The 54,321-nt window shown below is 73.4% G+C and carries 54 protein-coding genes and 2 pseudogenes (1 of these 56 cut by a window edge); 25 read left to right on the forward strand and 31 right to left on the reverse strand.

The window, feature by feature from the left end; all coding sequences use genetic code 11:
- Positions 1-129 precede the first annotated feature (129 nt).
- Entirely contained in the window at positions 130-450 is a 321-nt protein-coding gene (locus ACGFXC_RS26505; RefSeq protein ID WP_393716779.1) for a subtilase-type protease inhibitor, read from the forward strand.
- Between the two features lie 38 nt (positions 451-488).
- Here ACGFXC_RS26505 and asnB read toward each other — a convergent pair whose 3' ends face one another.
- Positions 489-2,336, reverse strand: coding sequence for an asparagine synthase (glutamine-hydrolyzing) (gene asnB, locus ACGFXC_RS26510; RefSeq protein ID WP_393716781.1), 1,848 nt, complete (start codon positions 2,334-2,336; stop codon positions 489-491).
- Between the two features lie 238 nt (positions 2,337-2,574).
- Positions 2,575-3,102 (reverse strand): hypothetical protein, encoded by a 528-nt coding sequence (locus ACGFXC_RS26515; protein ID WP_393716783.1) that lies wholly within the window; start codon positions 3,100-3,102, stop codon positions 2,575-2,577.
- A gap of 331 nt (positions 3,103-3,433) precedes the next feature.
- On the opposite strand from ACGFXC_RS26515, the gene ACGFXC_RS26520 reads away from it, so the two are divergent.
- Positions 3,434-3,751, forward strand: coding sequence for a hypothetical protein (locus ACGFXC_RS26520; RefSeq protein ID WP_393716785.1), 318 nt, complete (start codon positions 3,434-3,436; stop codon positions 3,749-3,751).
- Positions 3,752-3,790: 39 nt separating this feature from the next.
- Here the strand turns inward: ACGFXC_RS26520 and ACGFXC_RS26525 are convergent, their stop codons facing one another.
- The 4 genes from ACGFXC_RS26525 to ACGFXC_RS26540 all read right to left on the reverse strand — a co-directional run bounded on the left by ACGFXC_RS26525 (position 3,791) and on the right by ACGFXC_RS26540 (position 7,256).
- Positions 3,791-4,501 carry a S26 family signal peptidase gene (locus tag ACGFXC_RS26525; RefSeq protein WP_393716787.1) on the reverse strand — a complete coding sequence of 237 codons (711 nt, stop codon included), beginning with the start codon at positions 4,499-4,501 and terminating at the stop codon, positions 3,791-3,793.
- Between the two features lie 101 nt (positions 4,502-4,602).
- The gene (locus ACGFXC_RS26530; RefSeq protein ID WP_393716789.1) at positions 4,603-5,001 is read right to left on the reverse strand and encodes an excalibur calcium-binding domain-containing protein; all 399 of its coding nucleotides are present in this window, start codon (positions 4,999-5,001) and stop codon (positions 4,603-4,605) included.
- A 3-nt stretch (positions 5,002-5,004) separates the two neighbouring features.
- Positions 5,005-6,603: a prepilin-type N-terminal cleavage/methylation domain-containing protein gene (locus ACGFXC_RS26535; protein ID WP_393716791.1), complete on the reverse strand. Its 1,599-nt coding sequence runs from the start codon at positions 6,601-6,603 to the stop codon at positions 5,005-5,007.
- A 68-nt stretch (positions 6,604-6,671) separates the two neighbouring features.
- Complete coding sequence (locus ACGFXC_RS26540; protein ID WP_393716793.1) at positions 6,672-7,256, reverse strand: hypothetical protein; 585 nt, start codon at positions 7,254-7,256, stop codon at positions 6,672-6,674.
- Between the two features lie 399 nt (positions 7,257-7,655).
- Here ACGFXC_RS26540 and ACGFXC_RS26545 point away from each other — a divergent pair, with 399 nt between their 5' ends.
- Both ACGFXC_RS26545 and ACGFXC_RS26550 read left to right on the forward strand, forming a co-directional pair.
- On the forward strand, positions 7,656-8,825 hold the full coding sequence (locus ACGFXC_RS26545; RefSeq protein ID WP_393716795.1) for a hypothetical protein: 1,170 nt from the start codon (positions 7,656-7,658) through the stop codon (positions 8,823-8,825).
- A gap of 280 nt (positions 8,826-9,105) precedes the next feature.
- Entirely contained in the window at positions 9,106-11,094 is a 1,989-nt protein-coding gene (locus ACGFXC_RS26550) for an FG-GAP-like repeat-containing protein (RefSeq protein ID WP_393716797.1), read from the forward strand.
- A 166-nt stretch (positions 11,095-11,260) separates the two neighbouring features.
- On the opposite strand, the gene ACGFXC_RS26555 is transcribed toward ACGFXC_RS26550, so the two are convergent.
- The 3 genes from ACGFXC_RS26555 to ACGFXC_RS26565 form a co-directional block, all read right to left on the reverse strand.
- A complete protein-coding gene (locus tag ACGFXC_RS26555) occupies positions 11,261-11,821 on the reverse strand; it encodes a PadR family transcriptional regulator (protein ID WP_393716799.1) in 561 nt (186 codons plus the stop codon).
- Positions 11,822-11,977: 156 nt separating this feature from the next.
- Positions 11,978-12,805: a prepilin peptidase gene (locus ACGFXC_RS26560; protein ID WP_393716801.1), complete on the reverse strand. Its 828-nt coding sequence runs from the start codon at positions 12,803-12,805 to the stop codon at positions 11,978-11,980.
- Between the two features lie 284 nt (positions 12,806-13,089).
- A complete protein-coding gene (locus ACGFXC_RS26565) occupies positions 13,090-13,467 on the reverse strand; it encodes a type II secretion system protein (protein ID WP_393716803.1) in 378 nt (125 codons plus the stop codon).
- A gap of 268 nt (positions 13,468-13,735) precedes the next feature.
- Here ACGFXC_RS26565 and ACGFXC_RS26570 point away from each other — a divergent pair, with 268 nt between their 5' ends.
- The 6 genes from ACGFXC_RS26570 to ACGFXC_RS26595 all read left to right on the forward strand — a co-directional run bounded on the left by ACGFXC_RS26570 (position 13,736) and on the right by ACGFXC_RS26595 (position 22,927).
- Positions 13,736-15,565, forward strand: coding sequence for a GspE/PulE family protein (locus tag ACGFXC_RS26570; protein ID WP_393716805.1), 1,830 nt, complete (start codon positions 13,736-13,738; stop codon positions 15,563-15,565).
- 85 nt (positions 15,566-15,650) lie between these two features.
- Positions 15,651-16,862, forward strand: coding sequence for a type II secretion system F family protein (locus ACGFXC_RS26575; RefSeq protein ID WP_393716807.1), 1,212 nt, complete (start codon positions 15,651-15,653; stop codon positions 16,860-16,862).
- Positions 16,859-17,341, forward strand: a complete 483-nt coding sequence (locus ACGFXC_RS26580) for a type II secretion system protein (RefSeq protein WP_393716809.1) — start codon at positions 16,859-16,861, stop codon at positions 17,339-17,341. Before ACGFXC_RS26575 ends, ACGFXC_RS26580 begins: the two co-directional genes overlap by 4 nt.
- Positions 17,338-17,874 carry a type II secretion system protein gene (locus ACGFXC_RS26585; RefSeq protein ID WP_393716811.1) on the forward strand — a complete coding sequence of 179 codons (537 nt, stop codon included), beginning with the start codon at positions 17,338-17,340 and terminating at the stop codon, positions 17,872-17,874. The genes ACGFXC_RS26580 and ACGFXC_RS26585 overlap by 4 nt, the downstream gene beginning before the upstream one ends.
- Positions 17,871-21,821 carry a hypothetical protein gene (locus ACGFXC_RS26590; protein ID WP_393716813.1) on the forward strand — a complete coding sequence of 1,317 codons (3,951 nt, stop codon included), beginning with the start codon at positions 17,871-17,873 and terminating at the stop codon, positions 21,819-21,821. Before ACGFXC_RS26585 ends, ACGFXC_RS26590 begins: the two co-directional genes overlap by 4 nt.
- Positions 21,818-22,927: a type IV pilus twitching motility protein PilT gene (locus tag ACGFXC_RS26595; protein ID WP_393716816.1), complete on the forward strand. Its 1,110-nt coding sequence runs from the start codon at positions 21,818-21,820 to the stop codon at positions 22,925-22,927. Before ACGFXC_RS26590 ends, ACGFXC_RS26595 begins: the two co-directional genes overlap by 4 nt.
- 61 nt (positions 22,928-22,988) lie before the next feature.
- On the opposite strand, the gene ACGFXC_RS26600 is transcribed toward ACGFXC_RS26595, so the two are convergent.
- From ACGFXC_RS26600 to ACGFXC_RS26610, 3 genes are all read right to left on the reverse strand, one after another.
- On the reverse strand, positions 22,989-23,717 hold the full coding sequence (locus tag ACGFXC_RS26600) for a 2OG-Fe dioxygenase family protein (protein WP_393716818.1): 729 nt from the start codon (positions 23,715-23,717) through the stop codon (positions 22,989-22,991).
- A 6-nt stretch (positions 23,718-23,723) separates the two neighbouring features.
- Complete coding sequence (locus tag ACGFXC_RS26605; protein ID WP_393716820.1) at positions 23,724-24,221, reverse strand: hypothetical protein; 498 nt, start codon at positions 24,219-24,221, stop codon at positions 23,724-23,726.
- Positions 24,222-24,361: 140 nt separating this feature from the next.
- Complete coding sequence (locus ACGFXC_RS26610) at positions 24,362-25,711, reverse strand: glutamine synthetase (protein ID WP_393716822.1); 1,350 nt, start codon at positions 25,709-25,711, stop codon at positions 24,362-24,364.
- A 183-nt stretch (positions 25,712-25,894) separates the two neighbouring features.
- On the opposite strand from ACGFXC_RS26610, the gene ACGFXC_RS26615 reads away from it, so the two are divergent.
- A complete protein-coding gene (locus ACGFXC_RS26615; protein ID WP_393717182.1) occupies positions 25,895-26,626 on the forward strand; it encodes a dienelactone hydrolase family protein in 732 nt (243 codons plus the stop codon).
- Between the two features lie 70 nt (positions 26,627-26,696).
- Here ACGFXC_RS26615 and ACGFXC_RS26620 read toward each other — a convergent pair.
- Positions 26,697-28,037 (reverse strand): annotated as a pseudogene (locus tag ACGFXC_RS26620) (MFS transporter); the annotation flags it as partial.
- 34 nt (positions 28,038-28,071) lie between these two features.
- A complete protein-coding gene (locus tag ACGFXC_RS26625; RefSeq protein ID WP_393716824.1) occupies positions 28,072-29,208 on the reverse strand; it encodes an ROK family protein in 1,137 nt (378 codons plus the stop codon).
- Positions 29,209-29,735: 527 nt separating this feature from the next.
- On the opposite strand from ACGFXC_RS26625, the gene ACGFXC_RS26630 reads away from it, so the two are divergent.
- The 4 genes and pseudogenes from ACGFXC_RS26630 (at position 29,736) to ACGFXC_RS26645 (ending at position 32,889) form a co-directional block, all read left to right on the forward strand.
- A complete protein-coding gene (locus tag ACGFXC_RS26630; RefSeq protein ID WP_393716826.1) occupies positions 29,736-30,632 on the forward strand; it encodes a peptidoglycan-binding protein in 897 nt (298 codons plus the stop codon).
- A gap of 80 nt (positions 30,633-30,712) precedes the next feature.
- Entirely contained in the window at positions 30,713-32,122 is a 1,410-nt protein-coding gene (locus ACGFXC_RS26635) for a choice-of-anchor A family protein (RefSeq protein WP_393716828.1), read from the forward strand.
- Positions 32,123-32,188: 66 nt separating this feature from the next.
- Positions 32,189-32,527: pseudogene (locus tag ACGFXC_RS26640) on the forward strand (LysR family transcriptional regulator); the annotation flags it as partial.
- A 131-nt stretch (positions 32,528-32,658) separates the two neighbouring features.
- Entirely contained in the window at positions 32,659-32,889 is a 231-nt protein-coding gene (locus tag ACGFXC_RS26645; RefSeq protein ID WP_393716830.1) for a DUF2945 domain-containing protein, read from the forward strand.
- Positions 32,890-33,126: 237 nt separating this feature from the next.
- Here the strand turns inward: ACGFXC_RS26645 and ACGFXC_RS26650 are convergent, their stop codons facing one another.
- Both ACGFXC_RS26650 and ACGFXC_RS26655 read right to left on the reverse strand, forming a co-directional pair.
- Complete coding sequence (locus ACGFXC_RS26650) at positions 33,127-33,474, reverse strand: STAS domain-containing protein (protein ID WP_393716832.1); 348 nt, start codon at positions 33,472-33,474, stop codon at positions 33,127-33,129.
- 328 nt (positions 33,475-33,802) lie between these two features.
- Entirely contained in the window at positions 33,803-34,924 is a 1,122-nt protein-coding gene (locus tag ACGFXC_RS26655; RefSeq protein WP_393716834.1) for a helix-turn-helix transcriptional regulator, read from the reverse strand.
- Between the two features lie 253 nt (positions 34,925-35,177).
- Here ACGFXC_RS26655 and ACGFXC_RS26660 point away from each other — a divergent pair, with 253 nt between their 5' ends.
- A complete protein-coding gene (locus tag ACGFXC_RS26660) occupies positions 35,178-35,813 on the forward strand; it encodes a peptidoglycan DD-metalloendopeptidase family protein (RefSeq protein ID WP_393716836.1) in 636 nt (211 codons plus the stop codon).
- A 17-nt stretch (positions 35,814-35,830) separates the two neighbouring features.
- Here ACGFXC_RS26660 and ACGFXC_RS26665 read toward each other — a convergent pair whose 3' ends face one another.
- From ACGFXC_RS26665 to ACGFXC_RS26675, 3 genes are read right to left on the reverse strand one after another with little or no spacing between them, the layout of a single operon-like run.
- Positions 35,831-36,223 (reverse strand): hypothetical protein, encoded by a 393-nt coding sequence (locus ACGFXC_RS26665; protein ID WP_393716838.1) that lies wholly within the window; start codon positions 36,221-36,223, stop codon positions 35,831-35,833.
- Positions 36,216-37,073 carry a heavy metal-binding domain-containing protein gene (locus ACGFXC_RS26670; RefSeq protein ID WP_393716840.1) on the reverse strand — a complete coding sequence of 286 codons (858 nt, stop codon included), beginning with the start codon at positions 37,071-37,073 and terminating at the stop codon, positions 36,216-36,218. The genes ACGFXC_RS26665 and ACGFXC_RS26670 overlap by 8 nt, the downstream gene beginning before the upstream one ends.
- A 1-nt stretch (position 37,074) precedes the next feature.
- Positions 37,075-37,932, reverse strand: coding sequence for a heavy metal-binding domain-containing protein (locus ACGFXC_RS26675; protein ID WP_393716841.1), 858 nt, complete (start codon positions 37,930-37,932; stop codon positions 37,075-37,077).
- 386 nt (positions 37,933-38,318) lie between these two features.
- Here ACGFXC_RS26675 and ACGFXC_RS26680 point away from each other — a divergent pair, with 386 nt between their 5' ends.
- From ACGFXC_RS26680 to ACGFXC_RS26690, 3 genes are all read left to right on the forward strand, one after another.
- Positions 38,319-38,906 carry a hypothetical protein gene (locus tag ACGFXC_RS26680; RefSeq protein ID WP_393716843.1) on the forward strand — a complete coding sequence of 196 codons (588 nt, stop codon included), beginning with the start codon at positions 38,319-38,321 and terminating at the stop codon, positions 38,904-38,906.
- Positions 38,907-39,052: 146 nt separating this feature from the next.
- Positions 39,053-39,493, forward strand: a complete 441-nt coding sequence (locus ACGFXC_RS26685) for a VOC family protein (RefSeq protein WP_393716845.1) — start codon at positions 39,053-39,055, stop codon at positions 39,491-39,493.
- Positions 39,494-39,616: 123 nt separating this feature from the next.
- A complete protein-coding gene (locus ACGFXC_RS26690) occupies positions 39,617-40,474 on the forward strand; it encodes an MBL fold metallo-hydrolase (RefSeq protein WP_393716846.1) in 858 nt (285 codons plus the stop codon).
- 30 nt (positions 40,475-40,504) lie between these two features.
- On the opposite strand, the gene ACGFXC_RS26695 is transcribed toward ACGFXC_RS26690, so the two are convergent.
- From ACGFXC_RS26695 to ACGFXC_RS26705, 3 genes are read right to left on the reverse strand one after another with little or no spacing between them, the layout of a single operon-like run.
- Positions 40,505-41,176 (reverse strand): response regulator, encoded by a 672-nt coding sequence (locus tag ACGFXC_RS26695; RefSeq protein ID WP_393716848.1) that lies wholly within the window; start codon positions 41,174-41,176, stop codon positions 40,505-40,507.
- Positions 41,173-42,384 (reverse strand): sensor histidine kinase, encoded by a 1,212-nt coding sequence (locus ACGFXC_RS26700; protein WP_393716850.1) that lies wholly within the window; start codon positions 42,382-42,384, stop codon positions 41,173-41,175. The genes ACGFXC_RS26695 and ACGFXC_RS26700 overlap by 4 nt, the downstream gene beginning before the upstream one ends.
- A gap of 2 nt (positions 42,385-42,386) precedes the next feature.
- Positions 42,387-42,911 (reverse strand): hypothetical protein, encoded by a 525-nt coding sequence (locus tag ACGFXC_RS26705; RefSeq protein WP_393716852.1) that lies wholly within the window; start codon positions 42,909-42,911, stop codon positions 42,387-42,389.
- Positions 42,912-43,314: 403 nt separating this feature from the next.
- On the opposite strand from ACGFXC_RS26705, the gene ACGFXC_RS26710 reads away from it, so the two are divergent.
- The gene (locus ACGFXC_RS26710; RefSeq protein WP_393716853.1) at positions 43,315-43,791 is read left to right on the forward strand and encodes a tRNA adenosine deaminase-associated protein; all 477 of its coding nucleotides are present in this window, start codon (positions 43,315-43,317) and stop codon (positions 43,789-43,791) included.
- Between the two features lie 137 nt (positions 43,792-43,928).
- Here the strand turns inward: ACGFXC_RS26710 and ACGFXC_RS26715 are convergent, their stop codons facing one another.
- Positions 43,929-44,348, reverse strand: a complete 420-nt coding sequence (locus tag ACGFXC_RS26715; protein WP_393716855.1) for a molybdopterin-binding protein — start codon at positions 44,346-44,348, stop codon at positions 43,929-43,931.
- Between the two features lie 375 nt (positions 44,349-44,723).
- The gene (locus tag ACGFXC_RS26720) at positions 44,724-45,284 is read right to left on the reverse strand and encodes a DUF6817 domain-containing protein (protein ID WP_393716857.1); all 561 of its coding nucleotides are present in this window, start codon (positions 45,282-45,284) and stop codon (positions 44,724-44,726) included.
- Positions 45,285-45,385: 101 nt separating this feature from the next.
- On the opposite strand from ACGFXC_RS26720, the gene ACGFXC_RS26725 reads away from it, so the two are divergent.
- Positions 45,386-46,060 carry an SGNH/GDSL hydrolase family protein gene (locus ACGFXC_RS26725; protein WP_393716858.1) on the forward strand — a complete coding sequence of 225 codons (675 nt, stop codon included), beginning with the start codon at positions 45,386-45,388 and terminating at the stop codon, positions 46,058-46,060.
- A 20-nt stretch (positions 46,061-46,080) separates the two neighbouring features.
- On the opposite strand, the gene ACGFXC_RS26730 is transcribed toward ACGFXC_RS26725, so the two are convergent.
- The 3 genes from ACGFXC_RS26730 to ACGFXC_RS26740 all read right to left on the reverse strand — a co-directional run bounded on the left by ACGFXC_RS26730 (position 46,081) and on the right by ACGFXC_RS26740 (position 48,516).
- A complete protein-coding gene (locus tag ACGFXC_RS26730) occupies positions 46,081-46,869 on the reverse strand; it encodes an SDR family NAD(P)-dependent oxidoreductase (RefSeq protein ID WP_393716860.1) in 789 nt (262 codons plus the stop codon).
- A gap of 219 nt (positions 46,870-47,088) precedes the next feature.
- Positions 47,089-47,595 (reverse strand): DinB family protein, encoded by a 507-nt coding sequence (locus tag ACGFXC_RS26735; protein WP_393716862.1) that lies wholly within the window; start codon positions 47,593-47,595, stop codon positions 47,089-47,091.
- 69 nt (positions 47,596-47,664) lie between these two features.
- Entirely contained in the window at positions 47,665-48,516 is an 852-nt protein-coding gene (locus ACGFXC_RS26740) for a MurR/RpiR family transcriptional regulator (protein ID WP_393716864.1), read from the reverse strand.
- A 52-nt stretch (positions 48,517-48,568) separates the two neighbouring features.
- Between ACGFXC_RS26740 and ACGFXC_RS26745 the strand changes: the two genes are divergently transcribed.
- Entirely contained in the window at positions 48,569-49,444 is an 876-nt protein-coding gene (locus ACGFXC_RS26745) for an EamA family transporter (RefSeq protein WP_393716866.1), read from the forward strand.
- Between the two features lie 45 nt (positions 49,445-49,489).
- Here ACGFXC_RS26745 and ACGFXC_RS26750 read toward each other — a convergent pair whose 3' ends face one another.
- On the reverse strand, positions 49,490-49,972 hold the full coding sequence (locus ACGFXC_RS26750; RefSeq protein ID WP_393716868.1) for an MSMEG_6728 family protein: 483 nt from the start codon (positions 49,970-49,972) through the stop codon (positions 49,490-49,492).
- A gap of 345 nt (positions 49,973-50,317) precedes the next feature.
- Between ACGFXC_RS26750 and ACGFXC_RS26755 the strand changes: the two genes are divergently transcribed.
- The gene (locus ACGFXC_RS26755) at positions 50,318-51,358 is read left to right on the forward strand and encodes an NAD(P)-dependent alcohol dehydrogenase (protein WP_393716870.1); all 1,041 of its coding nucleotides are present in this window, start codon (positions 50,318-50,320) and stop codon (positions 51,356-51,358) included.
- Between the two features lie 221 nt (positions 51,359-51,579).
- Positions 51,580-52,143, forward strand: coding sequence for a helix-turn-helix domain-containing protein (locus tag ACGFXC_RS26760; protein WP_393716871.1), 564 nt, complete (start codon positions 51,580-51,582; stop codon positions 52,141-52,143).
- A gap of 30 nt (positions 52,144-52,173) precedes the next feature.
- Here the strand turns inward: ACGFXC_RS26760 and ACGFXC_RS26765 are convergent, their stop codons facing one another.
- Genes ACGFXC_RS26765 through ACGFXC_RS26775 form a run of 3 tightly spaced genes read right to left on the reverse strand, consistent with a single transcriptional unit; the run spans position 52,174 to position 53,695 of the window.
- On the reverse strand, positions 52,174-52,503 hold the full coding sequence (locus tag ACGFXC_RS26765) for an Asp23/Gls24 family envelope stress response protein (protein ID WP_393716873.1): 330 nt from the start codon (positions 52,501-52,503) through the stop codon (positions 52,174-52,176).
- A complete protein-coding gene (locus ACGFXC_RS26770; RefSeq protein ID WP_393716875.1) occupies positions 52,500-53,123 on the reverse strand; it encodes an Asp23/Gls24 family envelope stress response protein in 624 nt (207 codons plus the stop codon). Before ACGFXC_RS26770 ends, ACGFXC_RS26765 begins: the two co-directional genes overlap by 4 nt.
- On the reverse strand, positions 53,114-53,695 hold the full coding sequence (locus ACGFXC_RS26775; RefSeq protein ID WP_393716876.1) for an RNA polymerase sigma factor: 582 nt from the start codon (positions 53,693-53,695) through the stop codon (positions 53,114-53,116). The genes ACGFXC_RS26770 and ACGFXC_RS26775 overlap by 10 nt, the downstream gene beginning before the upstream one ends.
- 171 nt (positions 53,696-53,866) lie before the next feature.
- Between ACGFXC_RS26775 and ACGFXC_RS26780 the strand changes: the two genes are divergently transcribed.
- A protein-coding gene (locus ACGFXC_RS26780; protein ID WP_393716878.1) for an Asp23/Gls24 family envelope stress response protein crosses the window boundary here: on the forward strand, positions 53,867-54,321 show its 5' portion. Its footprint extends 34 nt past the window's final position; only the first 455 of its 489 coding nucleotides appear in the window; its start codon is at positions 53,867-53,869; the stop codon falls past the right edge of the window.

Raw genomic sequence — 54,321 nt, forward strand, 5'->3', positions numbered from 1 at the left:
ATTTCGTTTTATTATTCCTGGATTACGCGGCACTACACGTACCGCAGCCTCATGTGCAGCCGCGGGGGGGGGCGGGGGGCGGCGCCGCGGCCCCCCCCCCCCCCCCCGAGCCCGTACGCCCCCTCCGCCATGGTCTTCGGCATCGCCCGGGGGGACGACGCCGCGACGGCCACCGTCCTGCGTGCGGCCACCCTCAGCTGCGCCTACGCGGCCGAGGGCACCCACCCCGCTCCCCGGGCCGCGTGCGACGCCCTCAACGCCACCGGCGGCGAGTTCGACCGCCTGCTGGCCGCACCGGATCCGGACCGGGCCTGCCCGATGCACTACGACCCCGTCACCGTCACGGCGGACGGCGTCTGGCACGGCGGCCGCGTCGCCTGGAAGCACACGTTCCCCAACACGTGCCGGATGTCCGCGGCCCTGAACGGCAGCCCGCTCTACGCCTTCTGACGCCGTAGCGCCGCGCCGCCGCGCCGCCGCGCCGGCCGTCAGTCCGGGTCGATCTCCGGGTGGTAGAGGTCCAGCCACAGGGCGAGGTCGAGGGTCCGCTCCAGTCCCCGCCGGGCCGCCTGGTGGGTCAGCGGCGCCGTGGAACGGGCGAGGCTGGTGACGGCGTCGCGGTCGACCAGCTCGAACACCTCGTGCGAGGGCTTGGCCAGCAGGTCCACGGCCTGTACGCGCAGCGCCTGCCCGTAGGCGGGGTCCTGGGTGGCCGGGTAGGGGCTCTTGACCCGGTCGTACACGGAGCGGGGCAGCACGTCGGCGGTGGCCTCGCGCAGCAGGCTCTTCTCGCGGCCGTCGAAGGACTTCAGGGCCCACGGCGTGTTGTACACGTACTCGACCAGCCGGTGGTCGCAGAACGGGACGCGGACCTCCAGGCCCACGGCCATGCTGGCCCGGTCCTTGCGGTCGAGCAGTACGCGCACGAACCGGGTGAGGTGGAGGTAGGACATGATCCGCATCCGGTACTCGAAGTCGTCCTCCCCCTGCGGCCTCGCCACTTCGCGCACCGCGCCCGCGTACGCGTCCCGCGTGTACGTGTCGAGGTCCAGGCGGGCGAGCAGGCTGGGGGCGAGCACGTCGGAGTCCGAGCCGAAGCGGTCCCCGAGGCGGACCAGCCACGGGAAGGTGCCGCCCGCCCGCGCCTCTTCGTCGAAGAACTGCAGGTAGCCGCCGAAGACCTCGTCGGCGGACTCCCCGGAGAGGGCGACCGTCGAGTGCCGCCGGACCGCCTCGAAGAGCAGGTGCAGGGAGGCGTCCATGTCGCCGAAGCCCGTGGGCAGGTCGCGGGCGCGCAGCACGCGGGCCCGTAGCGCGGGATCGGCGAGGGCGCCGGAGTCGAGCACGATGTCCCGGTGGTCGGTGCCGGCGGACCGGGCCACGTCGTGCACGAAGGGGGTGTCGGGGGTGCCGCGCAGTTCGTCGGCCACGAAGTTCTCGGACAGGCCGGCGAAGTCGACGGCGAAGCTGCGTACGCTCTCGCCGTGCCTGGCCAGCCGGCGGGCTGCCAGGGCGGTCATCGCGGAGGAGTCGAGGCCGCCGGAGAGCAGGGTGCAGCGCGGCACGTCGGCGATGAGCTGCCGGGCCACGATGTCCTCGAGGAGTTCGCGGACGTGGCCGATGGTGGCGTCCCGGCCGTCCTCGTGCTGCCGGTTCTCCAGGGTCCAGTAGGTGTGGGTGCGGTTGCCGGTGCGGTCGACGGTGACGAGCGTGCCGGGTTCGACCTCCCGCATCCCGTCCCACACCGCGTGCCCGGGGGTCTTGACCATGGTGAACAGCTCGCGCAGGCCGTCGGCGGCGACCCGGCGGGAGGAGAGGGGGTGGGCGAGGACCGCTTTGGGTTCGGAGCCGAACAGGATGCCGTCCGGGGTCTCGTACCAGTACAGGGGCTTGACGCCCATCCGGTCGCGGACGAGGGTCAGCCGCTGCTCCCGCGCGTCCCAGACGGCGAAGGCGTACATGCCGTTGAGCCGCCGGGGGAGGTCGGCGCCCCAGGCGAGCCAGCCGCGCAGCACCACCTCGGTGTCGGAGGACGTGGTGAACCGGTGCCCGAGCGCGGCGAGTTCGGCGCGCAGTTCGACGTGGTTGTAGGTCTCGCCGCTGTAGACGAGGGTGACCGATCCGTCCGGGGTCGTGACGGTCATGGGCTGGCGGCCGCCGGGCAGGTCGATGATGGCGAGGCGGCGGTGACCGAGGGCGGCCGGGCCCTCCACGTGGGTGCCGTGGTCGTCGGGCCCCCGGCAGGCCATCGTCCGCGTCATCGCGTCGAGTTGCTCGCGGGCCTGCGGAGTGCGCAGGTCGCGGTCGAAGGAGATCCATCCGGTTATGCCGCACATGGAGCAACACCTCCCGAAGAAGCTGCACCTACCATCTACTTCCGCACTTCCGCAGAATGCGCCGTCCGGTAGCCTCGGTCAACCTTCCGGACCGCTCCCCCGAGGCCGCCCCGCTCCGGCGGATACGAGTTCCGGCCCCATTTGACCCGGCCATTGCCCGCGGCGGCCCCGGCACCTCAACGCCTCGGGCGGTCGGGGACGCGGCTTTCGGCCACCGGGCAAAACTTCGCCCAACCGCTCAGGCGATGCGGCAGAGGTCCGACGGGCCGACCGCCGTCGCTGCGCCCGCCGCGGGGAGGGGGACGGCGACCGGGCGGACGGGGGCCGGGGCGCCCTGCGAGCGGGTGCGGGCGAAGACGACGAGGCGGAGCACCGCGAAGCGGGCCACACCGGTGAGGGCCGACGCGGACAGGTAGACGGCCTGGATGAGCAACGCTCCGGGACCCGAGTCCAGTTGGTGCAGAACGAGCATCGCCACGCAGGTGACGGCGTACCCGGCCGCGGCGGACCCGGCAGACTGCGCGTGCTGGCGCCAGGTCGCGCGGCGGCCGGCGCCGAAGGTGAAGCGGGCGTGCAGCTCGGTGGCGAGGAGCGTGGACGCGACGGTGACGAGCGCGTTCGCCAACGCCCAGGGCATCCAGGCGGCGAGCGCCGCCACGGTGAAGCTGGAACCCAGCCCCACCCCGCCGCCGCAGAGCACGAAGCGGGCGAAGGCGGCGAGGGCGCCCGGGGCGTCCGGCCGCCGGTTCCGCGCTGCTGCTCCCATGACCCCACCCCTTGTCCGCTGGATGTTTCTGACATGAGAAACGCTACGTTGCATTCACGATGTAGGCAATGCACCCATTACGGAGAATTACTTTTGTTGCAGGCCAGGACAGGTAAATCGTTGCGCTGAGTTGAGATCTAACGCAACGCCACATGAGGGGTTTCGTTGCATTGACTGACGGTGAACGCCATGCCGCCAAGGTGCTGTGCCGCGAGCCCGGCCCTAGCATGGGTGAGTGATCAATACGGCGTGCGGCCCCACCGCTGCCGCGTGCTTTCGGAGCCGTCACGCCTCACCAGCCCTCACCTCAGCCTCCAAGGCAGGTCGAATCATGAAGCGGACACGCCGTCTCGCAGCCCTCGCGCTGCTGGTCGCTCCCCTCCTCGCGGCGGGCCCCGCCGTCGCCGCCCACGCCGCGGTACCCGCGGCCGCGAAGTGCAATATCGAGGTGGACTCGGCGGGCAAGAACCACGTGTGGGGCCAGGGCTTCCCGGCCGGCACGACGGTGACCTACTCGGGCGCTTCCAAGGGGTCGGTCCCCATCGACACGTCGGGGCGCTTCGACCTCGGCGGTCTCACCGCCGGCAAGTACAAGGTCAAGACCGCCGACGGCAAGACCACGGTCACCTGCGCGGCCTTCCACCACTGAGCGGCGACCGCGCGCGGCAGCCCGGCACCCCGGTTCGGTTCAGCTGCGTGAACGCGCCGCTTCGGTCCACGGGTAGACCCGCCGGGCCCGCGCGCGCCGCAGCGCCACCCGGACGGCGATCAGTCCCACGACGCCGAGCGACAGCAGGTACGGGGTCCCCGAAACCGCACCGTCCACCACCATCATGCGCACCGTGGGGTCGGAGGTGTGCCCGATGACCCGCCCGCGCACCAGCGAGGCCGCCAGCGCGGTGGACCCGCCCGCGGCGAGGTCCCTGGTGAAGGCCACCGCGCTGTCGGCGTCGTCGAGCACCGCGAAGCGGTCCGGCGGAACGGTGAAGGCGTAGGAGCCGGTCGCCTGCTGCGGCGTCAGCCCGTCGGGCAGGTGCGGCTCGGCGAGCGGCTTCCCGTTCAGCGTCAGGTGTGCCTCGCCCGGCCGGTGACCGAGCACGTCCCCGCCCAGCGCGACCACCCGCGCCACGGACGGCGCGTGGTCGCGCTGGACGGTGTCCGTGAAGAAGACCACGTCACCGCGGCGGACATCCCGCGGCGCCACGGGCTCGCCCGCCACCCGCTCGCCCTTCGGGAAGAGCCCCGCCATGGAGGTGCCGTTGGCCTCGTAGAGGAGGGAATACCCGTAGCCGAACTGCGCGGTCACGGAGCCCGCGACGAAGCCGATGACCGCCAGGGCGATCAGGGCCCTCGATGCCGTGTGCGCCCAGCGCCACGGTCTCGGCAACTCGTCCCTCATGCACTCCCCCCACGTGCTCGTACCTGTTGGAGGCACTGTAGGGCCCTGCGCGACGTCGTGTGGAAGCGGCCTCGGACAAGGTTCTGTCCGAGGCGGCTTTCCTACTGCTGTGACGTGGGTGGTGGTGACGTGACCGGGTCGATGATGGGCGCGCCGTCGAGGTCGGTCATGAAGTCGCGGTGGACCGGCTTCTTGTCCGTCGGCCCGGGGAGCTTCGGGCACGCGATGCCGTTGCCGTCCCGGTCGAGACCGTTCGGGTCGAGGGCGTCCGCCCGCAGCACCGCTTGCGCGTCGGCCTGGGCCTTGAACGCCTCGCAGTCGGCCACGTGCCCCTTGTGCACGTACGGGGCGACGTCGATCGTGCTCTTCGCGGCCTCGCCGCCGGTGCACGCGGTCAGGGTGATCGCGGCGATCACTCCGGCCATGGCGAGGGAGAGGGGGCGGCCCGGTCGCGACCGTTGAGCCCGGCCCTCGTGGATCTTCCGTGTCGGGTGGGGCATGTCCTAGGCCGCTCCCGTCCGGAACACCGCGAGCGTTCCCTTGTCCGGATCGACCGCGTACACCTTCCCCGTGGCGTTGTTCACGGCCAGCGCGCCGAACTGACGGGACGTGCCGAGCGCAGCCTGCGTGAGCATCGTGGTGCCGTCGGCCACCCCGATGCCGCCCTGCGCGTCGTCACTCTTTCGCTGCGCGAAGAAGACCCTGTTGAAGTTCTTCAGCATGACGACGGAGTGCGCCAGGTTTCCGGTCCCGCTGGCTGGCCTCGTCGGGCCGCAGACCGTCACCTGCTGCTTGGCCTCCGTCCCGACGATCCGGCTGACACGCCCTCCGCTCCCGGCGCATTGCGCCGGGCCGGCCCCACCGCTGAAGTAGATGTAGACCGATGCCGCCGCAGCACTGTAGACGCCGGAAATGGGGGACATGCTGACCCCCACCGGGTCGTCGATCGCCGTCGAACCACCGTTGCTGGGGTCGATCGCGATCGTGGTGGCGACGGTCGCCCACGCGCCCGTGGGCTTCGCCGGGTTCGGGACGCACCTCCTGGCCAAGAGGTAGACGAGGTGACGGTTCGGATCGACGACGGTGGTGCCGCGAATCGAGCTCGAGACGAGGAAGTTCCCGGCGTTGACGCCACAGCCCGTCTTCGTCCTGAACGACCATACGGTTCGGGCCTCGTGGCTCTGCGACGAGATGGCGAAGAGGCCGATGCCGGCAGCGGCTCCTTCACCGGTTCCCACGGGGCTCTTCGCGAGGTACACCTCGTGGCGTGCGGGGTCGAAGGAGAAGTCCACGGCGGACTCCACGTCCACAAGCCCCTCATTGGGCAGTGGGATCGGAGTGGCCGAGGTACCGCCGGCCGCGATGTAGGCGACCTCCGAGCCGATCAGAGCGCCACCGCCGCCGACGTACACCTCGCCGTTCTCGGGAGAGACGGCCAGGCCGGTGACGGTCTTCGTGAAGCCGTTGACGTGGGTCACCTGATTGCCGTTGGCCGTGTCGATGACCGCCACGCCGCCCGTCCCGCCGACGTAGACCCTCCCCGTGCCGGGATCGGCGGCGATCCGCGTGGGGCTCGTCACGGCGCCGGCGACGTCGATCGGTGCACCGAGGGGCTTGTCGGTCTTGCCGTCGATCACCGTCACGTTGTTGCTGCCCTGGTTCACCACGTACGCGCGGTTGGCCTTCTCGTCGACCGCGACGTCGGTCGGAGTCGTTCCCACGGTGACCGCGTCCGCCACGCGCTCCGAGGGTGAGCTGTCATACAGCGTGAACGAGGACTTCGCGCCCCGACCGCACTTGTTCTCCTCGCCGACCGACACCATGTTGTAGACCGGCTCACCGGTCAGCAGCCCGTCGTCCTTCAGGTCGTCGATCGTCCCGTAGTGCCCGTGCTTCGCGCAGAAGGACTCCTCCGCCGTCCGCAGGGTGGCCGCGTCCGCGGCGACCGCCTCCTTGCGGCCCTTGTCCCCGATGCCCCTGACGGAGAACACCACGATGGCGGAAAGGACGCCCAGGATCACGATGACCACGAGCAGCTCGATCAGGGTGAAGCCGTCCTGGCGTCTGGGGCGCAAGGAGAACAGGCGATGGTCCGGTGTCATGGCGGTCGGGGCTTCCTTCGATCGATGGGTCACGTCCGGCCCGGGCGTACGGGCGGGGGCTCGGCGCGTCATAGACTTCCCCGGCGCACGGGCTTGACGTCCTTGGGAGCCGGCAGGTCCGGGCACGCGATGCCCTTCTTGCCGCCGTCGAGGCGGTTCGGGTCGGCCGGCGCGAAGCGCAGCACGGCCTGGGCGTCCGCCTGGCTGGCGAAGTCCGAGCAGTCGTAGGCGTCGGTGTCGTAGCTCAGGAAGGAGCGGGCGTCGAAGGCCCGGTCCGGCTGTGGGCAGCGCGCGCTTCGGGGATCGCCGGGACCGCACGGTGCGGTGCGGGCAATCGGTGTGGTGTCGCGCGGTTCGGGCAGGCCGCGACAGGCGACGCCGCTTCCGTCGTCAAGGTGATTCGGATCGTTGGGGTCCGCCCGCAGTACCGCCTGCGCATCCGCCTGGCTGGCGAAGTTGAGGCACTCGAAGGCGGCGCCGTGGGTGGTGTATTCCTTCGCGTCGAAGACCTTGCCGTTCGGGCAGAGCACGGTTCGCGGGGTACCCGGCGTGCACCATTCGCGCTCGGGTTTCCGGGCTTGGGCGTCCGAATCGAACCCGCCGCGCACGAACACCACGACACCCACCGCCACCGCGACCACCGCGAGGGCCAACGCTCCCCACCCGATCGCGCGCGGGCGCGACATTCTACTCAACCGTGACATATGACGCCTCTGCCCATCGTGCCGCCAAGCCCTTCTCTGCGTCCCGCAGCGGGCAGACGGCACTCGCCCGCCGACCGTTGCAGGCTGGATGTGTGCATTACAACCACAGCGCGCCTGGTTGTCAACCATTGACTACTGAGTGACAACTGAGCACTATCTCGGCATGTGCGGCTCGTCATGCCCGGAAACCTTGCAGATGCCCAAGAGACTCGGACATTTGCCTGGTCTGCCCCGCACGGCGCTCGTGCGGCAGCCGCCGCCCACCAGATCGACTAGGAGTAGCAAATGCAACGACAGTCTCGGCGCGCCCGGAGCGCCCCGAACTCCGGCCGCAGCACGATGCACCGCATGCGGAACGCGTTCGCGGCGGGTGCCCTCGCCACGGCGCTGATCGGCGTCGCGGCGCCGATGGCCTCCGCGTCGACGGATTCGCAGGTCGGTATCGCGAACAACATGTATCCCGCCATGAAGGACATGAAGGGCACGATCGCGTCGGCCGGTGGGCTCACGCCGTTCGTCGCGAACCCCGCCTCCCAGGTCGGCGGGTTCTGGAACAAGCCGGTGATCGACACCTCGACGATGCGCGGCATCACCTCGGGCAGCCTGCGCCAGCAGCTGAAGAGCGCCGGGCCGTACACCACGTGCAACCCCTCCTCGTCGAACAACTGCGTCGACGGACCGCTGCACATCGACGCGTTCCTGTCGGCGGACGAGGCCAACGTGGACGCGGTCATCCCGACCTCGGCCGGCGGAACCTGCACGGCGAGCGCGAGCGTGGAGTGCAACGGCGATGCCGCGAGCAAGCACCTCGTGGCGGTCGGGCGCCTGGCCATCTACAGCTGTGACAGCACCTGGGCGGGCACCGGCAAGGGCGACGACCCGTCCAACGGCGGCACCCCGCCGCTGGCGCTCGGCGCGGACGCCAACGGCAGCGGCAACGGCAAGGCGCAGTCGCCCCGTTGTGACGGGGCCCCGATCTCCGGCGGCGCGCCCACCACGATCTCGGGCGTGGTGAGCTGGCTCGGGGCGGCGAGCACCAACCGGATCGCGGTCGCCGACCCGGCCTCCGCGCCGTTCGGCGCGGCGTCCAAGCAGGCGCTGACGCAGAACGGGTTCACCTGGACCGACAGCGGTCCGGGCCAGAACGTCTTCCGGGGCAGCGCGTGCGACAGCGCCGGTACGGCGTGCAAGGTGCGCCTGGAGTCCGGCATCAGCCAGGTGCGCGGCGCCGTGACGGCGAACGCCGGCGGGAACACCCAGCTGGGCCTCGTCGCGAAGTCGAACGTCGTGAACGTGAGCTGGACGTCGAGCTCGCTGAACGGGACCACGACCAACGACCCCAACAAGTGGACCGAGCTCGACTCGAGCGCGTACTCCGGCTACGGGGAGATCGAGCAGTACGGCGTCGCCCTGACCGGCGGCAACGCCGGTGCGGCGACCGCGTGGAAGAACCTGTTCAACATCGACTGGGACACCAACAACACCATCCAGTCGACGCTCGCCTCCTACGGCTACTAGGCGATCCCGCGGACGGGACGACGGACCGTCGGCCAGGCGCGCACCCGCCCGTCGACGGTCCCGGCCCGGCGGCCACGCCGCCGGACACCGCTTCCCGCCACCGGCAGGACCACCGCGCCGCGCGTACCGCGGCACACCGGGCGACACGCACCGCGCAGGCCGCACCCGTGCGTTCCCGCCGGAGCGGCGATGACCGGCCCGGCCCGTCGCGCAGCGAGGGCGTACGGCCCGGGCGCGTCGCCCACTCTTTTGCATCCGGCCCTGAGGAGGGGCCACACCCATGAACAGATCACCCCTGCGACATCTCACGCGGGACGACCGCTCAGCCGCGCTCACGCGCCTTCGGCCGCTGCGGATTCCGGCGCTCGTCGCCGCCGTGGCGACCGTCGTGATGGTCACCACCTCGGCGTCGGCGACCGGCACCAACACGACCGGTCTCGGGACCGCCGCGAACCTCGACGACAACGGCCGCGGCAGCGCCGCCGTCGCGGTCGGCGACCTCAACAACGACGGCAAGCCGGACCTCGTCACCTCGATCCGCCTCGAGGGCGTCGGCGTGTTCCTCGGCTCGGGCGCCGGGAGCTTCGGCGCCGTGACCAAGTACGCGGCTCCGCGCACCTCGTCCAGCATCTTCATGGGCGCCCCGGTGATCCGCGACGTCAACGGTGACGGCAACAAGGACGTCGTCAGCCAGGACGCGCGCGGCAACGTCGCGCTGGTCTGGCTCGGCAACGGCACCGGCGCCCTCGGCACCGCGGGCGTGGTGCAGCTCAACCCGACGCCCGGGTGCGACACCACCGGCGACAACCCGTGTGTCGTGCGCTTCCCGTCCGACGTCACGGTCGCCGACTTCAACGAGGACGGCAAGCCGGACCTCGTGACGTCCAACATGAACACCCAGAACGTCGCGGTCGTGCTCGGCAACGGCGACGGCACCTTCGGCGCGGCGACGCGCTTCGGGCTGAACGGCGGCACCGCCCCGCAGACCGTCGCGGCGGCCGACCTGAACGGCGACGGCCACCAGGACCTCGTCACGTCGAACACCAACAGCGACACGCTCTCCGTCCTGCTGGGTGACGGCCACGGGAGCTTCGGCACCGCGTCGAGCGTCGCGGCCGGTCTGACCCTGCCGTCAAAGGTCAAGCTCGCCGACGTCAACGAGGACGGCAAGCAGGACGCCGTCCTGGTGGCCCCCGGCACGCCCGGCGACGTCGCCGTGCTGCTCGGCAACGGCTCGGGCGGGTTCGGCACCGCGAGCCTGCTGTCGGCCGGCTCCAACCTCACCTCCGCGTCGGTGGCCGACATGAACGGCGACGGCCATGTCGACCTGGTCGCCTCCAGCTCCGGCTCGCACGAGGTCCTGGTGTTCGAGGGCAACGGCGCGGGTGCGTTCGCCGCCCCGCTCGCCTTCGGGCTGAACGGCGCTCTCAACCCGCAGGGCACCGCGGTGGCCGACCTCGACGGTGACGGACGTCCCGATGTCGTGACGGCCAACAGCAACAGCTCGGCGACGTACGTCAAGGACGCCTCGGTCCTGCTGAACACGACGAACCGGACGCCCACGTCCGCGAACGACGCCTACAACCAGGTCGGCTCGGACAGCGCCCTCACCGTGGGCGGTTCCGGTGTCCTCGGCAACGACACGGACCCCGACGGCAGCCCGTTGACGGCCGCGCTCGTGACCGGGCCGGCGCACGGCACCCTCACGCTCAACGCGAACGGCTCGTTCACCTACCAGCCCGCCGCGACCTACGTGGGCAGCGACAGCTTCACGTACAAGGCCACCGACGGCACGGTCGACTCGAACGTCGCCACCGTGACGCTCAACGTCACGGCCGGCTGCCACGGCCTGGCCGCCACGATCACCGGCAACGGCGTTGTGAACGGCACCAGCGGCGCCGACGTGATCGTGACCGGCAACGGGAACGACAGCGTCGCCGGGAACGGCGGCAACGACACGATCTGCACCTTCGGCGGCAACGACTCCGTGTCGGCCGGCAGCGGCGCGGACTACGTCGACGCCGGTGACGGCAGCGACGCCGTCAGCGGCGGCGACGGCGCGGACGTCATCCGCGGCGGGGCCGGCAGTGACTCGCTCTCCGGCGGCGCCGGCAACGACACCGTGGTCGGCGGCGCGGACAGCGACAGCCTGGCCGGCGGCAACGGCACGGACGTGTGCGCCGGTGACAACAACGGCGGCGCCACCCTCGCGGGTACGGACTCGGTCGCTTCCGGCGGCTCCTGTGAGACCGTCGTCGAGGTTCCGTAGCCGAACGGCCGTCGATGGCGGCTGAGCAGGACACTTCGGGATGAGAAAGGGGCCCGGTGATCGCGCGGAGCGATCACCGGGCCCGTCCCGTTGGCGCCGGACGCGGACGCGGATACGGACGCGGATACGGACATGGACACGGCCGCGCGGCGTCGAACGCGCGGCGTCAGCCGGTCTTGGCGGCCGGCCGCGCCGAGTCGACTTCGACCGCCTCCAGGAACCGGCGCGCGGCGCGGACGTGTTCCAGCCGCCAGGTGTAGATCGCGCGGACGAGGTGGTCGGCGGCGCGCTCCTCCCTGGTGCGCAGCGACTCCTCGATCTCGTCGATGACGACCCGTTGCCGCTCGACCAGGCGCGCCGGGCTGGTGTCACGGCGCTGGAGCAGCAGGAGCTTGATCGTGAGGTCGGCGCGGACGTCGAACAGCTGGGTGACGGGTTCGCTGAGCCACCGGCCGACGGTCGTCTTCGCCGAGCGGGTGGCGGCGTAGATCATGCGCTGGGGTCCGCGGTCGCTCTCCTCGGTGCCGACCGGCGTGATCAGTCCGCGCTCGGCGAGCCGCGTGATCGAGCGGTAGACCATGGGACGCGAGATGTACCAGAACGCACCGATTTCCGCGCTCTCCGCGGTGAGGGCCGCGATGGCGAAGCCATGGCTCGGCCGCTCGGCCACGAGTGCGAGCACGATCCACTCGGCCAGTGGCAGATCAGGGCGGTCAGGTTTCTCCATGGTAACCAGCGTACCAATCGGTCTGGCGGGTGATTGTGTGATGAACCAGGGTCCGGCGGTCGTGCGGCACGCGCTGCTGTAGATAGGCCCAGTAGCGCCGTCTTCGGTCCCCTGGTATCGGGCGAACTGCCCACGGCTGACGTCCGGTCAGGGCGGTCACGGTCGGTGGCGGACCACGATGAGCGTCTGCTCGCCCGTCGGGTACGGATTGCTCACGCTCTCGTACCAGTGGACGACGGGGGCGCCGGCGAGGAGGGCTGCGATGGAGCCCGCGGCAAGAAACAGACCGAAGGGCAGGCGGGTGTGGCGCGTCGCCCGCCCCGCGGCCATCAGCGCGACGCCCACCAGCAGCCCCGCGAAGCTCCCGGCGACCAGGGCGAGGACGAGGTACCACGGGCCGAACCAGCCGAGCCCGGTGCCGAGCAGGCCGGCCAGCCGCACGTCGCCGAATCCGAGCCAGGCCGGACGCACCCAGTGCAGGGCGAAGAACACGGCGAAGCCGCCCGCCCCGCAGGCCGCGGTCACGCCGAGCCGGTACCACTGGCCGGTGGCGGCCGCGGCCGCGAGCAGACAGGCGGCGGTGAGCGCGAGCGTGGGGTAGACCAGGCGCCGGGGAAGCAGGAACTGTTCGGCGTCGCAGGCGGCGAGGGCCAGCAGCCCGGCGGTGAAGACCAGTACGGCCGGGAGCGCCTCCGACCGGCCGAAGTGCAGTGCCTCGGCGGCGAACAGGGCCGCGGTGAGGGCTTCGAGGAGCGGGTAGCGCGCGGGGATGGGAACCCGGCAGGCGCGGCAGCGTCCGCCCAGCAGGAGCCAGGAGACGAGGGGGACGTTGTCCCGGGCCGCGATGGGCGCCGCGCACTGCGGGCAGGCGGAGCGGGGCCGCACGACCGAGCGGCCGGCGGGCACCCGGGAGACGGCCACGTTGAGGAAGGACCCCACCGCGAGCCCCAGCAGGCCGATGATCACGACGAGTGCGGTGGGCATGGACACCATGGCTCTTTTCCGTGCGGAGCCGGCCGTTGCCGGCGCGATGCGATGCGATGCGATGGGAGTGATGCGGACCGGCGTCCCGGGTCCGTGCGCCGCTCGCCGCTCGCCGCTCGTCACGACCGGCCTCGGTCCTCCGGGAAGCCGTACGGGCCGGGGAGGCTCCGGTGGTGGGCGGCGGGCTCCTGAGCGCGCTTCGCCGGGTGGCGCTTGCGCTGCCACCCGGCGAATGGGGTCGTCTGACGGCCGACGGCCGAGGACGTCCGGTGAGGAGGACTGCCCTACGGGGCGGTGGTCAGACAGGGGTTCGGCTTGCCGTTGGCGAGCTTGTCGAGCGGCGTGATGTCGTACGAGACGGGAGGGCCGGGCTTCTTCTTGGCGTCGTACCACTGGGACGCCGAGGACAGGAACCCGTCGCCCACCAGTTCGGACATGTCGCCGAAGCTACTGCCGTTGTTGGCGAAGAAGGCCTGTTCCGCGGTCTCGATCGTGGACTTGTCCATCTTGCAGGCCGAGCCCTGGCCCTTGTCGTTGATGCCGCGGACGGAGAAGACGACGATCGCCGACAGGATGCCGAGGATGACGATGACCACGAGGAGCTCGATCAGCGTGAAGCCGGCCTCCGCCGTCTTGTTCGTTGCGCGCGTTCGCTGACGCAACGTGTTGTGTAGGTAAGTGAACATCTCTCTCCATCTACGGCCCCGTGGTGGGCAAGCGATAGTAATCGCTTGATTAATCAGCCGCAGACTACTCAGCGACTGCTGGACCTACAAGGGGTGACCACGACGTTTGCCCGCGATCGGCGCCGATGCCGGTCGGGCGGCGTGTTGTATTATCCCGCTGACTAGTCAGTAGCTGACAACCATGAGGATGCGCGAGCGGCGCATCGTCAGCTGTTGTCCTGGATGCGCGAAAGGGGTGGGTTCCATGGCGAATCGTCGTTTTCTCCGGCGCCACGCGGCGACGACGGGCCTCACGGGCGAGGAAGGGTCCCTCACCGGGGACGCGCCGTCCCCGGCCCCCGCGGACGACCCGGCAGCGGACGCGGAATCGGGGACGGCGCGGCCGTCGCCCGACGGGCGGGAGCGGCCGCGCATCGGGGAACTGCTGGTGCGGCGCGGGCTGCTCACCCCGGCGCAGGTGGACGAGGCCCTGCTCCAGCAGTCGGCGTCGGGCAAGCGGCTCGGCGCCCTGCTGCTCGAACTCGGCATGGTCGACGAGCGGTCGCTGATCGAGGCGCTGTCGGTCCAGCTCGACGTCCCGGTCGCCGACCTGCGCCAGAGCGAGCCCGATCCCGAGGCGGCCGCCCGGGTGCCGGAGGCGCTGGCCCGCGCGCTGGGCGTCGTCGCGGTGCGCAGGACGGAGGGCACGCTGCTGATCGCGGCGGGCGACCCGGCGGACCCGCGCGTGCTCGACGAGATCGGCCGGGCGGTGGCGCCCGACCGGGTGGAGCTGGCCATCGCGGCCCCCTCCGACATCCGGCGCTCGATCGACAGCGCCTACCGGGCGCTGGCCGGCGCGGGCAGCCTGGTCGAGGCCTTCGAGGCCGCCGAGACCGGCCGTCAGGCCGCCGCCGGGGCCCGGGTGGTGAGCGAGGACGCTCCGGTCGTGCACCTGGTCAACCTGATGCTGACCCAGGGTCTGCGCGACCGGGCCTCGGACATCCACATCGAGCCGCACGGCGACCGCGTCCGGGTCCGGTACCGCATCGACGGCGCCCTGCACGACGTACTGAGCCTGCCGGAGAACATGGGTCCGTCCGTGGTCAGCCGGATCAAGATCATGGCCAATATGAACATCGTCGACCGGCGCCGCCCGCAGGACGGGCAGATCGCCACCGAGATCGACGGCAGGTCGGTCGACATCCGCGTCGCGACCACCCCCACCATCTGGGGCGAGAAGGCGGTGCTGCGGCTGCTCGACAGCAACCGCACGCTGATCCGGCTGGCCGAGCTCGGCATGCCCGCCGCGACCTACGAACGGTTCTCCTCGCTGCTGCGCTCCCCGTACGGCATGGTCGCCTGCGGCGGTCCGACCGGCAGCGGCAAGACGACCACCCTGTACGCCACGCTGGGCGAGCTGAACCAGAGCGAGCGCAACATCACCACCATCGAGGACCCGGTGGAGTACGTGTTCCCCTCGATCAACCAGATCCAGATCAACGACCAGGCGGGGATCTCGTTCGCGACCGGGCTGCGCTCGATCCTGCGGCAGGACCCCGACGTGATCCTGGTCGGCGAGATCCGGGACGCCGAGACGGCGCGGATCGCCGTCGAATCCGCCCTCACGGGCCACTTCGTCCTCTCGTCCATCCACGCCGGCGACGCCTGCTCCGCGCTGCACCGGTTCGCCGACATGGACATCGAGCCGTTCCTGATCACCTCCACCGTCGCCGGTGTGGTCAGCCAGCGACTGGTGCGGCGGATCTGCGACCAGTGCCGCGAGCCCTACCAGCCGGGCGTGGACGAACTGGCCTTCTTCGCGAAGGCGGGCGGGTCGGCCGACCACGGGTTCTGGCAGGGCCGGGGCTGCAACTTCTGCTCCCGGACCGGCTACCAGGAGCGGATCGGCGTCTTCGAACTGCTCGTGATGAGCGACGCGGTCAAGCGGCTGCTCGTCGAGAAGGCGCCGATCAGCACCCTGCGCAGGGTCGCCCGCGAGGAGCACATGGACAGCCTCCTGGATGGTGGCGTCCGCCTTGTGGAGGAGGGGGTCACCACCATCGCCGAGATCATGTCCAGCGTGTACGTGGTCTAGCCCGGCCCCCTGACGACCGACCGCCCCGCCCGCTCCCGCACCCAGTACGCGAACCTCTCACCCCCGAAACCAGGAGGGCACCGGCATGGCCACCTTCAAGTACGTCGCGGTCGGCCAGGACGGGAAGCGGGCCACCGGCGTGGTCAAGGGCTCCAGTGTCGAGGGCGTGACCGACAGCCTGACCCGGCAGGGCTACGCCGTGGAGTCGGTCAAGGCGGAGGGCCGCAACCTGCTGCAGCTGGAACTCACCGCGCAGAAGGTCGACCTGGTCGAACTGAGCAACTTCTCCCGCCAGATGGCCGCCTTCATCAAGGCCGGAGTGCCCCTCCTGGACGCCCTGGAGATCATCCGGGCCGAGACCAAGGACAAGAAGCTGGGCAAGGTGCTCGTCGACGTCATGGACTCGCTGAGGTTCGGCGAGAGCTTCTCCGCCGCGATGGCCGCCCACAGTGCGGCGCTCCCGCCGTTCTACATGTCCGTCCTGCGCTCGGCCGAGGCGACCGGTGAGCTCGACGTGGTGATGGCCCAGCTGGGCCGCTACATCGAGCGCGACGTCGAGGGGCGGCGCACCATCCGCTCCGCGCTGACCTACCCGATCCTGGTCATGGGTCTGGCCGTCGCCGTCGTCCTCGTCCTCGTCATCTTCGTACTGCCCCGCTTCAAGCTGTTCTTCGAGTCCTTCAACGCCGAACTGCCGCTGCCGACCCGGATCCTGCTCGGCTTCACCGACTTCGTCACGGACTGGTACCCGGTCATCGTCGGGGTGTTGGTGGTGCTTGTCGTCGGGCTGGTCGCCGGTTTGCGGACCACACGGGGACGGCTGCTGCGCGACCGCTCGCTCCTGGCGATGCCGGTGCTCGGCGACGTGGTCCGCTTCATGGCCATCGAACGGTTCTGCCGCATCCTGACCTCGATGATCAAAGCCGGCGTGCCCATTCCGGAGGCGCTCAGCCTGGCCGGCGCGGGGGCCAACAACCTGGTCTTCGAACGGTCCATCGGGACGGCGCAGGTGGAGATGCTCGAAGGCGGCGGCATATCCCGGCCGATCGGCCGCACCAAGCTGTTCCCCGGGGCGGTCACCCAGATGATGCGCGTGGGGGAGGAGACCGGGACCCTCGACGACCAGCTGGAGAACGTGTCGGACTTCTACGAGAAGGAACTGCAGCACAAGCTCAAGCGGCTGACCAGCCTGTTCGAGCCGACCGTGGTGATCCTGGTCGGGGTCGTCGTGGGTTTCGTGGCCGTAGCCCTGCTCTCGGCGATCTACGGCGTCTACAACCAGGTCGACGTCCAGTGACCGGCCCGGCACACGGCCCGGCACACGGCCCGGCACACCGTCCGGCACTCCCCGCGGCACGCCCCCCGCGGCGCCGTCGCGGCGAAGAGGGCGAGACCCTGGTCGAGGCCCTCGTCGCCGTGGTCCTCCTGGGTCTCGCCTTCGTGATCATCCTCGGCGGCATCGGCACCGCGATCGTCAGCTCGGTCGGGCAGCGCAAGCTGACCACCGCCGACTCGGTCATCCGCACCGCCGCCGAGAAGGTCGTCGGCGACCCGTACGTGTCCTGCGCCCGTGGTTACGCGACCCCGGCCCCGCCGGCCGGGTACACCGTGACCGTCGCGGTCGAGTACTGGGACGGGGTGGGCGCGTTCGCCCCGACCTGCCCGGCCACCGACACCGGAGTGCAGAAGGTGACGCTCACCGTGCGCGCGAGCGGGCCGCACCCCGTCAGGGACGCGACGCTCGAGGTGGTCAAGCGGGAGTCGATGCTGTCATGACGACGCGACCGCAGACCCCGCAGACCCCGTCGGCCCCGGAGGCGGGGTTCACCCTGATCGAGCTGCTCGTCACGATCGTCATCGTGGCCCTCATCGGGACCCTGCTGACCAAGGCCATCGTCCTCGGACTGGGCTTCACCGCGGGCACCGAGAAGCGCGTGGCCGCCACCGGTGCGGCGGGCGCCCTCAACCGCTACTTCTACGGCGACGTGCAGAGCGCGGACCGGGTCACGACCCAACCCGCCTGCGGGGTCGCCGATGTGATCGTCCACCTGAGCCGGCCCGGCACCGACGTCGTCTACGCCTACGACCGGCCGACCGGCGTCCTGAGCCGGGTGCAGTGCGCCGGCGCGGGCGTCGTCACCACGCCGCTGGGCCGGTTCGACCCCGCCGCCTCGCCCCGTCCGGTGACTTTGACCTGCGGTGCCGAGACCTCGTGCACCTCGCCCATGGAGGTATCGCTGACCGTGCAGAGCGACCCCGCCGCGCCCCCGACGGCCCTGACCGCCGTCCGACGGTCGAGCGCGTCATGACCGGCCGCCCCCAGCCGCGCCGCCCCCAGCCGCGCCGCCCGCAGCCGCGCCACCCGCACCCGTACCGCGCCCGCCGCCGCCGCCGCCGCCGCGCCGACGAGCAGGGTTCGACGCTGATCCTCGCGCTGGCCTTCGTCGTCGTCTTCAGCATGGTCACCCTCTCGATCCTGACGTTCGCGAGCACGGGCCTGCGCGCCGCGAGCGCGTACGCCGGCCAGGGCGCGCGGAGCTACAGCGCGGACGGTGCCACCCAGCTCGCGATCAACAACTTCGCGCAGGGCAACCCGTGCGCCGACTACACCGCCCCGCCGATCAACGGCCGGCAGATGATCGTCCACTGCGACCCCCTCAACGCGTCTCCCGCGACCGCGCGCGCGGCCCAGCCGCAGGACGCGCTGCGCAGCCTGGGCCGGGCCGACCAGGACGGCGTCCACGTGACCACGCCCGGTCTGCGCGTGCAGGGCAGCGTGTTCTCCCGGTCGGACATCACCAGCGGCCCCGGTGCCTCGATGGTGGTGTCGGGCGACGTGTCCGCCGTCGGCAACTGCTCCGGGGCCGTGACGCAGGCCCAGCTGTCCCCGGGCCAGGAGCCGTACGCGCACGCCTGCGCCGACGACGCCCCGCCGGATCCCGCCGACGAGGCCGTCGGCGGCGACCCCGACCTCGCCCCGCCCGCCACGGCCGTCCCGGCCCGGCGGACGGTACCCGCCTGCCCCGGCGCCGGTTCCTGGCTGGTGCGGTTGCAGCCCGGCTCCTACGACGACGCCGCCGCCCTCACCCGGCTCACCGGCGGCGGCTGCAAGGGAGCCGTCGTATGGCTCCAGCCGGGCACCTACTACTTCGACTTCGACTTCACCTTCACCGGCGGTCCCGCCGTCTGGACGGTCGACGACCCCACGGTCAGCGTCGTCGGCGGTACGCAGGCGGGCTGGGACCCCGGCGCCCCCACCCGTCCGGCCGTTCCCAGCCCGGGCGGCTGCGACCCGACGCGGCCCGAGGGCGTCGAGGTCATGATGGGCGGCGGCAGCCGGTTCCAGGTGGACCGCGGACACGTCGAACTGTGCGCCCCGGTGACCCCGGGCGCTCAGCAGGTGGCGGTGTACGGGGTCCAGCCCCCGAAGCCGTCGCACACGCTGAAGCCGACGGCGGTGGTCACGAACAGCGGCTTCACCAACCCGGTCCACGCCCTGACCGGTGGCGAACGGCCCACCCTGCCCGGCTGCCCGCAGCCGACGGGCACCGCGGGCTGCACGGCCGACGCCGCCCTCGATCCGACGGCGCGCCGGTCGGCCTCGGTGCAGCTCGGCGGCTTCACCCCGTCCGTGCCGCCCGGATCGGTCATCACCAGCGCGACGCTGCACGTCAGGCACGGGGACGAGGGCGCCCTGACCGCACCCGGCGCGGTGAAGGTCACCACCGCCGTCGGCGCCGACACCTGCCGCGCCGACGACCTGCCCCGGCACCCTGCGCTCGCAACGGACCCCCCGGTGGAGCTGCTGGGCGCGTGCCGGCTCACCGACCCGGCCCGGTTCGCCGGCCTGACGGTGACCTACGCCGCCACCCTGGACCCCGCGGGCACCACCGCCACGGAGCGGCTGGACGGCATCTGGCTGGAAGTCGCCTACCGTACGCCGACCACGTTCAAGCCGACCGCCGTGAGCACCTCGGCCGGGTTCACCGCCGCCGGCACCGATCCCGCCGACGCCCTGGAGATCGGCGAACAGCAGCCGCCGTCGGTAGCCGGCGCCGATCTGACCGCGGCGGCCCCGACCGCGTCGATCACCCTGGCCGGGTTCGGCCAGCCGCCCCTGCCGCCGGGCTCGACGATCCACTCCGCCGTGCTGCGGGTGGCCCATCGGGAGACCGGCGACGCGGCGGCGCCCAGGGTCGGCGTCACCCCCGCGGGCGGTGGTGGCGGGTGCACCGGCCTGCCGCTCACCGCGCGGGCCGCACTCGGCGACGACCGCGTCGACCTGTTGGCCTGCGGCATCACCAACGCGGCCCAGCTCACCGGCCTGAGCGCGACCTACGCCGCCGGGCTGACGGGGGGCGGCGCCGCGGGCACCGACTCCCTGGACGGCATGTGGCTCGAAGTCGTCTACGACCCGCCACCGCCCCGGCCCGCGACGAGCGCGAAGTCGACGACGTTCCTCCCCGCGGCCAACGCCCGGGCCATCGACGGCACGAACACGGCCCGCGCCGTGCTCGACCCGGTCACCGCGCCGACCGCCTCCATCGAACTCGCCGGTTTCGACGCCCCCGCGGTGCTGCCCGGCTCGGCGCTGGACGGGGCCCTGCTGCACGTCGCGCACCGCGACGATCCCGGGCCGGCCGGCGGAGCGCCGCCGACGGCCGCGGTCACCCTGACCGCGCCCGGCCTGCCCCGCGCCTGCACCACCCCGCAGAAGCTCGCCGCGCGCCAGGGCGCCCTGGGCACCGACACCCTGGACCTGGTCGCCGCCTGCGGGCTGACCGATCCCGCCCAGCTGGCCGGCCTGGTGGTGACCTACACCGCCGCCCTCGGCGCCGGGAGCACCGCCGCCACCGGCCAACTCGACGGCGTCACCCTGGAACTGGCCCACCGGCCTGCGATCTCGGTCCGGCCCACCACCGCGGTCAGCACCGCCGCCCCCGGCGCCGCGGCGTTCTCCGGCCCGGACTACGCGCGGGCGATCGACGCGACCCCTTCGGCCGTGACGCTGGGCTCGGCCGCCCCGTCGGCGTCGGTCCGCCTCGGCGCGTTCGCGCTACCGCCCCTGCCGGCGGGGGCGGTGATCGACAAGGTCGTACTGCGCGTGGCGCACCGGGACGAGGACACCACCCCGGCGCCGCCCCCCGCGACGCAGCCGTCCGCGCCCGTACCGGCCGAGCCCCCCGCGCCCGCCCCCGTACCCGCGCAGCCGCCCCGGGCCGCGCTGGCCGTCTCCGGCACCCGTACCGCCTGCGACGCGAACCACGCGCTGACCGCCCGTCAAGGGGCGCTCGGCGTGGACGTGGTCGACCTCGGCGCCTGCGGGGTCACCAAGGGCGATGAGCTGTCCGGCCTCGCCGTCGACTACGCCGTGACGCTGGGCGCGGGCAGTACCGGCGCCGCCGACCAGCTCGACGGCGTCGAGCTCGACATCGTCTTCCGGGCCCCGTCCATCCGGGCCCTGTCCGGCTGCGTCACCACGGGCAGCCGCTGCGCGGTCCTGAAGTCGACCGACGGCGCCGACTCGGCCACCGATCGCAGCCGCCTGCTGATCAACGGCACCGTGTACGCGCCGACCGGCGCCGTCGACCTGTCGATGAGCCGGGTCGGCTCGCAGGTCGTCACGCGCGGCATCATCGCCCGGACCATCGCTCTCGGCATCAGCCCGGCCGGCGGATACCTCCGCCCGGTGATCGGTGTCCCGCCGGAGCCGGTGCGGTTCACCGCCTATCCGGCCGTGATGGCGAAACCGGCGTCGGTCTCGGCGGTCACCGCGTTCACGGCCCCGGCTCCCGGTGCGCCCGTAGACGTCGCGGACGCCACCGTCCCCGGCGGCGGCCGGGCCTCCCTCACGCTCGGCGGCTACGCCCCGCCCGCGCCGGCCGCGTCCGGACCGCTCGACCACGTCGTCCTCCAGGTGGCGCACCACGAGGACGGCGACGTCACCTCGGTGAAGATGTCGGTGGACTTCACCGGCAGCACCTGCACCGGCACCGGCAGGGCACTGGACGTGCCGGTCCGGCTCGGCTCGGCAGGCCCCGTGGCCGATCAGGTCGACCTGGAGGCCTGCGGCCTGACCCGGGCCTCCCAGCTGGCGGGGCTGAGCGTGACCTACGTCGTCACCGCCGGGAACGGCGGGGCGGCCGCGCACCTCGGCGGCACCCGGATCGACCTGTTGTCCGGCCCGCTCGTCCGGGCCGCCGTGTCCTTCGACGGCCACACCAGCACCGTCAAGCAGTGGACGGTCCTGCCATGAACGACCACGCCACCTTGGAGACCACGATGCCCGGGCCGGATTCCGCGATCATCGACCACCTGCTCGGCCTGTTGTGGGAGCGGGGCGGCAGCGACCTGCTGCTCACCGCCGGATCGGCGCCGTTCCTGCGCGTCGACGGCGCCCTGCGGCCTGCCGAGGGGGCCGCGCTGACCGAAGCGGAGGCCGATCGGCTGGTGACCGGGGTGCTCGGCGAGGAACTGACCGAACGGTTCCGCCGGGAGAAGGAGGTCGACTTCTCCTTCAGCTGGGGGGCGAAGGCCAGGCTGCGCGGGAACGCCTTCGTGCAGCGCGGCGCGTCGGCGCTGGCGCTGCGGATCATCCCCTTCGACGTGCCGTCGTCCGAGCAGCTCGGGCTTCCCGCGACCGCCCTCGGGTGGGCGGGCCTGCCGCGCGGGTTCGTGCTGGTCACCGGGCCGACCGGGTCGGGCAAGTCGACGAGCCTGGCGGCGCTCCTCGATCACGTCAACACGCACCGGTCGGTGCACATCCTCACCATCGAGGACCCCATCGAGTACCTGCACCAGCACAAGCGCTCGGCGGTCAGCCAGCGCGAGGTCGGCACCGACACCGACTCGTTCCCGGCGGCGCTGCGTTCGGCCCTGCGCGAGGATCCCGACGTGCTGCTCCTCGGCGAGATGCGGGACCCGGAGAGCATTTCCGCGGCCCTGACCATCGCCGAGACCGGGCACCTGGTGTTCGCCACCCTGCACACCAACGACGCCGCCCAGACGCTGGACCGCATCGTCGACGTGTTCCCGGCCGAGCAGCAGCCGCAGATCCGGCTGCAACTGGCGCACACCCTGGTCGGCATCCTGAACCAGACGCTCATTCCCAGGACCGGCGGGGGCCGGGTGGCCGCCTTCGAGGTGCTGGTGGGTACGTCGGCGATCCGCAACCTGATCCGTGAGGGCAAGACCCGCCAGATCCGCAACATGCTCTCGACCGGCCACCGCGACGGGATGCGGACCCTGGAGTCCGGCATCAACGCCCTCGTCGCGTCGGGCACCGTCGCCTACGAGGAGGCCGTACTGCACACCGCGTACCCGGAGGACATCCAGCGGCCCCCCGCCCCGGCGGGCCCCTGACAGACCCCGCCCGGGCCCGGCCCCGGCGGGTCCCGGGGGCTCCGGGAGGGTACGCCCCGCTTCAGCCGGTGCCCCCGCTCGCCCTGAAGCTCATCAGCAGCATGTCCCGGTGGCCGCGGGCCGCCGGTCCGGCCACGGACACCGGGCTCACGTCGTGGAGGATCCGGGCGTCCTGCGCGTAGAGGCTGTCCAGGGGACGGGTGAAGGTGGTGGCCGCGAGCGGTGGACCGTCCTCGGCCGCGTAGAGGGTGGTGCGGCCGCCCGTGACGTTCGCCCGGCCGACGTGGTGGAGCGCGATGTAGTCGAAGCCGTCGCGGTGGCGTCCCTCGGGCGACGGCTGGCCCCGGGCACCGGCACGCGCGGTGACCCGGATCAGGTGGGCGTCGACCTCCCATGACGGCGGTGCCTGCCCGGCGCACCGGTCGAAGGTCGCGGCGTTGTGGTGGACCAGGGCCCGGAAGAACGGATTGCGGGCTTCGCGCTCCCGGAACGGAGCGAAGTCCCGGACCTTGCCGCCGATCAGCGGGTTCGCCTCGGCGCTCTGGTGGTATCCGGCGCCCCGGAGCCGGACCAGTCCGGTGGGGGCGAGCAGGAACTTGGCGTGCCTGCGGTGGCGGTACGTGCCGCCTGCCGGGAGGTAGCCGTCGGGCGGCAGGTCCTCCCAGGCCGCCCGGAACTCCTCGAAGGCCAGGGCGCAGTCCGGTCCGAGGCGGAAGTCGGTTCCGCGGACGAGCCGGTAGCCCTGGCCGACGAGGGAGTTGACGAGGTCCACCGTCACTTCGACCCCCATCGCGTCTCACGCACCTTCCGGTTCCTGGGGACGCTGGTGGGGCAGGGACGTGCCCTCGAACTCGCCCTGCGAGAAGTACAGGTCGGTGATCGTGGGGTGCCACGCCAGGTGGTCGAGGTGGTAGGTGCGCAGGACCGGGCTGAGCGCGAACATCGAGCCGACGTAGTCCGCCCAGGCCTGGCGGTCGACCTCCGTGATGCCCTCCCGGCGGTGCCAGATCCACTCGAAGACGTCGAGCATGAGCTCGGCGACCGCCTGCGCCCGGTGGTAGTTGGGGTCGTCGCGGGTGAGCGGCTTGCCGTCGTAGAAGTACGGGCGTACGTGCGGGTATTCCACGAACACCATGTTGAGCTGCATGAAGAGGTCGGTCCCCGAGTGGTAGGAGGCCGATTCGTGGCTCTTGGCAGCGGTCAGGTGGCTCTTCGCCGCGGTGTGCTGGGCCAGAACGCTCGCGCCGACCGAGATGACGACAGCGATCAGCGCTATGAAATCGGACGTTTGCATCAGGCCCCCCGTCCTGGTCCGAGGCGTAAGGATGACCACCGCCGGACGGCGATTCAAGGGCGCGCGGAGGGCGCACGGAGAGCGCGCGGAGGAGCGTACGGGGGGCGTCGCGCATCTGCCGGGGCCGCGTCGGGGACCGTTCAGTAGCGCCATCGCGTGGCTTCGACGATCTCCTCAGGTGTTCTGCCCCCGAGGAGCGCCTCCTCTCCGCGCCGGACGGCGAGGACGGCGTCGATGAGGCGGTCCCCCATCGCCCGCCGGAGCAGCGCGGATTCCTCCAGGTGGCCGGTCGAGGCCGCGAGGGTGTCGGGCAGCCGTCGCACGCCCCGGCGTGCGAGCGTGGCGGGCGGCGCGGCGGCCGGGTCGCCCGTGCACTCGGGGGGCAGCCGCAGCCCCGCGTCGACTCCGGCGAGGCCCGCCGCGATGACCGCGCCGACCAGCAGGTAGGGGTTGGCCGCCTGGTCGAAGCACTTGACCTCGGCGTTGGCCGTGCCGGGTGCCGCGTGCCCGCCGGTGACCAGCCGCAGCGCGGCCTCGCGGTTCTCCCGGCCCCAGCACTGGTAGGCGCCCGCCCATTGGGAGGGGACCAGCCGGAGGTAGCTGGCGGGGCTCGGACAGCCGAGGGCCGTCAGGGCGGGAAGGCTGTCGAGCACCCCGGCGAGGAAGGCCTCTCCGTCGGGGGTCATGCCGTACGGGCCGCCGCCGCCCTGGAGCAGGTTGGTGCCGGCCCGCCAGGGGCTGAGGTGGAGGTGGCCTCCGTTGCCCGCGCCGGACGGGGTGGTGAGGGGGGCGAAGGACGGCAGCAGTCCGTGGCGTGCGGAGAGGGCGCGCAGGGTGTGGCGTACGAGGACGGCGGTGTCGGCGGCGTCCACCGGTGACTCGGGTGCGGTGGAGACCTCGTACTGGCCGGTCTCGTACTCGGGGTGGATCTGGAGGAGGTCGATCCGCTGGTCGGCCAGGGCCTGCGCGATGTCGAGGAGGTACGGACCGGAGCCGGCGAGGCGCGCCAGTCCGTACGCGGGGCCGGGACCGCTGCGGCCGGCCGGTGTGGCGCGGGCGCGGGGGTCTTCCTCGACGGTCCACTCGGTTTCGAAGCCCATGCGGAGCCCGATGCCCCGGGCCTGCGCCTCGCGGGTCATGCGCAGGGCGAAGGAGCGCTGGCAGCCCGCGTACGGCGTACCGTCCTGGCCGTAGCGGTCGGCCGGTGCCCAGGCCCAGCCCGGCTGGGCGGCGAGCAGGGTCAGCCGGGTGAGGTCGGGCCGCAGCCGGAGGTCTCCCACGGGACTGTCGAATCCGGGGCCGCCGGCCCGGGAGTCGTCGACGAGGAACGTGTCGAAGACGGGAGCCATGCCCACGCCCCACCGGTTCGCGTGCTCCAGCCGGTGGGCCGGGACGGCCTTGACGCGGCTGATGCCCGCGTTGTCCACCCAGCTCAGTGCCACCACGCGCGGACCCCGGTCACCGTCGGCACTCTCGCTCATGTCCTGCATGGTCGTGCACAACGGGGCGGCGGGGAAGATCGCCTGCCGGGCAGCGGCCCTCCGGCTGCGGCCGAGGGGCGTCGGGAACGGGGCTCCGCCACGGTGGCCGGCGCGCGCCGCAGCTGTCCGCCGGTGGTGAACAGGCGGGGCGGACGGTCGCGTCGGCCCGTACGTTCGAGCCTCATGACGACGATCACGACGATCACGACGCGTACGGTCGCCTACTCCGCCGACGGCCTCACGATGGTCGGGCACCTCGCCCTCCCCGCCGGCGGCGACCGCCGGCCCGCGGTCCTGATCGGGCCCGAGGGGATGGGGCTCAGCGACGTCGAGCGGCGCCGGGCCGACGCCCTGGCCGAGCTGGGTTACGTGGCGCTGGCCTTCGACCTCCACGGCGGCCGCTACCTGCGCGAGCCGCAGGACATGCTCGCCCGCTGCATGCCGCTGCTCGCCGACCCCGACCGGATGCGGGACATCGGCCTCGCGGCGCTCGGCGTACTGCGTGCCGAACCGCGGACCGACCCCGGCCGGATCGCTGCCATCGGCTACGGCACCGGCGGCGCGGTCGCGCTGGAACTCGGGCGCCACGGCGCCGACCTGCGCGCGATCGGGACGGTCAACGCCGTGACCACGGGCCGGCCGGGCGAGGCGGCGCGCATCCGCTGCCCGGTGTGGGCCGGGGTCGGATCGCAGGACCCCATCATGGCGTCCGCCCAGCGGGACGCCTTCGCCGCCGAGATGGAGGCCGCGGGCGTCGACTGGCGGCTGGTCGTCTACGGAGGGGCCCTGCACGCCTTCCACCACCCGCCGGTCGACCACGCGGCGCCGCCCGGCGTCGGCCACCACCCGCGGCACGCGCAACGGGCCTGGCGCGACATCGTCGGCCTGCTCGCCGAATGCCTCCCCCCGCCCCCGGCGCGGTGACCCGCCGACCGCCCAGCGGGGCGGTCCCGGCGCACCGGCGCCACGGCGTCGGCCCTGGGCGGCGGCGAAGTCAGTGCGCGGCGGTGGCCCGTTCCAGCGGTGCGGTGGCGCCGCGCGCCGCCGGATGCCGTCGCAGCGGGTACAGCAGGAACGCGCCGAAGGTGAGGACGAGGAGGCCGAGGGGGATGCCGCCGAGCAGGAGCCGTATGCCCCGGGCGACCTCGCCGGGCCGGCTCGCCGCGCCGGCTTCGTAACCGGTGGCGGAGAGCACGACGGAGGTGATCACGGCCTGGAGGGAGACCGACCAGCGGACGACGAATCCGTTCATGCCGGTGTACATGCCCTCGCGGCGGCGCCCGTGGCGTGCGGCGTCGTCGTCGATGACGTCCGCGAGCAGGACTTCCAGCAGCACCATCATTCCGGCGACCGCCACGCCCACCAGCGCGGACGCGGCCACCGCGCCCGCCAGGGTGGACACGAACAGGAAGGGGACGAGGGCGCCGGCGTGGACGAGCGTCGTGGCGAGGACCGAGGTGCGGGCGCCCCACCGGGCGAGCACCCTGCCCCAGACGAAGACGCCGGGGACGGCTGTGAGGAAGACCGTGCCGAGGAGGTAGGTGTTGGCGATGTCGCCCCCGTGCAGGACGTACGTGCTGAAGAAGGGGATGGCGCCCTGCATGAGCGCGACGACGAGCTGGAGCAGGAAGCTGCCGGTCACGTAGGTCAGGAAGGCCCTGTTGGCGAGAGTGTGCCGCAGCGCCTCGCCGAACGGGGCCCGCCGGGCGTTGGCGGTGGCGGTGGCGTCCGCCCACTCGACGCTGCCGGTCAGGGAGACGGCGAGGGCGCCCAGGGCGATCAGGGAGAAGCACAGTCCCATGGCGGGCCAGCCGAGGTGCTGCTGGACGACGGGCGCGCCGGCGACGCCGACGATCATGCCGGCGATGCCGAAGGCCTGCCGGGCGGGGGCGGCGGCGGCGCGTTGCCCCGTCGTGCGGAACATCTCGGGGAAGAGCGACGCGTAGTTGAGGACGACGCCGACGAACAGCACGTCGTAGATCAGGACGGTGACCAGGAAGTACCAGAAGCGGGCGGTGGCCGTGTCGAACACGGGTATCCAGATCAGTGTCGACACGGCGGCCAGCGGCGCGATGCCGAAGCCGATGTAGGGGGTGCGGCGCCCCCATCGGGTCCGGGTGCGGTCCGAGACGTGTCCGAGGACCGGGTTCAGGACGGCGCCGGCGAGGCCGTGGACCGTCATCGCGACGCCGATCAGCGCGGCGTCCACGCCCAGCCGGTCGACGTAGTAGAACGTCACGTAGGTCGCGAAGAGCTGCCCGAGCAGTTGTACGCCGAGGTTTCCGGCCCCGTAGGCGAGGGGGCGGCGGGCTCGCGTCACGAGCGGCCGCCGGAGGAGGAACCCGGGGTGGCGGGGCGTTCCAGGGGGTTCACGGGGCGCAGACCCGCTCGTAGAGCCGGTCGCGGAGTTCCTCGCGCGCGAGCCCGGCGGCCCCGCGCAGCACGGCGGTGCCGGGGGGCAGCGGGGAGGCCAGCAGGCGCAGGTGAAGGGGCCCGGCGTCGCGGGCGAACTGGTCGCCGACCAGGTCGAGCAGGGCCTGGTTGGCGTGGCCGACGGGCCCTCCCAGCACGACCGCCTGCGGTTCCAGGAGCAGGCAGACGGATGCGATCACCATGCTGAGGCGGCGCGCGTACTCCATGGCGGGCAGCAGCGCCGCCCGCTCCCCGGCCAGGGCGCGGGCGAACAGCTCCGGGGAGGGCGGGCCGTCCGGGGTGGGCAGTACGTGTTCGCCCACGCCGAGTCCGGGCTGCGGCAGGTAGCCGGCCTCGCCCGCGCCGCCGGCCGCGCCCCGGTGCAGGCGTCCGCCGAGGACCAGGCCGGCGCCGAGGCCGCTGCCGAGCCGGAGCAGCACGAAGTCGTCCAGGCCCTGTCCGGCGCCGTGCCGCTGTTCGGCGAGGGCGGCCAGGTTGGCGTCGTTCTCCAGGACGAAGGGGACGGGCAGGCGTGCGGTGAGTTCGGCGATCAGGGCGGCCGGATCGTCGCCCAGCGCGCGGCCGTGGCGGATCGTCCGCCGGTCCGTGGCGACGAGGGCGGGGACGCCGAGGACGGCGTGGCCGAGGCGGTTCCGGTCGGCGCCGCAGGCGTCGAGCGCCCGCTCGGCGAGGTCGGTGAGGGCGGTGGCGAGTTCCGCCGCGGAGCAGTCGCCGGCGGGGCGGGGCGCCGCGGTGTCGCCGTGTTCCTTGCCGGTCGCGGAGACGACGACGGCCCGCAGGGTGGTGTGGCCGATCTGGAGGCCGAGGGCGTATCCGAGCCCCGGGTCGATCGCGTAGAGCTGGGCGTTGGGGCCGCGGCTGCCGTCCCTGACCGTCTGTTCGTGTTCCCGTACGGCCCCGCGCCCGCGCAGCACGTCGAGCGCCTGGGCGATCGTGGGGCGCGAGAGGCCGGTGGCCGCGGCCAGGGCGGCCCGGCTCTGCGGGGCGTCGACGGCATCGAGCGTGTCGAGCACGGCCCGGGTGTTGAGGGTCCGCAGCAGTTGCTGGGGGCCGGCAAGGAACTCCTGCGCCATGGCGGTGCGGCGTCTCCTCCGAGAAGGCCGGTGCGTCGGGAGGGCCGGCCGAACAACGTGCAAGAACGATGCACGTTTCCGTGCGACACCGTTATATGCCCGACCGGGCCCGTCAATCAAGTGCTCACGGCTGCCAGCTCGCATGCGCTCCCGCACCCCCTGAGGGCCCTTCTGTGCCGGTATGCATGGTGCCCGCGAGGAGACAGGCGGTGCCTGCTCGCAGAAACACGAAGGTCTGCACCAAGTTTCTTCGGCGGGCGCGAGGGTGTCGCCGGGGGGTCGGCTGATCTCAAATCCCCTGGTGAAAGCGGTAGTTGATGAACCACGCCCGATCACACGGGAAAGTGACCTACGTCACTAGTTAAGGATCGTTTAATGATCAACGTCGTGACTATCCGTATTTTCCAGATTTTGTGCGCAGTTGACGGCCACCTTGAGCGTCGATCAAAGTCACCTCGGCTTCAGCCCCACGCCCCACCACCGGTTCGCCACCCCACCCGCAGCCCCTCCATGTCTGGAGCATCTGAATGCGTAACAGGACTGCCCTGACCGCAGTCACATCCAGCACCCCCGAACCGGCCTCACCTCCCGCGCCGGACGGCCTCGTCTTCGGGAAGATCGCCCGGCCCGACGGCAACGGTCCGGGCGCACGTGCCCAGGACGTCGGTCTCTTCGACACCACCCCGCCCCCGCCGCGGATCCCCGCGGAGGCGGCCGGGCACGAACGCCACGGGGCGCGCCGCGCCCCTCTCGTCCGCGAGGCACCGCGGTCGGGGGCCGCGAAGGCGCCCGAGGACAAAGGGTGGTTCGACGTGTCGCTGCCGATGCTGCTCTCGGGCGCGCTGGCCGCGGGGATCGTCCTGGCGGTCGGCCTCACCCTGGGGACGGGGCAGCCTCCCGACAACCTGACGCTGGAGATGCCCGAGCTCCCCCCTTCGCCCGGTGCCACCCCGGACACCGCGCGGCCGGCCGTCCCCGCCGCCTCCACCTCCACCTCCCCTTCCACCGCTGCCTCACCGACGACGGTGGCGGCCGCCCCGACGCAACCGCCCGCACCCTCCAGCCCCCGCCCGGCACCGAGCTCCGCACCCCCCACCGCGCAGCGGGCGAATCCCTCACCGGCCCGCAGCTCCCCGCCGCCCGGGCGGCCGGAGGCGGACCTCCTGCGCGTCGGCAGCGTGGGCTACGAGGTGGCGGACCTCCAGCGCCGCCTCCAGCAGCTCCACCTGTACCTCGGATCGGCCGACGGGGCGTTCACCACGGCCGTCAAGGAGGCCGTGAGCCGCTACCAGACGGCCCGCGCCATCCCGGAGGAGCGGGGCGCGTACGGCCCTTTGACCCGAGCGGTCCTGCGCGCCGAGACCAACCGGAACAACCGCGACGGCCGCGACGACGACTGGCGTCGGGGCGGCCAGTACTACTGACCCGCCGGGCCTCCGCTGCCCGGTCGGTCCCCTCCCTCTCCCCTCCCCCACCATCACCCTCACCACAGAACGGCACAGTCATGCCCCTGACGACCACCACCACACGTACGTCCGCACGCGTGCGCGGCGCCGTGGCGCTCGGCCTCGTCCTCGGCCTCGCGGCCCCGTGCACCGCCTTCGCCGCGCCCCTCACGCCCCGCACTCCCGCGGCCGGACAGTCCCCGTCGTGCCCGGCTCCGGGCAAGGAGCCCGGGATCGGCCCGAACCCGCTCTTCACCGACTCCAACGTCGCCCTGTACGCGGGCGGCGACTACACCGCGGACGGCGGAACCGCCGAAGCGGAGGGCCTCGTGGTCGTCCGGGGGAACGCCACCTTCGCCAAGACGGCCGGAGGCGTGTTCAACATCGGCCGGGTCGGGGCGGGATCGGGGATCCTGCCCGCGTCGGGTTCCGTGATGCTGGCGGTCGGCGGCAACCTGGCGATCGCCAAGGGAACCACCGTCGACGTGGGCCACGGCCTGACGGCGGGCCCCCGCTACGGCGGCTCCGTCCAAGTGGGCGGGGCCATCGACGCGAAGGGCCCGCTGGAGACGAACGGCGGGTCGCGTTCCGCCGGCGCCGGGGCCCGCGCGGCCCTGAGCCCCTACGACACGTTCGCGGACACGATCCGCGACGAGTCGGCTGCGCTCGCCGCGCTGGGGCCCACCGGCAAGACCGTCCGCTCGGGCCAGACCGTCACCTTCACGGGCGGCGCGGACACGGCGGGCCCGCAGGTCTTCGAGATCCCGGCGAAGGAACTCGACGGCGCTTCGACCTTCCTGTTCACGGCGATTTTCGAGAAGGACTCCGTCGTGGTCAACGTGACGGGCGGCCAGGCGGTCGGCATCGCCCCCCTGTCCGCCGGGTTCAACGGGGACCGCGTCGACGTCTACGGCTCCGCGCGCTTCGGCGAGGCCGCGTCGCGGACCCTCTTCAACTTCCGGGACTCCGTCGCGGTCAACCTCAGCGGCGGAGGGAATTTCATGGGCTCGGTCCTCGCGCCCAAGGCGACCGCCGACATCACCGCCAGCACCAACGGCCGCCTCTACATCGGCGGCAACCTGCGCACCCACGGCTCCGGCAACGAGTCCCACAACTACCCCTGGCGGGACAGCAGCGTCTTCGGCTGCACCCCCACCCCGCCCAAGCCCGGACCCGGCACGCCCACCACGCCCGCACCCCAGCCCCCCACCTCCACCCCCACCGCGCCGTCCCCCGGCCCGACCAAGCCCGGTCCCTCCGGCACCCGCCCGGGCACCCACCCGACCCCGACCGGCAGCCGTCCCGCCGGACCGGCCACCCCCGCCCCCAGCCCCACCCCGTCCCCCGGCGGACCCCACGGATCGCTGGCCACCACCGGCGCCGAGGTCACCGTCTACATCCTGCTCGCCGTGGTGCTCGCCGCGATAGGCGTCGCCGCCGTGGTGGTCAGCCGCCGCAAGCGCGGCTGACCCGGCCGCCCCACAAGCCGCGGCGGCGTCCCACTCCCCTCCACGGGACGCCGCCGCACCCCACAGGCGGCCGCGCGCCTGCACGTCACCGCACCGGCGATGAGCCGCTCCCTGGGCCGCATCCGCAAGGCCACCGGGGACCAGATCCTCGTCCGGACCGGCCGCAGCATGGTCCCCACCACCCGCGCGCTGGCCATGCGCGCCCAGGTCCACGCCCTCGTGCAGCAGGCCCACCAGCTCATGTCGGCGCAGCGGGAACTCGACCTGGCGGCCCTCGACCTGGCGGCCCTGGACCGGGTGTTCACCGTCTGCTGGCACGACGCCCTGACCGCCGCCTGCGGGACCGCCCTGATCAGCGCCGTCCACCACCGGGCGCCCGGCGTCCGGCTGCGCCTGGCCACCGACACCGTCCGGGCGCTGTTCGCGGCTCCGGTCGTCGCCGCACACGAAGACGGCGGCGACCCGGGGGCGTACGCCGGGCCGGGGCGGGCAGGCGCAGACGGCGGATCCAGCGCCGAGCCCGGCGGGAGGCGGACATGAGCGACGGCAAGGAACTCGGACGCGGTGACGAGGTCACGTGGCGGAGCCACGGGAAGACCGTACGGGGCGAGGTGAAGAAGAAGATCACCGGGCGCACCCGGGCCGCGGGCCGCGTGGTGGCGGCTTCGCCGGAGGAACCGCAGTTCGCGGTGGAGAGCAGCGCGACGGGGCGGTCGGCCGTGCACAAGGCGGCCGCGCTCAAGAAGGGATCGCGGGGCGGACGCTAGCGGCCACGGCCACGGCCACGGCCACGGGGAGAGTGCGGATGCGGACGGGCGAGAAGACCAGGGCCCGGCTGGAGCAGCTGGCCGGAAAGTTGGTGCGCAAGGCGGCTCCTCTCATGGGAGAGAAACTCATGGCCGCCAAGGGCGCCTCGATGGAGATCCGGGGCAGGGCCCGTCGGATGAGGGCGACCGCCAGGGCCAGGCGCCACTGACCCTCGCGTCCCCGCCGTACGGGTCGGCCTAGGCACCCGGGCCGGCGGGTCCGCGGATCTCGAAGAGGACGTGGGCGCCCGTCATCTCCAGCAGCCGGCTCAGCTGGCCCGGCAGCGGGCCCGCCAGCTCCATGCGGCGGGAGTTGCGCAGCCGGATCAGGAGGTTCAGGAAGGCCGAATCGGCGAAGGACACCTTCGCGACGTCGATGACCAGGAGGGTGGCCGCGGCCGCTTCCCCTTCACAGGCCGTCCGCAGCACGCCCACCGTGTCGAAGTCGAACTCCCCGGAGCAGTCGACGACGTACGCGCCGTCCTCCTGCGGCCGCACCGTCACCCGCGCCGGCGCCCCGTCCTGCGGCCTTCCTCCTCCGGTCACCGCCGGCCACCCCGGTTTCCGGGGCGGTGCGGGTGCGCGGCGCAGGGCGGGTGTCCGCCGACGGGGACGTCGCCGGCGGACCCGTCGGGGTCGGTGTGGCTCTCGCGGGAGGGAGACATCCTCGCCCCGCCGGTATCCCGCTGCACGGTGGCCATCACTCCTTCGCTGCTGTGCGCTCGCGGCGCGTACGCCCGGGGGCGCCTTCGGTCCCCGGCTACGTACCTCTCTGCCCAGCAACGCCGCTCACCAGCCGAATGATCGCGCAGGACGGCACAGTCTTCGTTTGGTGGACGTCGGTTTCGTTCCGCGCGCCCGGGCGCGGCCGCGGTCAGCGTCCGGCGGCCGGCCGGACGCCGATGACCGCGGCGACGGGGGGCTCCGCGGGGCGCGGAGCCCCCGGGGCCGCCCGGAACTCCAGCGACGGGCCGCGGACGGGATCGGCGGCCGCGCCGGGTGCGTACGTACGCGTACCCGCCCGTGCGGCACCGGAGCGATCTTCCAGGGTGCGGTGGGGCGGTACTCCGTACGCGTCGCGGTAGGCGGCGGCGAAGCGGCCGGTGTGCGCGAAACCCCAGCGGGCCGCGATCACGCTGACCGTGGAGGCGGCGGCGTCGGCGCGCTTGAGGTCCTCGTGGGCGTGCGCCATGCGGACCCGGCGCAGGTAGCCGAGGGGGGTGGTGCCACCGTGGCGGCGGAAGGCGTACTGCACCGCGCGGGGGGTGACCGGGATGGAGGCGGCGATGTCCGCGAGGCCGATGTCCCGGTGGGCGTTGTCCTCGATGAAGGCCATGGCCCGGCGCAGGGTGTCGCTGGTGGCGTCCCGGCCGTCCGCGGGGGCCGGGCGGTCCGCGCCGGTGGTGTGCGGCAGCGAGCTGAGCACGCAGGCGGCCAGCAGGCGCCCGCCGGCCGCCTCCAGCAGGGGAGAGCGCTCCCGGTCCGGGTGCGGCAGGACGGCGCTGCTGAGGTACCGCAGCGTGTCGGCGATCCGGCGGCCCTCCGGGGCCGCGGCCGCGCGGCCGGTGAAGCGGATCGCCGCCCGCGCGCCGTCCGCCCGCCGATCGGCGGTGAGTCCGGCCGTCGTGGCCAGCAGCTCCCGGTCCAGCATCGCGGCGGTGTAGCGGGCGCCGGCGACGGTCCCGGCGAACGGCAGGTTCCCGGCGGTGTGGAGGAAGACGGACCCCGGTCCGAAGGCCTGTGGCTCCTCCCCCGGTTCGCCGACGGTGATGACCCCCTGCCGGACGGCGATCACGCAGACCGCGCCCATCGGTTCCGCGTCGAACGAGAGCTCGAAGCCGACCCGCAGGTCGTCGACGCTGAATCCGGGCGCGAGGCGCCGCACGACCTCCGTGGGCGTGCCGCGGTCGGCCACGGCCAGACCCCCGATCCGCGCACCGGCGTAAGCGGCGGAAAAGAACGCTTCCGCTTCCTCCAGCGAGGTACTGCGGAACACCCCCGGCCCTACCACCACGCCACCTTCCGCTTTCCGCGTCCGCCCCCATCCCGGCGCTGCCGTCCGCGCGCGGCGGCCTCCGCAACCCGCTCACCTTACGCCCCGTCGGCGGGAAACGATGCCGCCGCGGCGCGGTCCGCGCCGGGGGCCCGTTCACCCGTTCGGCCCCGTACCGGGGGAGGGCGGGGGCCGGTGGCCACAGGCTGGTCGGGAGTGCGCGCGACGGGCGGGCCCGGACGGGAGGACACGGCCGATGAGCTGGCACATGCCCGTGACCAAGGGGAGGGTCACCGCGACGTACCGGCAGCCGGGGGGCTGGGCGGCCGGCTTCCACACCGGCGTCGACTTCGGGTGTCCCGCGGGCACGCCGGTTTCGGCGGTCGGCCCGGGCACGGTCGTCGTGGCGGCGGACCAGGGCGCGTACGGGAACTGCGTGATCCTGCGGATGGACGACGGCCGCTTCACGCTCTACGCGCACCTCAGCCGGATCGACGTCACGGCGGGAGTGGCCGTCGGCGGCGGGCAGCGCCTCGGGCTGTCCGGCGCGACGGGCAACGTGACCGGGCCCCACCTGCACTTCGAGGCGCGTACGGCCAACAGCTACGACGGCCACACCGATCCCCTCGCCTACCTGGCGGGCAAGGGCGTCGCGAAGGCCGGGGCCAAGAAGAGCACGGCCCGCACGCCCGCGGCGAAGAAGGCGACGGCGCGCACCCCGGCGGCCGCGGCCGGCGCCGCGTACACCGTGAAGGCCGGCGACACGCTCTCCGGGATCGCGCTGGCGCGGCTCGGCAGCGCCGGCCGGTACCCGGAGATCGCCCGGCTCAACGGCATCACCGACCCCGACCGCATCCGGGCCGGACAGCGGCTGAAGCTTCCGCCCCGGTAGGGCCGCGGCCGTGGGCGTCAGGTCAGGAAGCGCTCCACCGCGGTGCGGGCGCGGGCGTTCGTGGCGGCGGCGCGGGTGAGGGCCCCGGCCAGGTCGCGGAGCCAGGCGTCCAGGTCCACCGGACGCCGGGACAGGACGACACCGCGCACCTCGTGGCAGATCTCCGCCGTCGTGCGGCCCTCCTGCGTACCCAGCGAGAAGCGCAGGTCGCCCAGCAGGACGGTCACCTCGGCGACCGCTCCCGGGCGGCCGGCCAGCCGGTGCCCGAGGGAGCGCCGGCGCTCGACCCGTACGGAACCGGGCGGCAGCGAGTCCGCCAGCTTCGCCGTCAGCACCGCCCCGTAGAGCTCCAGGTCGGCGCTGTCGCGGCGGAGCGCCGCCGCGAGCATCTCGACGTCCGCGTCAGCCATCGAGACCCAGTACCAGGGCGGGCCGTTCGATCACGTGGTCGTCGCGCAGCGGCCGTACCGCCGTGCCGACCGCGAAGAACTCCGTGGTGTGACCGCCCCAGCTGTGCGTGTCCTGGCGCAGCTCGACCGCGACGATGCCCTCTGCCTCCAGGGCCTCCCCTTCCGCCTTCATCCGGGCCATGGCCAGTGCGCGCGCGTCGTAGAGGGCCTGGGTGTAGAGCTCGACCTCGACGTTGCGGCCGGCGTTGGCCAGCGACTGCGCGATGCGCTGGTGGGCCACGTGGTAGACGCACGAGCCCATGACGAGGTCCACGGGGGCGTACCCGGCGCGGACCAGGGTCCAGAAGTCCTGGCCGGAGAGGTTGGAGGTGAAGGGAAGGCCCTTGTTGTTGAGCCAGGTCCCGGCGGGCCCGGGGTCCGCGCCGGCCGCCTTGACCGCCGTGCCGACGGCGATGAACTCGGCGACGTCCGAACCGAATTCCCGGAACTCGATGTCCAGCCGCACCCCGACGACCCCGTCCGCGCCCAGCGCGCTCGCCTCGGCCTCCATCCGGCCCATGGCGAGCTCGCGCGCGTGGTACATGGCCTGCGACAGCTTGGTCAGTTCCTGGTTCTTCGTCCAGCGGCCGAGCTGGATGCCGACGTGGTAGACGGAGGAGCCGAGGACGAGGCCCAGCGGGCGGAACCCGGCTTCGCGTACGAGCAGGAACTCGTTGACCGTGAGGTCCGAGGTGAAGAAGGCGCCCGGTTCGGCGCCGGACGGGGGCCGCGCGAGCCGCCGCATCGCGTCCTGCGCGGCGCCGGCGGCGCTGGCGGCGGCGGCCGGGTCCAGGCCCGTTCGGTCGGTCATGTCAGTGCTCCCGATCCAGTCTCATGAAGGTCAGCGGTGCGGACCCGGCGGGCCGTACGGAGCGGCCGAACCGGGCGACGGCGGTGCCGACGAACGCCGCCTCCACGCTGAAGTCGTGCGCGTAGCCGTTGCCGAAGAGGCCGACGCACTCGCCCTCGTCCACGGTCAGGTCGATCCGGTCGACCACGACCCCCTCGCCGCCCGACGCGGCCGCGTCCCGGGCCAGCCGGGTGCGGGCTTCCTGCCGGGCACGGCTGACCAGCAGGGTGTAACCCTCGACCTCCCCGTTCGGGGCGGTCCAGCGGGTCCTGCGGGTGGTGCGCCAGTCGTCGTGCCGGCCGTGGACGGCGATGCCGAAGGCGAGTCCGGTGGGCACCCAGCCGGAGTGGATCAGCCGGGCGAAGTCCTGGCCGCCGAGGTGGGAGGTGAAGGGCTGGTGGGGCCGGATCCGCGAACGGGCGCGGACGGCGGTGCCCCGTACGGTGTACGACACTCCCCCGGGCGGCGGCTCGCCGACCTCCAGGCTCACCCCGACGATCCCGTCGCCGCCGAGCGCACGGCACTGCTCCACCGCACGCCTCAGCGCCTGCTTCCGGGCGGCGTACAGCTCCTGCATCAGGCGCGCGTAGGAGGGGGTCCAGCTGGAGGTCTTCGGGTATCCGGCGGCGGACGGCCCCGGCCACGCGCCCGGGCAGCCCCAGAGGCCGCTGTTGCCGATGCTGTTGACGGTGACGCCCCACACGCTCCCGAGCGGGTCGAATCCGGCCGAGGTGACGGCGGCCAGCTCCGGAGCCGACAGCAACGCGTCCCAGGTACGGTCACCGTCCGCCGTCGCGCCGTCGGCGCGCGGGTGCGTCATAGGCCCCCCAGCCCTCGTCTTCCCCCGGCGCCCGCCTTCCGGTCGCCCGGCATCCGGATCGCCGGACGCCCCACGCGGACGAAGAACGCCACCGGGCAGCCTATATGACTGGCGGTCAGCGACGTCGGGGGGAGAGGACACGGGGCTCTGGGTCGGCGTCCGTCCAGTCCCGGACCACCGCACGCGCACAGGCCCTGCGGGAGCAGCGGGAACGGCCCGGGGCGTCCAGCGCACCCTCCGGGTCCGAAGCGACGACGTGTGACGGTGTGGTCCGCCCGGCACGTCGTGCGCCGTCGCGGGGGCAGGCGGATACTGGGTGGCATCTGGTGCCCGATCGTCCTCCCGGATATCACCCACGTCGGCGGATCGTCCGGAAAGGAACAGTCATGAAGCGAGACCGCAAGGCCCTGGCGGCCCTGGTCCTGGCACCGCTCATCGCAGGGCCGGCGGTCCTGCTCGGCGCCGAGAGCGCGACCGCGCTACCGGCGGCCACCTGCACGATGACGGCACACACCGGGCCCGGCAGCCCCGTGATCGAAATCAACGGCGGCGGATTCCCGCCGAACAGCAAGGTGGCGATCGGCGCGTCCGCGGCCGGCGCGTTTACCACCACCACCACGGCGGACGGCACCTTCAGGTACGCGCTTCCGGGCACCGCCGAGGCGGCCGCGAAGGCGAACCTCACCGTGACCGGAACGGATGTGAGCGCCACCTGCGTGCTGGCCGCGACCACTCCCGACGAGGTGCCGAACAACCCCCAGAAGGACCCCCAGAAGGACCCCGGAACGGAACAGGAGGACGCCCAGTCCCAGTACCGGAAGGGCTTCTCCGCGGGAATGGCCGACGCGCGCGACGACTGCAAGAAGGCGCCTCCGAAGCAGGGGGCGGCCGCGGTCGACCCCAACTTCGTCAAGGGCTATCTCGTCGGCCAGGAAACGGGATTCGGCCGGTACTGCGGCACGACCGCCCCCTAGCCGCTCCTCCCCCGGCGAAAGAGGGCGGGATCCGGCCCGATCGGCTGTGTGCGGCCCGCCGATGTCGAGAACCCCGCACCGGCTCCGTCCCGGGGGCACGGGCGGCCGCCTCCGGCGCGCCCCACGACGCAGAGGGAGCGGTCGGCATGGCGGTTCAGCGGATGGACAACGTCGGCATCGTCGTCGAGGACATGGACGCGGCCATCGCGTACTTCGTGGAACTCGGCATGGAGCTGGAGGGCACGGCGGAGGTCTCGGGCCCGGTCGCCGACCGGTGCACCGGGCTGGAGGGCGTCCGCTGTGACATCGCGATGCTGCGGACCCCGGACGGGCACGGCCGGCTCGAACTGTCGAAGTACCGCAGCCCCGCGGTCATCGCCGACGGGCCGCGGGCCCGGCCGCACAACGTCCTCGGCACGCACCGCGTCATGTTCGCCGTCGACGACATCGAGGACACCGTGGCCCGGCTGCGCCCGCATGGCGCCGAGCTGCTCGGCGGGCTGGCCCGGTTCGAGGACAGCTACCTGCTCTGCTACGTGCGCGGCCCGGAGGGGATCATCGTCGGACTGGCCGAGCAACTGCGCTGAGAGAGAGCGTCGGGCCCGGAAGCACAAGGCGTGCGGGTCCTGGCGGTTTCGGCTGCGGCGGGGGAACCCTGGGAGCGGCCCCGGATCGAGGGGCGGTCACGTTCCCCCGGAAGGAGACCGGCCATGGACGGCTGGTTCGTGGACGACCGATGCTCCAACTGCGACGTCGCACGGCAGCTCGCGCCCGATCTGATCGGCGAGGTCGACGGACGGTCCGAGATCCTGCGCCCGCCGCGCGACGAGGAGGAGACGCGGCGGCTGCACGCGGCCGTCTTCGCCTGCCCCACCCGTTCGATCCGCCCCGCCTCCGGGCGGCCCGACCCCTATCCGATGGCCCTGGACGGCGGCGTCCTGCTGTGCGGGCACAACTCCCCGCACACCGCCGGGGCCAATTCCTACCTGCTCCCGCGCCCTCGCGGCACGGCCATGATGATCGACACCCCGCGCTGGAGCGCCGCGCTCGCCGAGCGGTACGCGGCCCGGGGGCCGGTCACCGACGTGCTGCTCACCCACCGCGACCACGCCGCGCACGGCCGCCGCTACGCCGACCACTTCGGGGCCCGGCTGTGGATCCACGAGGGTGACCTCGACGCCGCGCCGGACGCGGACCGGGTGATCCGGGGCCTGGAGCCCGTGGAGATCGGCGAAGGGGTCACCGTCCACCCGCTGCCCGGCCACACGGAGGGCAGCGTGCTCTACCTCGCGGACGACCGGTACTGCTTCAGCGGGGACAGCTTCTACTGGTCGCGCACCACCGGGGACCTCGAAGTCGCGGAGAGCGTGGTCTGGTACTCCGTCGAGGAGTTGGCCGCCTCGCTGGCCAGGACGGTGGGGCGGCTCCGGTGCGAGTGGGTCCTGCCCGGGCACGGTGACCGCCGCCGGCTGTCCGCCGACGAGATGTCCCGGCGGCTGACGGCGCTGGCGGAGCGCACCCGCCGGGCGCGGCCCCGGCCGGTCGACTTCACCGCCCTGCGCTGGTGAGGGCGGTACGGACGAACGGGCGGGCCCGGGTCAGGCGAGGCCCGCGGCGATGGCGCGGCGGACGGCCTCCGCGCGGTCGCGGATGCCCGCCTTGGCGAACAGGTTGTTGATGTGCGTCTTGACCGTGGCCTCGCTGACGAACAGCCGCTGGGCGATGCCCCGGTTGGGCAGGCCCTCGCCGATCAGCGCGAGCACCTCGCGCTCGCGGGGTGTGAGGTCCTCGGGCAGGGGCTGCGCGGACGCGGGCGCGGGCGCCGTGATCCGTACGGTGGCCAGCAGCCGGCCCTGGACCTCGCGGTCCAGAACGGACTGGCCCGCGGCCGCGGCCCGGATCGCCCGGGCGATGTCCTGGCGCCCCGCGTTCTTCGTCAGGTAGCCGCGGGCTCCCGCGCCCAGGGCGCCCAGGATGGAGTCGTCGTCGGCGAAGGTGGTCAGGACGACCACCGCCACGTCCGGGTGCTCCGCGGCCAGCCGGCGGGTCGCCTCGATGCCGTCCATCACGGGCATCCTCAGGTCCATCAGCACCACGTCCACCGGTCCGGCCGCGACGGCGGCCAGCACCTCGGCGCCGTTGGCGGCGGCCGCGACGACGTCGATGTCCTCGGCCAGGGCGAGCACCGCGGCGAGGGGCTCCCGGATGGCCGCCTGGTCGTCGGCGACCACCACTTTCAACCGCTGCGTTCCTGCTGCTGGTTCGGTCATTGCGGAATCACTGCCTCCACTTGCCAGTCCCCCCGGTGCGGGCCCTCGGCGACCGGGCCCGCGGTGAGCGTGCCGCCCAGCAGGGCGACCCGTTCGCGCATGCCGATCAGCCCCATTCCGCTGCCGGCGCCCGGGCCCGCCCCACCGGTGGCGGGACGGTTCGCGACCCTCAGTGTGATCGATGCGGTGGCGTACGCCAGCTCCACCCCGACCGCTCCCCCGGGCGCGTACCGGGCCGCGTTGGTCAGGGCCTCCTGGGCGATCCGCAGCAGGTTCTGGACCGCCTGCGCCGGGAGTTCGCGTACGGTCCCGGTGACGGTCAGCGCGTCGTGGTGGCCCGAGGACGCGAGCATCGCCGTCAGGCTCTCCAGGAGCGGCAGGGTGTCCTCGCGCAGCGCGTGCACGGTCCACTGCGCCTGCTTCAGGCTCTCCTTGACCAGGGCGTGCGCCTTTTCGTGCGCCTCGCGGACCTTGTCCATGTCACCGGTGGCGATCAGCGCGTCCGCCAGTTCCAGCTGCATGTTGATCCCGGCGAGCGAGTGCGCCAGGACGTCGTGCACGTCCCGGGCGATCCGGCCGCGCTCGCTCAGTACGGCCGTACGGGCCTCGGCCCGGGCGGCGCGTTCCGCCGACGCCGCCGCCTCGATCACCGCCCCCACGGCCCGGCGCTGGGCCCGGTTGAGGATGCCGATCACGACCGGGATGCCGGTGGCGAGCCCGAAGGTCCACGCCAGCGGGTGCTCCCCCGGGTCGAGGCTCAGGTACAGCACGGCGGCGCAGAGCAGGCTGCACGTTCCGGCGAGGACGAGGGCCGGCCTGGTGTCCAGCCGGTATCCGATGTGGCCCGCGAGGAAGAAGGCGAACAGGTAGCTCGTTCCGCTGTCGCTGACGCCGATCAGCGCGGCCGCCGCGAGGACGCCGAGCGAGAGCCAGACGAGGGCGACGCGCGGCGGGACCCGGCGCTCGGGCAGGCGCCGGGCCAGCAGCGACGCGGAGTTGACCACGAAGAGGGCGGCCACGGCCAGACCGCGGCCGCTGAAGCCCATGGGCCGGATGGTCAGGGCTCCGGCGACGATGACCGCGAGCGTGGCCACCCACTGCACGCGCGGGTCCTGGCCGGGGACGGGACGCGCCCCCGTCCCCCCTTCGGTGTCCGTCGCGGGGGACGGGGCGCTCTGTTCTGCGGGCACGGGCCGAAGATACGGCACGGTCAGGCCGCGCGGCCGAGAAGGGCGACGGAGTGGGCCGTCGCGACCCTGCGGCTGCGCAGGAAGATCGTCGCCACCCGGGTGACGACTTCGGTGAGGGCCATCAGCACGAAGGCCGCGACCCACGCCTGCTGGCTGGTGATGTGGTGTTCGAGGCTGAACCGGGCGACGTGCTCGGCGCCGCCGCCGTGCTCGACCCACGTCTGGAAGCCCATCCGCGCCCCCATGCCCACGACCCACAGGACCGCGGAGACGGCTCCCGCCTTGATCAGGAGGTTCCCGTCGAGGGGACGGATCCGGGTGTAGACGCCGCCCGCGATGCCGAGCGCGGCGCCCACGGCGGTCAGTGCGGCGATCAGGACGAGGTCGTTGCCCCCGGTGGGGATGGAGTCCAGGTACGAGTACGCGACGAAGGCCACGATCCCCAGCGGGAGCAGGAAGGTCTTGTGGTCGAGGCGCCCTTCGCGCAGCTGCCGGAAGACGACGAGGATGAGGGCGATGTCGGTGATCCACTCGGTTGCTGTCATGTCCTCAAGACTGCTGCGCCGCGGCTTCCGGCACCTGGACCCAGGGGTGGAGAGGGGGGTGGAGATCGGTCGCCGGCGGGTCCGCGGGCGGCCCTGACGGGCGGGCGCTTCGTCCGGGCCGGGCCGAACACCCCGTTCGCGGGCCGGTGGCCGGAACGCGTCATCGCCGCCGCCCGCGACCGGACCCTGGGCTCCTGGCACGCGGGACGGCTGACGGGCACCGGCCCGAGCGCGAACGCCGAGGGGGCGCGGCCGGCGGACTTCATCTGCCCGGAGAACGGCCTGCCGCTGCGCAGGACCCTGCTCCTCGACCCCGGGTGAGACCGGACCGCTCCTGCTCCGTGCGGGCCATGCCCGGGCCCGGAGGGGCTGGCCCGGTGGCGGGCGGGGCAGGTGTGGAACCGTGACAGAACGCAGAAATCATCGATACGCGGTCGCCGTCGTCCACCACGACGGCCGCTGGCGGTGCACCCGGCTGGAGCGGACCGCCCTCACCGGTCTCGACGAGGCCGTCACCGCGGTGCGCGGCGCGGGGGCCGACGGCGCGGACGCGGTGTTCGGCCTGCTGAACGCGGACGAGTCGTTCTTCCTGATCGTGCGCCCCACGCCCGCCGGGACGGACCTGATGCTGTCGGACGCGCGCGCCGCCGAGCGGCACACGCTGGCCGCCGAGGTGCTCGCCACCCTGCGCACCGGTCCGCCGGACGCGGAAGCGCCCGGTCCGTGGCCCGCCGGGGCCCTGGGCATCCTGGGCGATCTGGGCATCACGCCGGCCGACATGGCGGTGCTCCTGCGGGGTGGCCGCGTACCCGACGACCAGCTGCGGAGCCTGGCCGAGCAGGGCGGCTTCGCCGCCGAGTTCGCGGGCGCCCGGCAGTAGGGGGCGCGCGGCGGCCGGGCGTCCCCGTACGGCGACGGCCGCCGGACCGGGCCGGATCCCGAGGAGGGAACTCCGGTCCGGCCGGCGGCCGGGGTCACCCGGCCGCGGGAGGAACCGCGCCGGGTGAGGAGGGCGGATCAGGCGGCGGCGAGGGAGACCTCGGTGGCCTTGATCAGGGCGACGACGGAGCTGCCGGCCGCCAGGTTCAGGTCCTTGGCGGCGTCGGCGGTGATCGCGGCGGTCAGGCCGCCCCCGTTGACGTCGACCTTGACGGAGGCCATGGCCGCACCGGCGGCGACGTCGACGACGGTGCCGGGGATCTGGTTGCGGATCGAGACGCCGGTGACGGGGCCGGTGGCCAGGGAGACCTCGGTGGCCTTCACGAGGGCCTTGACCGCGGAGCCCTCGGCCAGGCCGAGCTCCTTCGCGGCGTCGGTGGTGATCGCGGCGGTGATGTCCTGGCCGCCCTCCAGGCGCACCTTCACCGAGGACATGGCCTCACCGGCCGTGACGGAGGTGACGGTGCCGGGGATCTGGTTGCGGATGGACAGGCTCATGAAAACCACGCCTCACTCAAAATCGGGGACGAACGGACGCGGCCGGTGTGACCTGCGCCATGAACGACATTACCCGAGCAAAAAGCGGGTCAAAGAACGCCATGTCTCATTCGCCAGTCGAATGGCGAGTCCCGCATGGCGTTTCGGAGAAAGGCCCACCGACCCCACTTCCAAGGGCCCGAAGACCCGGCCCGACCTGGGACTTCCGACCCAACTCCAGGGCTGCGGCATCTGCTACGAACGGCCGGCGCGATAAACGGCAGATGCAATCCGAAAAGAATTCAAGGGTGGCAGATGAGCCACCGACCCCCCGATTACCCCCGCAGTCACCGCCGGATCTCCGCACCCCGGACGGAAATACGGGAATGGGGCGGCTCAGGCGAGGACCGATTGCACCTCCTGGCGGGCCGCGTCCGACAGGAGTGCGGTCCAGCGCGTGAAGAGGGCGAGCAGGTCCGCGCCGTTGCGCTCGCGGAAGGACTGGTTCACCTTGGCCAGGTCCAGCTCGTTGGCCACCGTGAGTTCGGCGAAGTCGCGGCGCTGCTGCAAGGACGGGGTGAACTCCTCGCCGGTGAAGCGGTCCCGGTAGGTCACCGACGCCGCGTCCGGGGCGGCGAGGCTGGGGTAGGAGGCCTTGCGGTCGCAGCTGGCGTAGAAGTACACGAGCTCCTCCGCCTCCGTGCCGATCGCCTCGCGGAGGCGGGCGCGCTCGGAGAGCTCCAGCAGGATCACGGGCAGCCCGTCCGTGCCGTAGAAGGCGTGGCACAGGGCAGCCGTCCGCAGGGCGGGCCGCCCGCCCCAGGCCGCGAGCAGCGCCTCGACGCGCAGCAGGTGGGTCAGGAGCGTGCCGCCGGAGTGCTTGGCGGTGTCGGCCCCCACCTCCTTGAGCAGGGCGATCGCCGGCGAGTCGGTTCGGTTGTCGTCGCTGTGCATCATCCGTTCATCATGGCGAAGTTCCGGCGGGGAGCGTAGGACGGGACCGCCATGCGGACACCGGCCCGCCCGGCCCGGCGCGGCCCGGCGATATATTTCCGATCTTGGAACAGGAACTCGGGCACCCGGCCACCGCCGGAGCCGCGAGCGCACCGGAGGAGCACGGCATGATCAACCTCTCTGCGGCACCCATGACCTGGGTGGCCACCGGGGACAGCATCACCCAGGCGGTCCTGCACACCCACGGCGCGCGCGGCTGGGTGGAACACCTCCAGGAACGGGTCAGGTGGCAGCTGGACCGGCTGACCGACGTCGTCGTCAACACCGGTGTTTCCGGCTGGCGCGCCGTGGACGTGCTCGCCTCCCACGAGCACCTGATCGGACGTTTCGCGCCCGACGTGCTCTCCATATCGCTCGGCACGAACGACGCCCGCGCGGGGCTGGCGGGGCTGGCGGAGTTCCACGACGCGATGCACCAGCTCATCGACCGTACGGGTACCGACGCCCAGATCGTCCTGCACACCCCGGTGCTCGTCAGCGTCGCCGGGCGTGAGGCGCGCGGCGCGCTCCCGGCGTACGCGCAGGCCGTCCGGGACATCGCGGCGGAGACCGGCGTCCTGCTGGTCGACCACGAGGCGTACTGGAACGCGCACTTCGACGGCGCCGACCCGATCGCCTGGCTCGACGACCCGGCCCACCCCAACGCCGCCGGGCACCTCCAGATGGCCGAGCACACGCTCCGGACCCTGGGCCTGGGGGCCTTGGAACCCCGTACCTGACCCGGCGGGGGCGGCCGGGGTCACAGCGTCGTGACGAGGCCGCCGTCGATGGTGTGGTCGGCGCCCGTGGTGTTGCCGGACCGGCCGGAGGCCAAGAACACGACCAGGTCGGCGACTTCCTCGGGGCGGGTGAAGCGCCCGGTGACGGACTGGGCGGCGGCGCCCGCGACGACATCGCCCGGCGTGCTCCCGGCCGCGCCCGCCACGGTGGCCGCGACCCCCTGGTCCCCGAGCCACAGGGCCGTCTCGACCGGGCCGGGGCTGACCGTGTTGACGCGTACGCCGCGCGGGCCGACCTCCTTCGACAGCGCCTTGCAGAAGGTGGTGAGCGCCGCCTTCGCCGCGCAGTAGTCGATCACCCCCGGATCGGGGAGGAAGGCGTTGACCGAGCTGACGGTGACGATCGACGCGGCGCCGCGTTCGAGGAGGTGCGGGAGGGCGGCCCGGGTGGTGCGGACGGCCGTCAGGAAGTTGAGGTCCAGGGCCCAGGCCCAGTCCGTGTCGGTCAGCGACAGGAACCCGCCCAGCCGGGGTCTGACGGCGCCGACGTTGTTGACGAGGACGTCGAGGCCGCCGAACTCCCCGACCGCCTCCCGTACCGCGCGATCGGGTCCGTCCGCGGTGGTCAGGTCCACCGCGACGGGCCGGACCCGCCCGTCCCCGGCCAGCTCCGTCAGGGGCCCGGCCACCGTACGGGCGGCGGCGACCACCAGCGCGCCCTCGCCGGCCAGTGCGCGGGTGACCGCCAGGCCGATGCCCTTGCTCGCTCCGGTGACCAGCGCCACCTTGTCCTTGAGATGCAGATCCACGAGGACCCACTCTGTACGCCGCCGGGCCCGGCGCGGCCCCGGCGGGGCCGCGGGGTCAGGCGGGTGGCCCCGTACCGTTCGGGACGGGCGCGGAAGCCGGACGGCAAGGGGAGGCCAGGACCGGGGCGGACAGCCGCAGCGGGATCACCGCGGAGCAGGTCCGGGAGCAGGCGGGCGCGTCACGGGCCGCCCTGGCGCGCCGCCGGACGCCGGGGTGGCCTAGCTGCCGGTCGTGCCGTCGAGCAGCTCGCGCAGGATGTCCAGGTGGCCGTTGTGGCGGGCGGTCTCCTCGGTGAGGTGGAGGAGGATCCAGCGCAGGTCGACGCGGAGGCCGTCGCGGATGGTTCCCACGGCCTGCTGGGCCAGGTCGGTCCGGGCGACCAGTTCCCGGTGGCGGGCGCTCTGTTCGGCGTACTCGTCGAGCAGCTGCGTGAGCGGGAACTCGACGGCGATGCGCATCTCGCCGTCCGGGTCCTCGTCCGTGATGGGGGACCGGTCCTCCTCGCCGAGGAAGATCACTTGGAACCAGTAGTTCTCGACCCAGCGGAGGTGGTTGATCACTCCGCTCATGGTCATCAGCGGGGAGCCCGGCAGGAGCGCCGCGCGGGCGTGCTCGGCGGAGACGCCCTCGCACTTGGCCCGGGCGGTGGCCCGGGCGTAGTCGAGGAAGGTGGTGAGCTGGGTGCGCTCGTCCCACGCGGGCGGGGTGTCATCGAGTCTCGTCATCGTGCGAAGCATCGTCGATCACCGGCCCCGACGTCGAAACGTTTACGCGGGGCCCTTCGGGCGGGGGCATCAGTAGGAGTGGTCGACCGTGACGTCGGCCGCCAGGCGCAGGGCCTCTTGGGCGGCCGGGCCGCGCCGCCCCAGCAAGGTGAGGGCGAGGGCATCGACGACCGTGAGGTGGGCCAGCCGGCTGGCGACGGTTTCGAGTCCGAACACCAGGTCCTGGCCCCCCGCGACCAGCGTGCAGTCGCTGGCCTCGCTCAGCGGGGAGCGGGCGTAGCTGGTGAGGGCGATGACCGGGGCCCCCGCCTGCCGGGCGCGCCGGGCGGCGTCCACGGTGCTGCGCGTGGCGCCCGTGTGGCTGATGGCGAAGCAGGCGTCCGTGGCGGTCAGCTGCGCGGCGGCCAGCTGCGCGGTCAGCGGGTCGGCCGGTGCGTCGACGGCGCAGCCCAGGGCGCGCAGCCGGTAGGCGGTGTCCAGTGCGACGGCGCCGGACAGTCCCGCCCCGACCACCAGGACGCGGCCGGCCGCGTCGAGCAGGTCCGTGGCCGTGCGCAGCCGCGCCGGGGTCAGCGTGGCCGTCACCCCGTCGAGCGCCTCCCGGGCGGCGCGGACCGTGTCGGCCAGGGCGCGGGCGGCCGGGTCCTGGTCCCGGGAGGGTTCGGGGGCCGGGGCCGGGGCCTGCCGGGCGGCGGCGATCTTCAGCTCCTGGTACCCGCGGAACCCCAGCCGCTGGCAGGCCCGTACGACGGAGGACGGCGCGGTGCCGGCCAGCGTGGCGACGTCGCTGACGCTGAGGTGCACCAGCTCCGCGCCCTGGTCCAGGACCACCCGTGCCACCCGGGCCTCGGTCTCGCGCAGCTCGGGCAGGTGGGCCCGGATGTGGGCGGCGAGCCCGCCCGGCGTGGAATGAATTTCCATATGGTTATCCTAGCAAGGAATTTCATTCCATCGTCTTGTGTGGGGAGCCGCCGTGCCCGCAGTCCTGCCTTCCCTGACGGGCGCCGCCGCCGTGCCCCTCGTCGTCCTCGCCTCGGCGGTGCTGCACGCCGTCTGGAACGGACTCACCCACGGCCTGGACGACAAGCTGGCCGGGTTCACGCTGATCAGCCTCGCCTCGGCCGGCTGCGGGGGCGTCCTCGTCTGCCTCGCGCCGGTGCCGGACCCGGCGGCCTGGCCCTACATCGGCGCCTCCGCCGCGCTCCAGGTCGCGTACCAGCTGCTGCTCCTGCGCGCCTACCAGCTCGGCGACTTCGGGCAGATGTACCCCACCGCGCGGGGCACCTCGCCCGTCGTGGTGGCCCTGGTCTCCACCACGTTCCTCGGGCACTCCCTGCCCGTGGGCCAGTACCTCGCCATCGCGGTGATCGTCTGCGGTCTGGCGGGCCTCGCCTTCGCCGACGGCGTGCCCGGCCGCTCGCACCTGCCCGCGCTGGCCGCCGCGCTCGGCACCGGGGTGATGATCGCCTCGTACACCCTCGTCGACGGCACGGGCGTGCGCGTCTCCGGCAGCGTGCTCGGGTACGTCGCCTGGCTGTTCCTCTGCCAGGGGCTGGTCCTGCCGCTCATCGCCTGGGGCCTGCGCGGTCCCGCCCTGCTCACCACGCTCCGGCCGCTGTACGGTCGCGGCCTGGCCGGGGGCCTGCTCTCGCTCCTGGCCTACGGGCTGGTGGTCTGGGCGCAGTCCCGCGGTGACCTCGCCACCATCGCCGCCCTGCGGGAAACGAGCATCGTCTTCGGCGCCCTCATCGGTGCGGTCGTCTTCCGCGAGCGCCTCGGCCACCGGCGGATCACCGCGAGCGTCACCGTCCTGGCGGGCATCGCGCTCCTCCAGCTCGCCGCCGCCTGAAGCCCGCCGTCTGAAGCCCGCCCGGACGGCCCGCCCGGACGCCGGTCAGGGGCGCGCCCCGCGCGGGTCCCGGTCGGAGGACGGCCACACGTACGGCAGGTCGTCCGGCACTCCGGGGAAGAGCTCGCGGTAGAAGGCCGGGTCCTTGCGCACCAGTGCGGAGCGGTGGCTGCGGTGGAAGTCCCGCGCGCCCAGCCAGGGCGGCAGCTCGCCGTCGCGCGCCAGCTGCTCACGGGTGCGTACGCCGCCTCCCGGCCGCCAGGCCCCGTAGTCGCGCCGCAGCGTCGCCGCACAGGTGTCGGCGCGCCCCCCGGCCGTCCACGCCCCGCACACGTCGAGCCCGTACCGTACGAGCGCCTCCTCGTACCCCGCCCACATCCGGACCGCCGGGTGGTTGCGCCAGCCGTACCCGGCGACGGTCAGTCCCCGCAGCACCTGGAGCGCCTCGACCCGCTGCTTGCCGAGCCGCCGCGCGTCGAGCACGCCGGCCGTGGCCTCGAACGACGCGAAGGGCAGGAACGTCTGCACGGTCCGCCGCCGCCCCTCAGCCGGCCCCGGGCGCGCCCGGGCGGGGTCCGCCGCCGCCGTGCTCCGGTGCCGCTCCCGCGCTCCGCCTCCGCTCGTCCCGCATGGTCCGCCTCCGCTCGTCGCGATCCGCCCGCCTACGGTCTCCCCGGGCGCCTACCCGGGGCCGGGCCGCGGACACGCCCGGCCCGCGACCGGCGGCCCCGGGGCACGTGGTGAAGCGTTCCCGCCGACAATGGGGGCAGGCGCCCGGGGGCGGCCGCCGCCCGGCTCACCCGGCGCGACCGCCCCCGGCACCCGCTGGGCGCCGAGCACCCGGACCCATCCGCGAAGAAGGGCACGCTTCCCATGACCACCGTCGCCGCATACGCCGCACCCGCCGCCAAGGCCCCCCTGGAGCGCACCACCGTCGAACGCCGTCCGGTCGGTGAGAACGACGTACTGATCGACATCAAGTTCGCCGGAATCTGCCATTCGGACATCCACCAGGTCCGCGAGGGCTGGGGCAAGGCGATCTTCCCGATGGTGCCCGGCCACGAGATCGCGGGCGTCGTCGCCGAGACCGGCCCCGGTGTCACGCGGTTCAAGACCGGCGACCGGGTCGGGGTCGGCTGCATGGTCGACTCCTGCCGCGTCTGCACCAACTGCAAGGCCGGACTGGAGCAGTACTGCGCCGACGGGCCGGTCTGGACCTACAACTCCATCGGCAAGGACGGCGAGCCCACGTACGGCGGCTACGCCCAGACGGTCGTCGTCGACGAGAACTACGTCGTGCGCATTCCCGGGGCCCTGCCCCTGGACGCGGCCGCTCCGCTGCTCTGCGCCGGCATCACCACCTACTCGCCGCTGCGCCACTGGGCCGCCGGCCCGGGCAAGAGGGTCGCGGTGGTCGGCCTCGGCGGGCTGGGCCACGTCGCGGTGAAGATCGCACACGCGCTCGGCGCCGACGTCACCGTGCTGTCCCAGTCCCTGCGCAAGAAGGACGACGGCCTGCGACTGGGCGCCGCCCACTACCACGCCACCAGTGACCCGGCGACCTTCGAGGAGCTCGCCGGCCACTTCGACCTGATCGTCAACACCGTCTCCGCCCCGCTCGACTTCGCCGCCTACTTCTCGCTGCTGCGCACCGACGGGACCATGGTCAACCTCGGCCTGCCCGAGGAGCCGGTGCCGGTGGCCATGCAGGCGCTGTTCGGCGGCCGTCGCAGCATGAGCAGCTCGGGCATCGGCGGCATCGCGGAGACCCAGGAGATGCTCGACTTCTGTGCCGAGCACGGCGTGACGGCCGAGATCGAGCTCATCCGTGCGGACCAGGTCAACGAGGCGTACGAGCGGGTCCTCGCCAGCGACGTCCGCTACCGGTTCGTGATCGACACCGCGACCATCTGACGGCGCCGCGCGACGGCGCGAGACCACCTCGTGGCGGGCCGACGGGGCGCTCCAGCGGCGGATGCCGCTCCCCGGCGGCCGCGCCGGACGACGCTCCCGTCCTCGACGGGGTCGCCGCCTGCTCTCCGGCCGGACCCTCTGACGCGGGCAGCTGATGGGATGTTCGGGTGAACGGTCCGGATCCCGCGTCACAGCGGCGCGGGACGGATTGTCACACCTGTATGACAACAGCGCATCAGCTCTTCCCCCGTCAGGTCACCCCCTCCCCCGCGAAGGCGGCGCGGCGGCGTTCCCGCGATCTGCCCGAGCCGGCCGAGCGGCGCCGGCTGCGCGAGCAGTGGGGTCTGTCGACGCGTCAGGTGGCGCTCGCCTTCGGCGTGACGCCCGCCACCGTGCGGTCCTGGGAGGGCGGACGCACGGCACCGCGCGGCGGCCGCAAGGAGGCGTACCGGCAGTTCCTGTCGGGGCTGGCCCAGCACGGCGCCGTCCTCGGTACGGCGGCCGCGCGCCCGGAGCAACGCCCGGCCCCGGAGCACCCACCACGTCCGGAGCGGCGTCCGCGCCCGGCGCCCGCCGCCCGCCGTCCCGGGCCGACCCGGGTCCGCCCGGTGGTGTGCGGTCAAGCGCCGCGCGTCCCCGCCGGCGTGCCGGAGGCGGGCGTACGGGCCGGCGGCAGGGATCCGGTGTCGCCCGAGCGGATCCGGCGCCTGCGGCTGCTCGGGGCGGCGGCCTGCGTCTGGTCCCTGGCCTGGTGGGTGATCCTCACCTGCCCTCCGCCGCTGTAGCGGCGCACCGGGGCGGGGCGCCCGGGCGGGTCACACGATGCCCGTGACGACGACCCGCACCGCGGCGGCGGGCGCCGCCGCCGCTTCGGCGGCGGCCTCGCGCACGGCCCGGGCCACGTCCGCCGCCCGGTGCCGCGCCCGCACGACCACCTCGACGCGCAGCGCGGCCACCGAACCGTCGGTGCCGAGCGTGACGCGCACCGCCGAGCTTCCCGTACCGCTCCCGCGGGCGGCCGGCGGGCGCGGGCCGGGTGCGTACAGCAGGCCGCGCAGTCCGGGGCGCAGGCAGGCCACGCCGGGAACCGTGAGTACGGCCTCGGCGACCGCCGCGGAATCGGCCCGGGCCGGTGGTGTCTTCACGGCGCGGCCTCCTGCGGCTCGTCCGGGCGGTCGTGGAGGTCGGTGACGGTAACGTCGAGGGCGGCGACGGTCAGGCCGAGCCGGTCGCGGGCGGCCCGGGCAGCGCTGTCGCGCACCGCGAGGGAGGTGGTCCGCAGATCGCGCCCGTACTCCGCGGTGACGTCGAGGTGGACGGAGACGGGTCCGCGCGCGGAGCCGGGGCGGCTGCCCGGCACGGTGATGCGGCAGCTGCCGGCGCGTACGCCGGGCACTTCTTCTGCGGCCGCGCGCAGGGTGCGGGCCGCGACGGACTCGAAGATCCAGCAGTCCTCGCCCGGCTCGCCGAGGGGCAGGTTGCGTCCGGGGCGCAGTTCCAGCCGGACCACGTCCATGACCCGGCGGACCAGCGCGGACGTGTCCACGGCTTCGGCGGTACGCGCCTCGTGGGGGTGCAGCGCGGCGGCGCGCAGGCTCTCCAGCTCCGCGCGCGCCCGGCGGCAGGAGGGGCAGCCGCGGGTGTGCGGGTCGGCGTCGGGCGGGCCGGTCTGCTCCCACACCGCGGCCAGATCCCGTCCGCAGGCGAGCAGTTCGCATCCGTCGTCCTGCGCCGCCTCGTGGGGGTCGGGGGTGTTCATCGCCATGCGGCCATCGCCTCCGTCAGGACGCGCCGGGCCCGGAAGACGCGCGCGCGGACCGCTTCGGGGCTGATGCGTACCGTCCGGGCGATCGATTCGTAGGGCTGGTGCTCGACCTCGCGCAGGACCCAGCAGACCCGCTGTTCCGCGGAGAGCAGGCCCATCGCCTGACCGAGGTCGCGGGCGGCGGCGTGCGATTCGGCGGCGCGGGCGGGCGAGGACTGGTGTTCCGGTGCGGCCGGTTCGGGGACCGAGTCCAGGTCGGCGGCCGTCCGGCGCGCCCGCAGCAGGTTCAGGCACCGGTTGGTCACGATGCGGTGCAGCCAGGTGGTGACGCCCGCCTCGCCCCGGAACTCCGGGAGCTTGCGCCACGCGCTGACGAACGCGTCCTGGACCGCGTCCTCGGCTTCCGCGCGGCTGCCCATGAGGCGTTCGGCGAGCTGCAGCAGGGCCGCCGAGTGCCGCTGTACGAGCACCTCGAACGCCTCCTCGTCTCCTTCCGCCGCCCGGACGGCGAGCAGCCCGTCGTCGGTACGGGCCGTGGACCCGAGCCCGGTGGGGTTCGAGAGAGCGCTCACTCGCGGGCTCCTTCCAGCCTTCGGTGCTTTGACACCGGCGCTGCGGCGCCCGTGACGCACACCCGGCCCCGTACTGCCGTTCGAGTGCTCCACGGACGAGTGACATAACGGAAGGCCGCCCACCGGTGTCAAAGGGATGCAGAGGGACGAACCGGATGAAGGGGAGCGGTCATGACGACAACGCGGGAAACGGCCCCCGCTCAGCCGGAGCGCGGGCCCGGCGCCGGGCCCGCGCCGGATGCGGACGGCGGCAAGGCCCTCGAACCGGGGGCCACGCGCGGGCGGACCTCGATCGCGGACGTGGTGGTCGTCAAGATCGCCGGCATGGCGGCGCGCGAGGTCCCCGGGGTCCACGACATGGGCGGCGGGCTGTCCCGCACGCTGGGGGCGGTCCGCGACCGGGTCCCCGGGGGGCGGCCCCAGCTCGGGCGGGGCGTGAAGGTCGAGATCGGCGAACGGCAGGCCGCCATCGACGTCGAGCTGGTCGTGGAGTACGGCGTTCCCGTACCCGACGTCGCCCGGGACGTGCGGGAGAACGTCATCGGCGCCGTGGAGCGCATCACCGGGCTGGAGGTCGTCGAGGTGAACGTCACCGTCAACGACGTCCACCTGCCCGGCGATGAAGA

Source organism: Streptomyces sp. NPDC048507 (genome assembly GCF_043199995.1).
Taxonomy (GTDB): Bacteria; Actinomycetota; Actinomycetes; order Streptomycetales; family Streptomycetaceae; genus Streptomyces.

What these genes read in the sequence shown, in the direction of transcription:
- ACGFXC_RS26715 (WP_393716855.1), bottom strand. Translation starts at nt 44,348, where the DNA reads ATGAGCCTGTCCATCCGCAACCAGATCCCCGGCACCGTCACCTCCGTC.
- ACGFXC_RS26760 (WP_393716871.1), top strand. Translation starts at nt 51,580, where the DNA reads ATGACAACAGCGCATCAGCTCTTCCCCCGTCAGGTCACCCCCTCCCCC.
- ACGFXC_RS26570 (WP_393716805.1), top strand. Translation starts at nt 13,736, where the DNA reads ATGGCGAATCGTCGTTTTCTCCGGCGCCACGCGGCGACGACGGGCCTC.
- ACGFXC_RS26735 (WP_393716862.1), bottom strand. Translation starts at nt 47,595, where the DNA reads ATGACGAGACTCGATGACACCCCGCCCGCGTGGGACGAGCGCACCCAG.
- ACGFXC_RS26770 (WP_393716875.1), bottom strand. Translation starts at nt 53,123, where the DNA reads ATGGCGATGAACACCCCCGACCCCCACGAGGCGGCGCAGGACGACGGA.
- ACGFXC_RS26695 (WP_393716848.1), bottom strand. Translation starts at nt 41,176, where the DNA reads ATGACCGAACCAGCAGCAGGAACGCAGCGGTTGAAAGTGGTGGTCGCC.
- ACGFXC_RS26665 (WP_393716838.1), bottom strand. Translation starts at nt 36,223, where the DNA reads ATGGCTGACGCGGACGTCGAGATGCTCGCGGCGGCGCTCCGCCGCGAC.
- ACGFXC_RS26635 (WP_393716828.1), top strand. Translation starts at nt 30,713, where the DNA reads ATGCCCCTGACGACCACCACCACACGTACGTCCGCACGCGTGCGCGGC.
- ACGFXC_RS26670 (WP_393716840.1), bottom strand. Translation starts at nt 37,073, where the DNA reads ATGACCGACCGAACGGGCCTGGACCCGGCCGCCGCCGCCAGCGCCGCC.
- ACGFXC_RS26590 (WP_393716813.1), top strand. Translation starts at nt 17,871, where the DNA reads ATGACCGGCCGCCCCCAGCCGCGCCGCCCCCAGCCGCGCCGCCCGCAG.
- ACGFXC_RS26515 (WP_393716783.1), bottom strand. Translation starts at nt 3,102, where the DNA reads ATGGGAGCAGCAGCGCGGAACCGGCGGCCGGACGCCCCGGGCGCCCTC.
- ACGFXC_RS26600 (WP_393716818.1), bottom strand. Translation starts at nt 23,717, where the DNA reads ATGGGGGTCGAAGTGACGGTGGACCTCGTCAACTCCCTCGTCGGCCAG.
- ACGFXC_RS26720 (WP_393716857.1), bottom strand. Translation starts at nt 45,284, where the DNA reads ATGATGCACAGCGACGACAACCGAACCGACTCGCCGGCGATCGCCCTG.
- asnB (WP_393716781.1), bottom strand. Translation starts at nt 2,336, where the DNA reads ATGTGCGGCATAACCGGATGGATCTCCTTCGACCGCGACCTGCGCACT.
- ACGFXC_RS26660 (WP_393716836.1), top strand. Translation starts at nt 35,178, where the DNA reads ATGAGCTGGCACATGCCCGTGACCAAGGGGAGGGTCACCGCGACGTAC.
- ACGFXC_RS26530 (WP_393716789.1), bottom strand. Translation starts at nt 5,001, where the DNA reads ATGCCCCACCCGACACGGAAGATCCACGAGGGCCGGGCTCAACGGTCG.
- ACGFXC_RS26585 (WP_393716811.1), top strand. Translation starts at nt 17,338, where the DNA reads ATGACGACGCGACCGCAGACCCCGCAGACCCCGTCGGCCCCGGAGGCG.
- ACGFXC_RS26685 (WP_393716845.1), top strand. Translation starts at nt 39,053, where the DNA reads ATGGCGGTTCAGCGGATGGACAACGTCGGCATCGTCGTCGAGGACATG.
- ACGFXC_RS26610 (WP_393716822.1), bottom strand. Translation starts at nt 25,711, where the DNA reads ATGCAGGACATGAGCGAGAGTGCCGACGGTGACCGGGGTCCGCGCGTG.
- ACGFXC_RS26605 (WP_393716820.1), bottom strand. Translation starts at nt 24,221, where the DNA reads ATGCAAACGTCCGATTTCATAGCGCTGATCGCTGTCGTCATCTCGGTC.
- ACGFXC_RS26680 (WP_393716843.1), top strand. Translation starts at nt 38,319, where the DNA reads ATGAAGCGAGACCGCAAGGCCCTGGCGGCCCTGGTCCTGGCACCGCTC.
- ACGFXC_RS26535 (WP_393716791.1), bottom strand. Translation starts at nt 6,603, where the DNA reads ATGACACCGGACCATCGCCTGTTCTCCTTGCGCCCCAGACGCCAGGAC.
- ACGFXC_RS26690 (WP_393716846.1), top strand. Translation starts at nt 39,617, where the DNA reads ATGGACGGCTGGTTCGTGGACGACCGATGCTCCAACTGCGACGTCGCA.
- ACGFXC_RS26645 (WP_393716830.1), top strand. Translation starts at nt 32,659, where the DNA reads ATGAGCGACGGCAAGGAACTCGGACGCGGTGACGAGGTCACGTGGCGG.
- ACGFXC_RS26755 (WP_393716870.1), top strand. Translation starts at nt 50,318, where the DNA reads ATGACCACCGTCGCCGCATACGCCGCACCCGCCGCCAAGGCCCCCCTG.
- ACGFXC_RS26575 (WP_393716807.1), top strand. Translation starts at nt 15,651, where the DNA reads ATGGCCACCTTCAAGTACGTCGCGGTCGGCCAGGACGGGAAGCGGGCC.
- ACGFXC_RS26505 (WP_393716779.1), top strand. Translation starts at nt 130, where the DNA reads ATGGTCTTCGGCATCGCCCGGGGGGACGACGCCGCGACGGCCACCGTC.
- ACGFXC_RS26560 (WP_393716801.1), bottom strand. Translation starts at nt 12,805, where the DNA reads ATGCCCACCGCACTCGTCGTGATCATCGGCCTGCTGGGGCTCGCGGTG.
- ACGFXC_RS26740 (WP_393716864.1), bottom strand. Translation starts at nt 48,516, where the DNA reads ATGGAAATTCATTCCACGCCGGGCGGGCTCGCCGCCCACATCCGGGCC.
- ACGFXC_RS26625 (WP_393716824.1), bottom strand. Translation starts at nt 29,208, where the DNA reads ATGGCGCAGGAGTTCCTTGCCGGCCCCCAGCAACTGCTGCGGACCCTC.
- ACGFXC_RS26555 (WP_393716799.1), bottom strand. Translation starts at nt 11,821, where the DNA reads ATGGAGAAACCTGACCGCCCTGATCTGCCACTGGCCGAGTGGATCGTG.
- ACGFXC_RS26705 (WP_393716852.1), bottom strand. Translation starts at nt 42,911, where the DNA reads ATGACAGCAACCGAGTGGATCACCGACATCGCCCTCATCCTCGTCGTC.
- ACGFXC_RS26525 (WP_393716787.1), bottom strand. Translation starts at nt 4,501, where the DNA reads ATGAGGGACGAGTTGCCGAGACCGTGGCGCTGGGCGCACACGGCATCG.
- ACGFXC_RS26520 (WP_393716785.1), top strand. Translation starts at nt 3,434, where the DNA reads ATGAAGCGGACACGCCGTCTCGCAGCCCTCGCGCTGCTGGTCGCTCCC.
- ACGFXC_RS26545 (WP_393716795.1), top strand. Translation starts at nt 7,656, where the DNA reads ATGCGGAACGCGTTCGCGGCGGGTGCCCTCGCCACGGCGCTGATCGGC.
- ACGFXC_RS26675 (WP_393716841.1), bottom strand. Translation starts at nt 37,932, where the DNA reads ATGACGCACCCGCGCGCCGACGGCGCGACGGCGGACGGTGACCGTACC.
- ACGFXC_RS26550 (WP_393716797.1), top strand. Translation starts at nt 9,106, where the DNA reads ATGAACAGATCACCCCTGCGACATCTCACGCGGGACGACCGCTCAGCC.
- ACGFXC_RS26595 (WP_393716816.1), top strand. Translation starts at nt 21,818, where the DNA reads ATGAACGACCACGCCACCTTGGAGACCACGATGCCCGGGCCGGATTCC.
- ACGFXC_RS26630 (WP_393716826.1), top strand. Translation starts at nt 29,736, where the DNA reads ATGCGTAACAGGACTGCCCTGACCGCAGTCACATCCAGCACCCCCGAA.